Source organism: Kitasatospora sp. NPDC127067 (assembly GCF_042724755.1).
Lineage (GTDB): Bacteria > Actinomycetota > Actinomycetes > Streptomycetales > Streptomycetaceae > Kitasatospora > Kitasatospora lactacystinica.
The window spans coordinates 1-40,948 of the sequence record NZ_JBHXEM010000077.1 but is presented as its reverse complement, the minus strand read 5'-3'; the positions used below and the strand labels follow the sequence as shown (position 1 = coordinate 40,948).

The 40,948-nt window shown below is 74.6% G+C and carries 31 protein-coding genes and 3 pseudogenes; 20 read left to right on the top strand and 14 right to left on the bottom strand.

Annotation, left to right across the window (positions count from 1 at the left end):
• Together ACFWJ4_RS27005 and ACFWJ4_RS27000 are read left to right on the top strand one after the other, a co-directional pair.
• On the top strand, positions 1 to 189 hold a 189-nt coding region (locus ACFWJ4_RS27005), incomplete at its 5' end, for a hypothetical protein (RefSeq protein ID WP_380548006.1).
• A 269-nt stretch (positions 190 to 458) separates the two neighbouring features.
• Positions 459 to 1,106: a transglycosylase family protein gene (locus ACFWJ4_RS27000; RefSeq protein WP_380548003.1), complete on the top strand. Its 648-nt coding sequence runs from the start codon at positions 459 to 461 to the stop codon at positions 1,104 to 1,106.
• 102 nt (positions 1,107 to 1,208) lie between these two features.
• Here the strand turns inward: ACFWJ4_RS27000 and ACFWJ4_RS26995 are convergent, their stop codons facing one another.
• Complete coding sequence (locus tag ACFWJ4_RS26995; RefSeq protein WP_380548001.1) at positions 1,209 to 1,967, bottom strand: DeoR/GlpR family DNA-binding transcription regulator; 759 nt, start codon at positions 1,965 to 1,967, stop codon at positions 1,209 to 1,211.
• A gap of 87 nt (positions 1,968 to 2,054) precedes the next feature.
• Between ACFWJ4_RS26995 and ACFWJ4_RS26990 the strand changes: the two genes are divergently transcribed.
• The 5 genes and pseudogenes from ACFWJ4_RS26990 to ACFWJ4_RS26970 all read left to right on the top strand — a co-directional run.
• Entirely contained in the window at positions 2,055 to 2,753 is a 699-nt protein-coding gene (locus ACFWJ4_RS26990) for an NUDIX domain-containing protein (RefSeq protein ID WP_380547998.1), read from the top strand.
• A 203-nt stretch (positions 2,754 to 2,956) separates the two neighbouring features.
• Positions 2,957 to 3,334: a hypothetical protein gene (locus ACFWJ4_RS26985; protein WP_380547995.1), complete on the top strand. Its 378-nt coding sequence runs from the start codon at positions 2,957 to 2,959 to the stop codon at positions 3,332 to 3,334.
• Positions 3,334 to 4,680 carry a DUF4062 domain-containing protein gene (locus tag ACFWJ4_RS26980; RefSeq protein WP_380547992.1) on the top strand — a complete coding sequence of 449 codons (1,347 nt, stop codon included), beginning with the start codon at positions 3,334 to 3,336 and terminating at the stop codon, positions 4,678 to 4,680. Before ACFWJ4_RS26985 ends, ACFWJ4_RS26980 begins: the two co-directional genes overlap by 1 nt.
• Before the next feature lie 11 nt (positions 4,681 to 4,691).
• Positions 4,692 to 5,378: a hypothetical protein gene (locus ACFWJ4_RS26975; RefSeq protein ID WP_380547989.1), complete on the top strand. Its 687-nt coding sequence runs from the start codon at positions 4,692 to 4,694 to the stop codon at positions 5,376 to 5,378.
• A 26-nt stretch (positions 5,379 to 5,404) separates the two neighbouring features.
• Positions 5,405 to 5,713: pseudogene (locus tag ACFWJ4_RS26970) on the top strand (TetR-like C-terminal domain-containing protein); the annotation flags it as partial.
• A 74-nt stretch (positions 5,714 to 5,787) separates the two neighbouring features.
• On the opposite strand, the gene ACFWJ4_RS26965 reads toward ACFWJ4_RS26970, so the two are convergent.
• The 7 genes from ACFWJ4_RS26965 to ACFWJ4_RS26935 form a co-directional block, all read right to left on the bottom strand.
• Positions 5,788 to 6,621 (bottom strand): ABC transporter permease subunit, encoded by an 834-nt coding sequence (locus tag ACFWJ4_RS26965; protein ID WP_359903800.1) that lies wholly within the window; start codon positions 6,619 to 6,621, stop codon positions 5,788 to 5,790.
• Complete coding sequence (locus ACFWJ4_RS26960) at positions 6,618 to 7,613, bottom strand: ABC transporter ATP-binding protein (RefSeq protein WP_380547986.1); 996 nt, start codon at positions 7,611 to 7,613, stop codon at positions 6,618 to 6,620. The genes ACFWJ4_RS26965 and ACFWJ4_RS26960 overlap by 4 nt, the downstream gene beginning before the upstream one ends.
• A gap of 147 nt (positions 7,614 to 7,760) precedes the next feature.
• Positions 7,761 to 9,197 carry an RtcB family protein gene (locus ACFWJ4_RS26955; protein ID WP_380547983.1) on the bottom strand — a complete coding sequence of 479 codons (1,437 nt, stop codon included), beginning with the start codon at positions 9,195 to 9,197 and terminating at the stop codon, positions 7,761 to 7,763.
• A gap of 41 nt (positions 9,198 to 9,238) precedes the next feature.
• Positions 9,239 to 9,694, bottom strand: coding sequence for an archease (locus ACFWJ4_RS26950; RefSeq protein WP_380547980.1), 456 nt, complete (start codon positions 9,692 to 9,694; stop codon positions 9,239 to 9,241).
• A 126-nt stretch (positions 9,695 to 9,820) separates the two neighbouring features.
• The gene (locus ACFWJ4_RS26945; RefSeq protein ID WP_380547977.1) at positions 9,821 to 11,059 is read right to left on the bottom strand and encodes a styrene monooxygenase/indole monooxygenase family protein; all 1,239 of its coding nucleotides are present in this window, start codon (positions 11,057 to 11,059) and stop codon (positions 9,821 to 9,823) included.
• 217 nt (positions 11,060 to 11,276) lie between these two features.
• On the bottom strand, positions 11,277 to 12,029 hold the full coding sequence (locus tag ACFWJ4_RS26940) for a thioesterase II family protein (RefSeq protein WP_380547974.1): 753 nt from the start codon (positions 12,027 to 12,029) through the stop codon (positions 11,277 to 11,279).
• A gap of 193 nt (positions 12,030 to 12,222) precedes the next feature.
• A complete protein-coding gene (locus ACFWJ4_RS26935; RefSeq protein ID WP_380547971.1) occupies positions 12,223 to 12,840 on the bottom strand; it encodes an AAA family ATPase in 618 nt (205 codons plus the stop codon).
• A 244-nt stretch (positions 12,841 to 13,084) separates the two neighbouring features.
• Here ACFWJ4_RS26935 and ACFWJ4_RS26930 point away from each other — a divergent pair, with 244 nt between their 5' ends.
• Both ACFWJ4_RS26930 and ACFWJ4_RS26925 read left to right on the top strand, forming a co-directional pair.
• On the top strand, positions 13,085 to 14,635 hold the full coding sequence (locus ACFWJ4_RS26930; protein ID WP_380547968.1) for an AMP-binding protein: 1,551 nt from the start codon (positions 13,085 to 13,087) through the stop codon (positions 14,633 to 14,635).
• A 166-nt stretch (positions 14,636 to 14,801) separates the two neighbouring features.
• Positions 14,802 to 14,984, top strand: coding sequence for a hypothetical protein (locus tag ACFWJ4_RS26925; RefSeq protein WP_380547966.1), 183 nt, complete (start codon positions 14,802 to 14,804; stop codon positions 14,982 to 14,984).
• A 144-nt stretch (positions 14,985 to 15,128) separates the two neighbouring features.
• Here ACFWJ4_RS26925 and ACFWJ4_RS26920 read toward each other — a convergent pair whose 3' ends face one another.
• The 3 genes from ACFWJ4_RS26920 to ACFWJ4_RS26910 form a co-directional block, all read right to left on the bottom strand.
• Positions 15,129 to 16,115: an ABC transporter ATP-binding protein gene (locus ACFWJ4_RS26920; RefSeq protein ID WP_359903773.1), complete on the bottom strand. Its 987-nt coding sequence runs from the start codon at positions 16,113 to 16,115 to the stop codon at positions 15,129 to 15,131.
• Between the two features lie 184 nt (positions 16,116 to 16,299).
• Positions 16,300 to 19,146, bottom strand: coding sequence for a hypothetical protein (locus tag ACFWJ4_RS26915; protein ID WP_380547963.1), 2,847 nt, complete (start codon positions 19,144 to 19,146; stop codon positions 16,300 to 16,302).
• Positions 19,143 to 22,493 carry an FtsX-like permease family protein gene (locus tag ACFWJ4_RS26910; RefSeq protein ID WP_380547961.1) on the bottom strand — a complete coding sequence of 1,117 codons (3,351 nt, stop codon included), beginning with the start codon at positions 22,491 to 22,493 and terminating at the stop codon, positions 19,143 to 19,145. Before ACFWJ4_RS26910 ends, ACFWJ4_RS26915 begins: the two co-directional genes overlap by 4 nt.
• Before the next feature lie 419 nt (positions 22,494 to 22,912).
• On the opposite strand from ACFWJ4_RS26910, the gene ACFWJ4_RS26905 reads away from it, so the two are divergent.
• Positions 22,913 to 23,647, top strand: coding sequence for an ABC transporter ATP-binding protein (locus ACFWJ4_RS26905; protein WP_380547959.1), 735 nt, complete (start codon positions 22,913 to 22,915; stop codon positions 23,645 to 23,647).
• Positions 23,648 to 23,797: 150 nt separating this feature from the next.
• Here the strand turns inward: ACFWJ4_RS26905 and ACFWJ4_RS26900 are convergent, their stop codons facing one another.
• The 3 genes and pseudogenes from ACFWJ4_RS26900 to ACFWJ4_RS26890 all read right to left on the bottom strand — a co-directional run bounded on the left by ACFWJ4_RS26900 (position 23,798) and on the right by ACFWJ4_RS26890 (position 27,408).
• Positions 23,798 to 23,941 carry a BBE domain-containing protein gene (locus ACFWJ4_RS26900; protein WP_380548009.1) on the bottom strand — a complete coding sequence of 48 codons (144 nt, stop codon included), beginning with the start codon at positions 23,939 to 23,941 and terminating at the stop codon, positions 23,798 to 23,800.
• A 931-nt stretch (positions 23,942 to 24,872) separates the two neighbouring features.
• A pseudogene (locus tag ACFWJ4_RS26895) lies at positions 24,873 to 25,433 on the bottom strand (FAD-binding protein); the annotation flags it as partial.
• 355 nt (positions 25,434 to 25,788) lie between these two features.
• Positions 25,789 to 27,408: an alpha/beta hydrolase gene (locus tag ACFWJ4_RS26890; RefSeq protein ID WP_380547956.1), complete on the bottom strand. Its 1,620-nt coding sequence runs from the start codon at positions 27,406 to 27,408 to the stop codon at positions 25,789 to 25,791.
• A 480-nt stretch (positions 27,409 to 27,888) separates the two neighbouring features.
• On the opposite strand from ACFWJ4_RS26890, the gene ACFWJ4_RS26885 reads away from it, so the two are divergent.
• From ACFWJ4_RS26885 to ACFWJ4_RS26840, 10 genes and pseudogenes are all read left to right on the top strand, one after another.
• Positions 27,889 to 28,563 (top strand): TetR/AcrR family transcriptional regulator C-terminal domain-containing protein, encoded by a 675-nt coding sequence (locus ACFWJ4_RS26885; protein WP_380547954.1) that lies wholly within the window; start codon positions 27,889 to 27,891, stop codon positions 28,561 to 28,563.
• A gap of 32 nt (positions 28,564 to 28,595) precedes the next feature.
• A pseudogene (locus tag ACFWJ4_RS26880) lies at positions 28,596 to 29,406 on the top strand (FAD-dependent monooxygenase); the annotation flags it as partial.
• Positions 29,407 to 29,463: 57 nt separating this feature from the next.
• Complete coding sequence (locus tag ACFWJ4_RS26875; protein WP_380547951.1) at positions 29,464 to 29,985, top strand: MarR family winged helix-turn-helix transcriptional regulator; 522 nt, start codon at positions 29,464 to 29,466, stop codon at positions 29,983 to 29,985.
• 115 nt (positions 29,986 to 30,100) lie between these two features.
• Positions 30,101 to 30,661 carry a hypothetical protein gene (locus ACFWJ4_RS26870; RefSeq protein ID WP_380547948.1) on the top strand — a complete coding sequence of 187 codons (561 nt, stop codon included), beginning with the start codon at positions 30,101 to 30,103 and terminating at the stop codon, positions 30,659 to 30,661.
• Entirely contained in the window at positions 30,658 to 31,524 is an 867-nt protein-coding gene (locus ACFWJ4_RS26865) for an NmrA family NAD(P)-binding protein (protein ID WP_380547945.1), read from the top strand. Before ACFWJ4_RS26870 ends, ACFWJ4_RS26865 begins: the two co-directional genes overlap by 4 nt.
• 390 nt (positions 31,525 to 31,914) lie before the next feature.
• A complete protein-coding gene (locus tag ACFWJ4_RS26860) occupies positions 31,915 to 35,880 on the top strand; it encodes a Pls/PosA family non-ribosomal peptide synthetase (protein WP_380547942.1) in 3,966 nt (1,321 codons plus the stop codon).
• A 47-nt stretch (positions 35,881 to 35,927) separates the two neighbouring features.
• Positions 35,928 to 37,253 (top strand): M1 family metallopeptidase, encoded by a 1,326-nt coding sequence (locus tag ACFWJ4_RS26855; protein ID WP_380547939.1) that lies wholly within the window; start codon positions 35,928 to 35,930, stop codon positions 37,251 to 37,253.
• 183 nt (positions 37,254 to 37,436) lie between these two features.
• Entirely contained in the window at positions 37,437 to 38,819 is a 1,383-nt protein-coding gene (locus ACFWJ4_RS26850; RefSeq protein WP_380547936.1) for a serine hydrolase domain-containing protein, read from the top strand.
• Positions 38,820 to 39,112: 293 nt separating this feature from the next.
• Positions 39,113 to 39,946 (top strand): GNAT family N-acetyltransferase, encoded by an 834-nt coding sequence (locus ACFWJ4_RS26845; RefSeq protein WP_380547933.1) that lies wholly within the window; start codon positions 39,113 to 39,115, stop codon positions 39,944 to 39,946.
• Entirely contained in the window at positions 39,943 to 40,764 is an 822-nt protein-coding gene (locus ACFWJ4_RS26840) for a lysophospholipid acyltransferase family protein (RefSeq protein WP_380547931.1), read from the top strand. The genes ACFWJ4_RS26845 and ACFWJ4_RS26840 overlap by 4 nt, the downstream gene beginning before the upstream one ends.
• Positions 40,765 to 40,948: the final 184 nt, after the last annotated feature.

Genomic DNA, 40,948 nt, shown 5'->3' with positions numbered 1-40,948 from the left:
GGGGGCCGGACAGGGACCACCGGAGTGACCCACGAGGGCCTGCGCCCGCGCGATACGCGCGAGCACAGGCCCTCGCGCCGTTTCCACCACCCCCGCACACGCCGACCGGAAGAACCGGCCCGCGACCGCCGCCTCGCACCGGGCCCGTTGATGGCGGCCCGGGTGGTCGCCCGGCTCCCCGAACCCTGACGTTCGGCCACCTCCCGACCGGTACGGGCGATGTGACTGCCCACCCGGTGGAAGTGCGCGGTCGGAGCATCGGACCGGCGGCACCGTGAGCGCGAGGACCGCGACCCGCGGCACGGCTCCGCGCCGCGGCCGGGGTGGCGTTCGGGTGGTGTCGAACCGCCGCCCGGACGAGATGCCGTCCTGTCGGCAACTGTCGGCGCCCCGCCTTGTGCATGGGTGGAGAGGGCATTCCGATGCCCGATCCCTGTTCCCGAAGGTGCGGAGCTTTCATGTCACCGCTGTCCGTGGTCCGTCGCCTGGCCCTCGCCCTCCTGCTTCCCCTGCTCGCTCTCGCCGGAGTTGTCGGCAGCGCCACGGCGTCGTCCGCCGCGGGCGCGGCCACGGGAGTCCGGACGGGCGTGGACTGGGACGCCCTCGCCCGGTGCGAGAGCGGAGGGCGCTGGAACGCCGCCACCGGGAACGGCTACTACGGCGGACTGCAGTTCGACGCGGGGACCTGGCGCTCCAACGGAGGCCTCGGCTACGCGCCCCGCGCCGACCAGGCCACCCGCGAGCAGCAGATCGCCGTGGCCGAGAACCTCGCGGCACGCCGCGGCCTGGCCCCGTGGCCGGCCTGCGGAAGGCGTGCCGCCCACGGCGGCGACCACACCGTCGAGCACGCCGCCCGTGACCACCGCCCGACGCAGGCACGGCCCCACTCCGCCGCGCCCCTGCTCCGCGCCGACGACGCTTCCTCGGACGACGTGAACGGCGACGATTCGGACACCTGGACCGTGCGCCCCGGCGACACCCTCAGCGGTATTGCCCAGACCCTCGGCATCCCGGACGACTGGCCGGCCCTCCACGAGCTGAACCGCGAGGTCATCGGTGACGACCCCGACCTGCTCCTGCCCGGCCAGGTCCTCGCGCTGCGTTGACGAACGCGAACGAACGTGAACGAACGCGAACGAACGTGCCCGCCCCTGCGGACTCCTCCGGCCCTCGGCCGAGCATGCGATCCGGTGTTCGCGCCGTAGCTGTCAGCCGGCCGCCAGGATCTCCACGCCGCGCGCCGCGAGTCGACCGAGGACCGGGTGGCCGGGATCGGCGTCGGTGATCAGTCCGCTGATGTCCTCCCAGGGCAGGACACGGAACCGGGAGGCGGTGCCGATCTTCTCGGACGAGGCGAGGACGTAGGTGTCCGCGGCCCGTGCGGCCAGGGCGCGTTTCATCGCGGCCTCGTCCGCGTCGCCGGTGGTCAGTCCGGCTTCGGGGTGCACGCCGGTGACGCCGAGCAGGCACAGGTCGGCCGAGACGTTCTGGGCGGCCTCGACGGCGGCGGCGCCGCAGGTGACCGCCGAGTGCTTGAAGAGGCGGCCGCCGAGCAGGAAGACCTCGGCCCGGGGGTGGTCGAGCAGCGCGGCCGCGATCGTCGGGCTGTGGGTGATCACGGTGCAGGCCAGGCCCGGCGGGAGGGCGTGGGCGACGGCGAGCGCGGTGGTGCCGCCGTCCAGGATCAGGGCGCCGCCCGGCCGGACGAGCGCGGCGGCGACCGCGGCGACCAGCCGTTTGCCGTCCGGCGTGACCGATTGCCGGGCCGCGTAGTCCGCGACGGCCGGGGAGACGGGCAGGGCCCCGCCGTAGACGCGCTGGCAGAGTCCCTCGGCGGCCAGGTCGCGCAGGTCGCGGCGCACGCTGTCCTCGGAGATGCCGAGGTCCGCGGCGACGTCCTTGGCCACGATCTTGCCCTCGCGGGCGAGCAGGCCCAGCAGGTGGTCACGTCTCTCGGCAGCCAGCATCCGCACTCTCTCCTGTTCTTGCACGTTTCTGCGTGTATCGTAGCGCGCCATGACCGAGAAGCCCATGCTCGTCCCGCAGGGGGCGGCGTGACCCCCCGCCCCGGGACCGACATCCCGGACCACCGCGGCCGCACCGGCCTCGACCGCGCCGGACGCGACCTGACCCGCAACCCCGACGTCGTGGTGCGCGACGTGGAGCTCACCTCACAGGGCTGGCACGTCCTGCGCCGCACCACCTTCGACCACCGGCGCCGCGACGGACGCTGGGTCACCCAGCAGCGCGAGACCTACGACCGCGGAAACGGCGCGGTCGTCCTGCCGTACGACACCGAGCGCGGCCGGGTGCTGCTCACCCGCCAGTTCCGCTACCCGGCCTACGTCAACGACCACCCGGACGGCATGCTCGTCGAGGCCGCCGCCGGGCTGCTCGACGGCGACGACCCGCTCGCCGCCGTCCGGCGCGAGAGCGCCGAGGAACTCGGCGTCACGCTCGGCCCGCTCACCCACGTCCTCGACGCCTACATGAGCCCCGGCTCCGTCACCGAGCGCCTGCACTTCTACGCCGCCCCCTACACCCCGGCCGACCGCACCGGAGCCGGTGGCGGACTGGAGGAGGACGGCGAGGACATCGAGGTGCTCGAACTGCCCTTCGCCGACGCCCTCGCCATGGTCCGCGACGGACGCATCACCGACGGAAAAACCATCCTGCTCCTGCAGTGGGCCGCCCTGGACGGACCCTTCGCCGCCGCGCCGGCCGCCCGGAACGGGGCAGCCGAGGACTCGTGAGTCACGTGCCGTCCCGTGGTCCCGCGATGTCGAGCGGCGGCAGCGCCCAGGACGGGCGGTGCGCCCTGCACCGCCGGGGCCCCGGACGGGAGACCGGCCGGGCGACCGGCGCGTGGTGCGACCATTGGCCGGGTACCAAGGTCCTACCGGTTTGTCGGTGTGAGGGGGCATCGAAAATGCGTCTGCTCTTTTGGTCAACGGCCTTGGCCAGTACTGGCGTTGCAATCGCGCTCGCACTGTGGGCGGCACTCGGGGACGCCGCCGGGGCCGAGCTCGCGAGTGCCGTCGTCGGAGCGGTCGTCGGGCTCGCCGGGCTCGTCGCCTCGGTGTACGCGCTGCGACGGGACGGGCAGGCCGCAGGCGGAGCCGTCCGGGCCGACGGGCGCGGCGCGGTCGCCGCCGGAGGAAGCGTGACCGGCAACGCGATCGGCGCCGACAGCAGGGTCAGCGGAGCGCCCCGGGCCCCGCGCTCCGTGGCCGGTCCGACCAGGGCCGTCCTCGCCCAGGGCGAGGGCTCGGTGGCCGCCGGGGGCGACGTCGCCGGCAACGCGCTGGGCCAGGGCGGCGAGGTGGCCGGCTGATGCCGGGGTCTCGCTTCCGGCGGCGCGGGAAGCAGGATCCGTCCGAACCCGAGCGGCCGGCAGAGCACGTGGAGGTCCGCGGCGGCGGGGTCGGGGCCGGCGCCGATGTGGCCGGCAATGCCATCGGACCGCGCAGCTCGGTGACGAACAACTTCAACTACTACGGGACAGCGGAGCCCGACCCGCACGCCGGCACACCGGGGCCGACCGGCACGGCACCCCCGGCGACGATCGGCCAGGACGAGCGCCGCTACCAGGTGTTCGTGAGCTCGACCAGCCTTGACCTCAAGCGTCACCGCGAAGCCGTCATCGACGAACTCGTCAAGGAGGGGTACATCCCCTCCGGCATGGAGCTCTTCGACGCCCGCTCGGAGGGCGCCTGGGAGGTCGTCGAGCGGGTGATCAACGACTGCGACTACCTCGTCCTCATCCTCGGGGCGCGCTACGGCGACCTCACCGGAGGCGAAGTCGGTTTCACGGAGCGGGAGTACGACCACGCCCGCTCCCTGGGGAAACCGATCCTGGTCTTCGTCCACGCAAACCCCGTCGAGCTGCACACCGACAGCTGGCAGCCGACACCGGAGGACACGGAGCGGCTCGCGGCCTTCCGCGAGAAGGTACGGACCGAACGCCTCTGGAAGCCCTGGCGCACGACCGCGGACCTGAGGACCGACGTCACCCGGTCGCTGCGGCTGGCGGTCCGGCACAATCCCCAGCCCGGCTGGGTCAAGGGCAACTCGATCGCTCACACCTTCTCCGCCGAGTGGCAGAACCTGGTGGCCCCTGGAACGCAGATCGGGGTGGTCCGGATCAGCGTGGACGGGCAGGCCGGCAACGCCCTGAGCGAGAACCTCGGGAAGGCCTCGTCGATCGGGATCATGTCCACCAGCGGCAAGCGGCTGATCGAGATCCAGACGCCCTACCTGACGAAGGCGCTCGCCGCCGGCGCGCGGATCCGCGTCCTGGTACCGCTCCCCGACGGGCAGTTCCTCGCCGACGTCGACGAGTCCGAGTCGCTGTGGGACCAGCGCTCGCCGATCACGGCCGAGGTGCGTGAGGTCGAGGCACGGCTGCGGGCGATCGTCCGCGAGGCCGGGGCACGCAGCACGACCGCCGGATCGGTCGAAATCGGCTTCTTCACCACCCACTTGCGGTCCACGATGATTCTCTGCGACCGGGACTGGGGATGGGTCACCCTGACCCTGCCACCGGCGAGGGCCCCGGAGACCCCGTCCCTGGAACTCCGCGGGACCCAGGACTTCGGTCTGATCGACGCCTGCTGGAAGCACTTCGATCGGACCTGGGCCATCGTCGGGGAGCGCGGCGAAGTGAGGACGATCTCGTGAGGCGGACTGCGATGGACCTGTGGGACACGGTGGCCCTCTCCCCCGCCGCGGCGAACCGGTGGCGCGACCGGCTCTCCGCGGCCCAGGCCTTCATGCGGGAACGGCAGCACCTGCCGGGCGTGCTGATCGAGGTCGCGGCCCAGCACCCGCTGGTCGACCGGGCCGTGCCCGGCGAGGAGTTCGCGGCCCGGCTGCGCCGCGGCCACGAGCTCTTCCAGGAGTACGCGGACACGGGTCGACCGGTGGAGATCTACGTGCCCGGCAGCCGCCACCGGCACCTCGGGGTCGAGGACGAGAGCAGCCTCAGCCGGGCGGGCGGGGACTTCCTGGGAAAGCTCGGCATCCCGTCCTCGGCCGTCCACGGCGATGACCTCAACGAGCGGTACAAGGGCGACGCCGGCGTCTACGGTTCGGCGGACGAATGCTTCGTCGCCTCCTCGTACTTCAAGGACGGGGACTTCGGCACGCTCGTCTCCGTCTGCTCACCGGCCCAGATGATGCGCAAGACCGTGCACTACCTGCAGTTCGGGGTGTACCCGCTGAACCACACGGCGCCGACTGCGGAAGGCTTCCACGACTTCCTCTACGAGCTCCTGGTCGCGGTACCCCAGGTCATGAGCACGGACGACACGCTCCAGGACGCGGGCTCGGACGGGGCGGGGCGTCTGCGGGCCGACCGCCGTCCTCAGCCCCGCTGACGCCCGCTTCGACGCGAGGACCGGCGGTGGAGGCGGCCACCGGGTGTCGCCCGGGGCCGCAATGTCTTCATCCGTGGTCGCGCAGGAAGGCAGGGATCTCGTCGCGGGTCGGGTGGTACACGGTGCTGTTCGGTGGTGTGCGGTCCTTCGACCCGTCGAGGGACGCCGGTGCCGATGACCCGATCCGTCCGCTCCTCGCGGCGGTCGATCGCGCGTTGGAGGCGTCCGTCCTCGTCGGCGAGGCAACGTCGATCGCCCTGTCGATCTGGGCCACCCTGCACGGGCCGGTGACTCTCGAACTGGCCGGGGCCCTCGACGCCACCACGGCCGAGGCCGCATTCGGATCGGCGGTTCACGCCACCTTGCGCGGATGGACGACCCGCGCCCGAGGCCGACCGGGCGGCCCGCCTCAGGCCGCCAGGTCCCGGCGTTCCAGCAGCCGGAAGGCCGCCGCCAGCCCGAGCAGCCCCACCCCGAGCAGGACGCCGAAGGCCGCCCACGGCACTCCGCCGTGGCCGAGCACGTCGCCCGGCGCGTAGTAGTGGAACGGGCTGAGGTAGCGCAGCGGCCTGGCCGGGGACCAGGCCAGCGCGACGAAGTTGAGCGCGAAGCCGACCGCGCCGAACGCGACGGCCGCGCCGATCACGTGGGCCCGCCGCCGACTGATCGCGGAGACCGCCAGCACCGGCCCGGTCAGGCAGAACGCGAGGGCGCAGCCGAGCAGTCCGGCGGTGAACACCGCGCTCAGCGGGACGGCGGCACGCAGGGGGGCGGAGGCCGCCACCCCGAGCGCGAGGGTCAGCGTGGCGGCGGCGTTGAGCAGCACCGTGGCGGCGATCAGGGCGCCGGCCCGTTCGGCGAGCAGCCTGCGGCGGGAGACCGGGCGGGTCATCAGCAGCTCGATGGTCCCGGACTCGACGTCGGCCGCGACCGCGGCGGCGCCGAGCGAGCCGATCACGGTCAGCTGGAGGGCGATCCAGAACGGGTGGGTGAGTCCGGCGCCGAGCAGACCGGGGTAGCTGGCGATGGAGACGTCGCCGTTGGAGCCGCTGAAGGCCTTGAACGCGCCGGGCGGGGTGCGGCGTTCACCGAACAGGTCACCGGTCGGGACGGTCCCGGCGATCACCACGATCAGGGTCTCGAAGACGACCATGCCGAACAGCAGGGAGAGCAGCATCCGGCGGCGCCGGTGCAGGGCGAGCCAGACCAGCGGGAGGCGGCGGTTGACGGTGCCCGGGTTCACGGCCGCTCCTCCGGTTCCGGCGGGCTGCCGCCGTTCGCGTGCTCCTCGGCCCCGACGGACCGGTAGAGGTCGAGGAAGGCCTCGTCCAGGCCCGCCTCCTCCACCGTCAGGTCGGCCACCGGCTGTTCGGCGAGCAGGTCGCACACCGCGGCGACCACCTCGTCCGGTGGCACCAGCAGCTCGACCCGGGGGCCGTCCCAGCGCGGGGACCAGCGCTCCGCGGTGCCGAGCGGCCTGGCGCCGCGCCCGTCGTCGAGGAGCAGCCGGACCCGGCGGGCCCGGGCCTGGCGCAGTTCGGCCACCGAGCGGACGGTGACCAGCCGGCCGTGGCGGACGATGGCGACCCGGCCGCAGGTCCGCTGCACCTCGGGCAGCACGTGGCTGGAGAGCAGGACGGTCCGCCCGGCGGCGGTCTCCTCGGCGAGCAGTTCGTAGAAGGTCTCCTGGACCAGCGGGTCGAGTCCCTCGCTCGGTTCGTCCAGCACCACCACCGGCGGCCGGTGCTGGAGCGACTGGACGAGCCCGAGCTTCTGCTTCATGCCGCGCGAGTACTGCCCCACCGGCCGGGCCAGGTCGGCGCGGGAGAGCTTGAGGCGATCGCACAGCTCCTGCTGGCGCGGTACCGGCGCGCCCTGGAGGGCGGCGAGCAGGTCGAGGGTCTGCTGTCCGGTGAGCTCTGGGTAGAGCCGCAGTTCGCCGGGCAGGTAGCCGATCGAGGGGGCGAGCCGGCCGTGGTCGGCCACCGGGTCCAGGCCGAGCACCCGCACCTGCCCGTCGCTGGGGCTGAGCAGGCCGACCAGGCAGCGCAGCGTGGTGGTCTTCCCGGCGCCGTTGGGGCCGAGCAGGCCGAACACCTCGCCGGCTTCGACCGACACGTCCAGCCGTTCGATGCCGACCGTGCCGCCGTAGCGCTTGGTGAGCGAGCGCAGTTCGATCACCGGGCCGTCGCCGGCGCCCCGGCGGTCGACGGCTGGCTCCGGGTTCCCCGGCATGACCACCTCCTGTGACGGACGCGCTCCCGGGACGGGCGCGCTCCGGTGACGGTGACGGATGCGTCCGACATCAAAGCGCGCCCGGCCGGACGAGTCGAGGGACGCGCCCGGACCGGTGCGGCGAACTCACCCCTCGCTCCCCCGGGCTCACCCCTTGCACACGCCCAACGGCACCAGCCGGGCGACCTGGCGGGCGAGTCCGGCGGCCTCCGTGACGGCGGCCACCGCGTCGACGTCCTTGTACGCCTCGGGCGTCTCCTCGGCCAGTGCCCGCCAGGAGGCCGGCCGCACCGCGATGCCCCGTGCCTCCAGCTCGCTCTTCAGTTGCTCGCCGCGCACGGTGCGCAGCGCCTGGTGGCGGCTCAGCACCCGCCCGGCGCCGTGGCAGGCCGAGCGGAAGGCCTCGTTGCCGGGCAGGCCGACCATGACGTACGAGGCGGTGCCCATGGTGCCGGGCACCAGCACGGGCTGCCCGGCCTCCATCAGGTCGGCGGGCAGGTCGGGGTCGCCGGGCGGCAGGGCCCGGGTGGCGCCCTTGCGGTGCACGCACAGCGTCCGGAGCTCGCCGTCCACCTCGTGGGTCTCCAGCTTGGCGAGGTTGTGCGAGACGTCGTAGACCAGTTCCAGTCCGACCCCGAGCACGGTGGCGAAGGCGCGGCGGGCCGACTCCGAGAGCAGCTGCCGGTTGGCCCGGCCGTAGTTGGCGGCGGCGGTCATGGCCCCCAGGTAGGCCCGGCCGCGCGGGGAGTCGACCGGGGTGCAGGCGAGCTGGCGGTCGGGGACCTCGATCCGGTAGCGGTGCAGTTCTCGGTCCATGACGCGGACGTGGTCGGTGCAGATCTGGTGGCCGAGGCCGCGCGAACCGCAGTGGATCATGACGCAGACCTGGCCGGGCCGCAGTCCGAAGGCGGCGGCGGTCCCCGGGTCGTGCACCCGGTCGACGGCCTGCACCTCCAGGAAGTGGTTGGCCGAACCGAGGCTGCCGACCTGCTGCAGCCCGCGCTCGACCGCCCGGGTGCTCACCTCGCCGGGGGCCGCGCCGGCCAGCACGCCGCGGTCCTCGCAGCGTTCCAGGTCGCGGGGCACGCCGTGGCCGCGCTCGACGGCGTAGCGGGCGCCGCCGAGCAGGAGTTCGTCCAGTTCCTCCGCCCCGGACAGCCGCCACAGGCCGCCCCGGCCCAGGCCGCGCGGGACGGTGCGGTCCAGCAGGTCCATCAGGCGGTCGAGCCGTTCGCGGTCGAGTTCGTCCCGGCCGATGCCGGCCGCCAGCAGCCGGACCCCGCAGGAGATGTCGAAGCCCACCCCGCCGGGCGAGACCACCCCGCCCCGTTCGACGTCGGTGGCGGCGACCCCGCCGATCGGGAAGCCGTAGCCCCAGTGCACGTCGGGCATCGCGTAGGAGGCGCGGACGATCCCGGGCAGCGTCGCGACGTTCGCCACCTGCTCCAGGGCCTTGTCCCCGGCGGCCTGCGGCAGCAGCGCAGCGGTCGCGAACACCACACCGGGCACCCGCATCGGCGGGCGCGGCTCGATCCGCCAGCGGTTCCGGCCCGCCTCGACCAGTGCGATCTCCACCTCGCTCACCCCGCTCCCGCAGGTCCGGTCCGCTTCGCTCGGGGCCGGGCTCAGACGTCCACGGTGACCCGGCAGGTCCAGCCGTCCGGTCCGGCGCTCAGGTCCAGGTCGTGCAGTGCGACGGCCTTCGGTACGGCGCCGACCAGGGTGGCCGTGGCGGCGTCGGCCATCCGGAAGCGGACCGTCACCCGGCGGGCGCCGTCCAGGCCCTCGATGGGCCCGATCGCCACCGCCACCGGCAGTTCGCCGTCGGCGTCCATCCGGTAGACGACCTCCTCCAGGACGCCCGCGAGCAGGTCCGGGTCGCTCACCGCGAGGACGGTGCAGTCCCGCTCGCCGACGATCCGGGCGCCGCCGAGGTCGGCGAAGCCGGCGACGACGGCGCGCACCAGTTCGCCGATGCAGCCCTCGGCCGTCGGTGCCCAGGCCTCGACCTGCAGGTCGGCCGTGTGCGGCACGCTCCGGTGGCCGACGGCGGCCCGGCCCGCGGGCTCGTGTCCGTCCACGGGCGACGCCTCCCGCGCTCGTTGCCGTTCCCCTCCAGCGTCGTCCCGCGGACCGCCCGGCGGCAAGTGCGGGTCGCCGCGCCCGAGCGCGGCTGCGACCCGACCTCGGCTGCGACCCGACCTCGGTTACGACCCGACCGAGGCCAGGTAGGCGGCGGTGAGCTCGGGGGTGGCCAGCCAGGCGGCGTGGTCGCTCGGCTCGGCGTAGGTGTTGGCGAGCCGGCGGCCGACCTCCGGGTGCTCGGCGGCGGCCGCGAACACGGCCTGGAGGTGCTCCGGGACGGTCAGCATCGCGGCCGTGAACTCCACGCTGTGGCGGGACTGCTGCTGCCAGAACCGTTCCGCGCTGCGGCACATCCAGTCGGCCGTGTACGGGGCGTCGCCGTGCTCGACGACCGCCCGGCGGCAGGCCTCGGCCGCCCGGGCGGCGTTGTTGGCGCCCTGGCCGGTGATCGGGTCGGTCACCACCACCGCGTCGCCGAGGCCCAGCACGTGGACGGCCTCCACGCCCGAACCGAGTTCGGCCACCGGACGCCGGACCACCGGGGTGACGGCGCCGAACAGCCCGGCCCCGGCGTCGGTCGGCTCGGCCTGCGTCCAGAGCTCGGCCTCCCAGGGCAGGAACTCGCCCAACAGCTCGCGGATCCGGGCCAGTTGGACGTCCGGCGGCGGGGCGTCGCCGAACGCGTCGAGCGGGCCGCCGGGGATCGCCTCCCAGAGCAGGATGTCGCAGGGGCCGGAGAGGGTGAGCGCCGGTTGCAGGTACAGCTCGCCGAGGCCGGGCAGGGCGTTCATCCGGGCCCTCGGGCCGGCGGCCGGGTCCGGCGAGCCGACGCCGTGCGCGTACAGGCAGGACAGGGCCCGCTGCGGCCGGTCGAAGGGCGAGCGGACGGCGTCGCGCTCGAAGATCCCGGACAGGGCGCCGCGCCCGGCGGCGACCACGGTCAGCTCGTGCCGTCGGGCCAGCTCGTGCAGTCCGGCGCGGTCCAGCGTGCGGTACTCGATCTCGCCGCCGCGCTCGGCCAGCAGCTCCAGCCAGCCGGCCAGCTTGAGCCGCTGGTCCACCGACTGGGCGGGCTCGTCCAGCGTCATGGTGTACTCCAGCGCGCGCACGCCCGGGGGCGCCGCCAGCACCGCCTCCACCGAGGAGACGGACGGCGCCCGATCCGCCCAGAGGTCCAGCCCGGCGGCCGCCTCGATCCGCAGCGCGGGGCCGAACATCGCCTGGGTGGACAGCACCCGGCCGGCGCGCAGCTGCTCCGGGGTGCGCTCGGCGACCAGCGTCACCCGGTACCCGTCCGCCACCAGCCCGAGCGCGAGCTGGAGGCCGGCCTGGCCCGCTCCGACAACGGCGATCCGGCGCACGGCTGCCTCCCGATGATCTGCTGATGGGCCGTCAACCAGGCACAGTAGTCGAGCGGGAGCGCTCCGGTCACCGGTTCGGGCACGTCGGTTCTAGGGCCGGCCGGTGTCCGGTTCGCGGCGCCCGTTCGCGGCGCCGCCGGGCGGTAGCAGGGCGCCGCAGGACCTTCGCGGGGCCGCCGCGGGTGGGCCGCCGCTCCGGGTGCCCACCCGGGCCGGCTCAGCCGCGCAGGTGCGCGGTGATCACCTCCACCACGTCCGCGGTCCGGTCGGCCAGGTAGAAGTGCCCGCCCCGGAAGACCCGCAGGTCGAAGGCGCCAGTGGTGTGCCGCTCCCACTGGCCGACCTGGTCGACGGTGGCGTGCACGTCGGACTCCCCCGCCAGGGCGGTGATCGGCAGCGACACGGTCGCGTCCGGGGCGCTGCGGTAGGTCTCGACGGCCGTGTAGTCGGCCCGCAGGCTCGGCAGGATCAGCTCGCGCAGGGCGGAGAGGGCGAGGACCCGCTCGTCCGTGCCGCCGAGCGCGGAGATCTCGGCGAGCAGTTCGTCGTCCGGCAGCTGGTGGATCCTGGTCGTGCGGGGCAGCGAGGGCGCGCGGCCGGCCGAGACGAACAGCCGGTCGGGCCCCTTCACGCCGTCGCGCTCGAAGCACCGGACCGTCTCGAAGGCGACGGCCGAGCCCATGCTGTGCCCGAAGAAGGTCAGCGGCCGGTCCGCCCACTCCCGCAGTTCCCGGGCGAGCTCCTCGGCGAGCCCGGTCACCGAGCCGATCGTCGGCTCGCCGATGCGGTTCTGCCGGCCGGGGTACTGGACGGCGAGCACATCGGCGTGCGGCGCCAGCGCGTTGGCGTACTCCAGGTAGTAGCTGGCCGAGCCGCCGGCGTGCGGGAAGATCACGATCCGGGCGGGAGCGGAGTCGGACGGGTTGAACCTGCGGAACCACGGATTCTCGACGACGGCGCTGCTGGACATGCGGGGTGTGACCTCTCTCCGTGACGGACTCTGCCGGCCTCAGTCTGGCAGTGCCGGGGGCGGCCGCGGGCCGATCCGGCGATCATGGTCCCCGGGTAGGCCGATTCTCGCCCGTCGCGGGCCCGCTCGCGGCCGGTGGCCGGGCGGCCCTGCCTGCGGAACCCGGCCGGCCGGGCCCACCCGCGGCCGACGGTCAGGCCGCCCCGAAGCGCACCGTCTCGGCGCGGGCGCGGGAGACGGCGTCCAGCAGCAGCACGGACGAGGCCTCCGGCGTCGGCATCGGGCCGTCGGAGCGCACGTGCCGGGTGAAGGCGGCCAACAGCCCCTCCAGGCCGCGGCGATGGCGGGCGAAGACCCTGGCGGAGGCACGCCGGCCGCGGGCCCGCTGACCGTCCAGCGCGGTGGCGGCGCCGACGTCCAGGAGCACCAGGTGCAGTTCGCGGCCCTGCCGGCCCGCCTCCCGGGCGAGCCAGCGCCGCATCCAGGCCCGGCTGCCGCAGTCGTGCACCAGCAGCGGACCCCCGCCGCGCACCGAGGAGCGCAGCAGCCGGAAGTGCTCCAGCCGGGCCCACGGCCGGTACACCGCGTACGGCAGGGCGGCGGGCATCACCGCCTCGCAGGCCTCGTGCACCGTCCGCGGGTCCACCGCCCGGACCGCCTCCCCGGACCAGCGGCGCAGCAGCGTGCTCTTCCCGGCCCCGGGCAGCCCGGACACCACCACGACGGCGTCGGCCGGGTAGGCGGTGACGAAGCCCGCCCCGGCCTCGCCCCGCAGATCGACCACTCCGTACGGCGCTACGACCGCGTCCACCCTGCCGCCCACCAGCCCGAGCCCCCGTTCACGTCCGACCGGGAACCCTAACAACAACCCCGCCCCCGGCCACGGCCCGCCCCCGCCCGCGCGCCGGTGCCTGGTCGCGGCTGCTGGGCTGACACCGGGGCGACGGCCCACCCCCGCCCGCGCGCCGGTGCCCGTGGGGCCCCGGTCGACCGCAGTGCATCCGTGGGGCCGGACATCCACTAGGCTGACACGCCGTCAGACAGGAGGGCGGGCCATGGCGGAGGCGGCTCCGACGTACACCGCGCTGGTGCTGGACGGGCTGGCGCGCGATCCCGGCCGGGTGGCGATCCGGTCCGGGGACGGGGCGTGGAGCGCGCAGCGGTGCCTGGACCTGGTCCACCGCGCCGCCCGGGCGCTGGAGCGGGCCGGGCTCGGGCGCGGGGATGGGGTGACGGTGCTGGCCGGGAACCGGCCGGAGGCGCTGCTGGTGCGGCTGGCCGCGAACCTGCTGGGCTGCCGGGTCGCGATGCCGTTCCCGGACGGGCCGGTCGCGGAGCAGGTGGCGCTGGCGGAGTTCGCCGGGACCTCCGCGCTGGTCTTCGACCCGGTCCGGTGCGCGGCGGCGGCCGAAGGGATCGCCCGGGCCGTGCCCTCGGCCGCTCTGCTCTCCCTGGGCCCGGCACCGCTCGGACTCGGTACGGACCTGCTGGACCTCGCCGCGGCCTGCTCCCCCACCCCGCTCGAACCCCGTTACCGGCCCGAGGACGTGATGGCGGTGCGGTTCACCGGCGGCACCACCGGGCGTCCGAAGGGGGTACTGCGCCGCTTCACCCGTCCGCCGCGCCCACGGCTGCTGTCCGGGTCGGTCTTCCTGCTGTGCACCCCCCTCTGCCACGGCGGCGGCACCACGGCGGATCTGGCGCTGGCCGCGGGCGGCACGGTGGTGATGCAGGACGGCTTCGACGCCGGGGCCGTGCTGGCGGCGGTCGAGCGGCACCGGGTGTCCCGGATGTACCTGCCGCCGCACCTGTTGTACCGGCTGCTGGACCACCCGCTGCTGCCCACCACCGACACCGGCAGCCTGCGCCGGGTCGGCTACACCGGCTGCGCGGCCTCGCCGCGGCGCCTCGCCGAGGCGACCCGGCGACTGGGCCGGGTGCTGCACCAGACCTACAGCCTGACGGAGTGCGGGCCGGTCGCCCGGCTGGGCCCGGACGAGCACCTGGCACCGCGGCTGCTGACCACCGCCGGCCGGCCGTACCCGGACACCGGGCTGCGCATCCTGGACGAGGACGGCGCCGAGCTGCCGCCGGACCGGACCGGGGAGATCTGCGTCCGCACGCCGACCGCCATGGCGGGCTACTGGCGCGACCCGGAGCTGACCGAGCGGGTGTTCAGGGACGGCTGGCTGCACACCGGCGACCTGGGCAGCCTGGACGCGGCCGGCTATCTGACGGTGGCCGGGCGGCGGAGCCCGATGGCGATCATCGAGGGGCACAATGTGTTCCCCCGCGAGATCGAGGAGCCGCTGCGCACCCACCCGGAGGTCCGGGAGGCGGTGATGTTCACGACCACCGACCCGGACCGCCTGGAGCGGGTGCACGCCGCCGTCGCACTCGCCCCCGGCTCGCGGCTGACGGCCGAGCAGCTGCACCGGTGGTGCCGGGCGCGCGGCCTCGGCCGATGCGCCCCCGACACACTCCTGCTGCTGCCCGCGATCCCGCTGAACGGGCTCGGGAAGCCGGACCTCGTCGCCCTGCGGGCCCAGATAAGCGGCGGGACCGGACGGGCGGCCGCCACCGTGGGGGCGCGCAACGGGGTGTAACGCGCCCTGAAAATGCTTCGAGCGCCCACGTGGGCGACCTCTTGTGCACCATCCGGCGGGAAGAACCGTCCGTGGGCACTCGACCGTACGGCCCGGCCTGCCGATACATCCCCGGCGGCGTCGTGCAGGTCAGTGCGGGCCGCACCGTCCCCCAGGAGGCACTACCTTGACCTGGCTACGCGTCCTGACCGCGCTGGGCATCCTCGCCGGGGCGGCCAGTGCCCTGATCGTCTTCGCCCTCTGCACCGCCACCTCCCGCGGCGATCGCGCCGCGGAGGAGGCGCCGCCCGACCTCCGTACCGAGGCCGAGGGCAGCGGCCTCTTCCAGCGGATGGGCGGCGACGGCTGACCGTCCCGGGAGGCGGCGACCGCCTCCCGGGACCGGCGTGCTCCGGGCGGATGTGTTCCGGGTGGGCGCGCTCCGGTCAGCAACGCGCTCCGGGTGGGCGCGCTCCGATCAATGCGCGCCCCCCGTCTGCAACGCGCTCCCGGGTCAGTGCCCCGCGATGTCGTCCGGCCGGACCTCGATGTGGTCGGCCGCGAGGTCGACCGCCACCCGGTGCTCCATGCCGAGCGACTCCAGGAACTTGACCGGCAGCTGCACCCGGCCGCTGCGGTCCAGCATCACGTACTCGCGCTCGTTCACCGACTCCTCGCCGTGCTCGTCCGTCACGGTGCGGCGCAGCACCTCGCTGGCGGTCCGCCCGTCCCGGATCGCGACCGTGCGGCGGACCTCGCCCGCGACCATCGGGTCGTGGGTGACGATCACGACGGTGGCGCCCAGTTCGCGGTTGACGGTGCGGAAGGACTCGAAGATGATCCCGGCCGTCTCCGAGTCCAGCTCGCCGGTGGGCTCGTCGGCGAGCAGCACCGGCGGGTTGTTGGCCATCGCCACCGCGATCGCCACCCGCTGCTGCTGGCCGCCGGAGAGCTCGTTGGGCTTGCGGTGGGCGAGCTCGCCGATCTCCAGTGCCTCCATCAGCTCGGCCACCCGGACCGCCTGCTGCTTCGCCCCGCCGGCGCCGGAACGGCGGCCGCGCAGCTGCATCGGCAGCGCGATGTTCTCGGCGGCGGTGAGAAAGGGCAGCAGGTTGCGGGCGGTCTGCTGCCAGATGAAGCCGACCACCTCGCGCCGGTAGCGCAGCCGCTCCTTGACCGACATCTCCAGCAGGTCGCAGCCGGCCACGGTGGCGGTGCCGGCGGTCGGCACGTCCAGCCCGGCGAGGATGGTGAGCAGGGTGGACTTGCCACTGCCCGAGGCGCCGACCAGGGCGACCAGGTCGCCCTGGCGGATGGTCAGTTCCAGGCCCTGGAGCGCCTGGACCTCGACCCCCTCAGCGCTGAAGATCCGGACCAGCCGGTCGCAGACGATGGCCGATCCCTCGCCGTACGCCTTGGGCGAGGCGGCGGCGAGGGCCCGCTGCTGGAGCTCCTGGAGGCTGGGGGCCTCGACGACCGTCCGCTCCTGGGGAGTGCTCATCACCGCTCGTCTCCTGTCTCGACTGTCTGCTTCATCGCACCGCTCTCCACTGTCCCGGCGACCCGCGCCGCTGTCACGGCCCGTTCACCGCTCCCGGCCGCCGGTCGCGGCCTTCCCGCCGCGCCGCCGGCCGCCGCTGTCTCCGGCCGCACGGCCGCGCTCGCGGCCGCCACCGTTCCCGGCCTCATTGCCGCTCCCCCGCGCGCAGTTCGGTGGCAATCTGGCGCCGGCCGGCGACCAGCGTCTCCAGCACCACACCGAGGCAGACCACCAGGGTCAGACCGACGGTGGGCAGCAGCACCGGCATCACCGCCGGGGCCAGGGTGTCGGCGACCGTGGCTCCGACCAGGGCCGAGAGGTCGAAGGCGCCCCCGAGCAGGGCGACCGCGGCCAGGGCGACCAGGCCGCCGCCGACGGCCGCCGCCAGGGTCTGCGGCAGCGACTCGGCGACGATCAGTGCCAGGCCCTGCCTGGGCCGCAGGCCCATGGTGCGCAGCCGGGCGAGCACCGCCGTGCGGTCCGGCGCGGCCCGCAGCAGCGTCAGCAGCACGGCCAGCAGGGCGAACCCGGCGGCGGCGAGGCCCGAGTACCAGAACAGCCGTCCGGCCGCGTGCTGCACCGGGTCGGCGGCCAGCTCGGCGATCTTGTCGCGGCTGCTGTGCACCGCGTAGCCGGGGGGCAGGCCACCGGAGGTCTTCCCCGCCGCCTTGGCCTCCTCGTTGACCAGTTTGGCGTGCTTCCCCAGATTCGCGCCGCCGCCGATGCCGCTCTCGATCAGCAGGGCGCGGACCCGGACCGGGTCGACGTCGCCGACCGCGAACCACTTGTTCACCTTGGTCGCCCGCTTGAGCTCCGGCAGGTGCTCCGTGGCGGGGCCGGCCGGCACCACCACGAACGGCTTGCCGGGGTCCGGCAGGGCGGGCGTGGCGGTGACGACCCCGGCGACGGTGGTGGCCATCTGGCTGCCGCCGGGCGTGCGCACCTGCGGCGCGCCCGTGGCCAGTCGCTCGGCCAGATCCCGACTGAACAGCGCGGGCACCGGGCTGTCCTTGCCGCCCGGAGCGGCGGCCAGGACAGCCGGGTCGTACTGGCCGACCCCGGCCGTGCGGGAGATCTCCGCGTAGGCGTCGGGCTCGACCACCACCAGGATGGCGTCGGTGGTGCCCCGGTCGCCGCCGATGAAGGTGGCCCGCTCCTCGATCCAGGCGCCGGTGGCGGCCCGGACGCCGGGCAGTTCGCCGGCCGCCTTGGTGAAGGCCTCCGGCAGGGTCGCGTAGACCGGGACGCTGACGGACACGTCGCCACCGGTGGTGATGCGCGCGGCACGGGTGCGGGACTGGTCCACCGCGGTGAGCACGGTGGCGCCGAAGCCGGTGGCCGTGACGGCGATCAGCAGGGCGAGCAGCGGCAGTGCGGAGGGCCGGCGGCGCCCCGAGTTGTCGCGGGCGGCCCGGACCAGACCGAGGAAGCCGACCAGTCCGCGGCCGCGGCCGGCCAGTGCCGCCAGCCAGCCGACCACGACCGGCTCGATCCGGGCCAGCAGCAGGCCGCCGGAGACGGCGAGCAGCAGCGGGGCGGCCACCAGCAGCGGGTCCACCGCACTGCCCGGGTGGCCGACGCCGCGACGGCGGACCTCGGCCACGGCGGCGGCGGTGACGGCCAGCACGGCGAGCTCGCCGATCACCCGGCGCCAGCCGCCGGCCGCCCGCGGACGCGCCCAGAGCAGCGCGGCCCGGGCCGGGAAGGCCAGGATCGCGAACAGGGTCACAGCGAGTGCGAGCACCACCGAGTTACCCCAGCGCGAAGTGGGCAGCAGCACCAGCGCGATGGCCGTGCCGAGCACGGCGGCGGGCAACACCGTCACCGCGCCCTCGGCGAGCAGTCGCAGCAGCACTCCGCCGCGCGAGCCGCCGCGGGCCTGGAGCAAGCGGATCTCGGCGGTGCGCCGGTCCGTGCTGAGCGCCGCGGCCAGACAGAGCACCACGACCGCGACGCCGGCGACCCCGGCGGGCCCGATGGCGCCCAGCGGGCCGGCGGCCTGGTAGCGGTCGGCGGCCCGGGCGAGGACGTCCGGCATCAGCGAGGTGGCGTGCAGGTCGGCCCGGAGGGTCGAGTCGATCAGTGCGGTCATGCCGGGGCCGGCCATGTACGAGGCGAGTGTCGCGCGGGTCCGGTCGAGCTGGTCGGCGTGCAGTGCGTCGGGGTCGACGGGCAGCCGCCAGAAGTTCTGGCCGCTCGAACCCCAGCGGGCCAGCGCGGTCAGGCTGCCGCCGTCGACGAAGCCGCTGGTCCAGTACCAGGCGTCATCGCCCTTGAGGCCCAGGCAGGCCCTGGCCGGACAGCCGAGCCCCTCCCAGAACGGGTCCTGGGGATCGTTGACCCGGTAGAGGCCGACCACGGTGCTGCGCAGCGCGACGGGTCCGTCGGTGCCGCTCTCGATGACGTCGCCGACCTTGATGTTGACGGCCTCGGCGGCCTGCTGGCTCAGCACGATCGGCAGCGGGCCGTCGGCCGGGGCGGGGCCCGGCCAGGTGCCCGCGGTCAGGGTCGCCCGGTCGGCGAGTCCGTGCAGGTAGTACAGGCCGAGCGCCGGGGTGGCTCTTTCGGAGAGCCGGGTGTACCCCGGGTTGAACATCTGACGCCCGGTCTTGACCCGGGTGCCGTAGGCCTGGGCCGACGAACCCAGCGGGAGGTCCCGTCCGATCCGCTCGCCCAGCTTCCGCTGGATGGCGTCCAGGTCCGCCCCGGTGTCCGCGCGGCCCGTTTCGGCGGTGAACTCCAGGTTGGTGACGCCGGTGCCCAGGCTTCGGGTGAACTCCTGGAGCGCGGTGTCCGCGCTCCGGTCCGCGACGCGCGGGAAGGCCGCCGCCAGGAACACGGTGACGAAGGCGAGGGCCGCCGTGAGCAGCGCGGCCAGCGGCATCGCGCGCAGCCGGGTGCGGACCCAGGGCGCGGGCCGGTGGGCGCGCCCGGGCCCGGACGCGGGCCCCGGCGCGGGGGTGGGCACGGTGGTGCCGGCCTTGATGGTCACATCTCCTCCACGTGGCGCAGCCGGGAAGCCACGTCTCGACGCCGGCGCCCGAGCAGGAAGGCCGACAGCAGCGGAACGGCGGCGATCGCGGCCGCGAACAGCAGCGCCTGACCGTACGGCAGCTCGACCAGGGCCTCGGGCACCGGGCGGCGGGCGGCCGGGGTCAGCACCACGAAGGGCACGATCAGCCGGACGAGCAGGGCGCCCAGGGCGAGGCCGACGATCCCGCCGAGGCCGACCAGCACCGCGTTCTCGGCGGCGACGGTGCGGGTGACCTGCTTGCGCGGGGCGCCCAGGGCGAGCAGCAGCGCGGAGTCCCGGGAGCGCTCGTGCGCGGAGCCGGCCACCGCGGCGGCGAAGCCGATCGCGGCGAGCACGGCGGTGACGATCGCGATGGCCATCAGCGCGCTCTGCGGGGCGGCGCCGACCGGGTCGCCGAGGAGCCCGTCGGAGACCTCGTCGTAGAGCGCGAGGTCCTGGCTTCCGGGAGCGGCGCGCAGGGCGGCGGCGGCCTCGGCCGGGGCGCGGTCGCCCGGCCCGGTGGCGGGCAGCCACCACTCGGTGCGGGTCGGCAGGTTGCGGTCCTGGGCGGACAGCATCCGGGCGGCCGAGGCGAGGTCCATCACCAGCGCCCGCCGGCCGGCCACCGGCATGGCCTCGATCGCGCCGGTCACCTTGACCGGGACGACGACTCCGCTGAGCGGCACCTGGAGGGTGTCGCCGACCGAGGCTCCGACGGCCTTCAGGTAGTCGCGGGTGGCGACACCGTTGACGGCGGCGGGCTGGGCAGGGCCGGACGGGAGCAGCACGGCGCGCACGGAATCGCCGATGCCGCGGGCGGAGTGGTAGCGGACCGTGAACAGGTTGTCGGCGGCGGCCGCCTCGGAGGCGAGCGCGGCCACCGGCGAGTTGTCCGAGGCGTTGCGGGAGGCCGGGGGCTTGATGTTCCACCCGGTGCCGGCCGGCACCGGGACGGCGGTGGACGGTCCGTCGGCGGTCTGCGCGACGGCCAGGTTCCGCACCGCGACCTCGCCGTCGCTGCGGTCGCTGAAGGCGACGGTCGCGCCGACCACGGTCAGCGGGGCGGCGACCGAGCCCACCGGGGCGTCGACCAGCGCGTCGAGCCGGATCGAGGAGCGGACATCGCCCTTCAGCGGGAGATCGCCGAACGGGACCTTGTGGACCAGGCCGAAGCGGTCGCGCAGCAGCAGCCGGACCTCGGAGTGGACCGCACTGCTGATCCACTTGGCCTGGTCCTGCTGGCTCACCGCGATGTCGGCGTCGATCCGCAGCGGGGAACCGGGCAGCGGGATGCCGACGGGGGCCGGGGCCGCGAGCGTGCCGAAGACCTCCTTGCCGGTGTGGCCGTCGAGCAGGTCGGAGCGGACCGGGACACGGTCCGCGAAGGCGGCGGCGTCCACGGCCAGCAGCTGGCCGGCGCCGCCCTGCAGCGGCTGCTCGTCGCGCACCACCGCGACCAGCCGGTCGCCGCCGGGCAGGCTGCCGTAGCGGCCGCCCTGGCCCATCGGCGCGTTGTGCGAACCGGAGATGCGCAGGCCTCCGCCGGTGGCGAAGGCGGCCTGGTCGCGCTGGGAGGAGGTCCAGGTGGCGTGCTGACCGAGCGCCAGGACACCGGTGGCCACGGCCATGACGAGCAGCAGGACGGGTCCAGTGGCGCGGCCGGGCCGGCGGGCCAGCTGCCAGCCGACCATGGCGGGCCCGAGGCCGCGGCCGCGGGCCGCCGCGCGGGCGCCGAGCCGGGCGACGAGCGGGAGCAGCCGCAGCACCACCAGCGTCCCTGCGCACAGTGCGAGGGTCGGGGTGGCGACCAGCAGCAGGTCCACGTCGAGCCGGCCGGTGGAGTCGGGGGACAGCCCGCCGCCGTACTGGTCGAGCTGCTGGTAGGCGAGCACGGCCAGGGCGAGCACGGCGAGGTCGCCGCCGTTGCGGGCGACGCCGGAGACCACGGCCTGACGGCGTCCGGCCCGGCGGCGCAGCGCGGCACCGACGCCGCGCACCACGCTGGGCACGGTGGCCAGCAGGATGCAGGCGAACGCGCAGATCACGGCCACCGGCCAGAGCGACCAGCTGATGCCGGTGTCCAGGGCGACCTGGCGGGAGCTGCCGAGGCCGGCCAGCGCGCGGACCAGGAACGGGGTCAGCAGTGGTGCGAAGACCGCTGCGGGCAGGGCCAGCAGCAGCGACTCCAGGGCGGTGAAGGAACCGAGCCTGAAGGCCGAGGCGCCGCGCGCGGCGAGGATCTCGTTCTCGGACTCCTGCCGCGCGGCGATCAGGTGGACGACCAGCAGCAGGGCCGCCGCGGCGAGCACCGCCAGCTGGAGGGCGCCGATCAGCAGGGTGGACCGGGCGACCACCATGCTGTCGGACAGCTCGCGCATGATGTCCGGCAGGTCGGTGGTCGCGCCGAGCGAGGCGGTGCCGCGCAGCTCCTCGGAGAGGTGCTGGGCGCGGTTGCCGACGGCCTGCGCGGCGGCCCGGTCGGCGCCGGAGAAGTCGGCGTCCAGCGACCAGCCGACGCCGCCCTGGACCAGGCCGGCCGTGGCGAAGGCGCTCCGGTCGACCATCATCGGGCCGAAGGTGGTGAAGCCGCCGACCTCGATCTCGTGGCCGCCGACCGGGTCGATCCGCCAGTACGGGGCGGTCGGGTCGGTGGCCCGGTAGACGCCGGTGATCCGGACGGTCAGCGGCTTGCCGTCGTTCCGGTCGACGAGCCGGACCTCGGCGGGCAGGGCCTGCTCGGTCAGACCGAGCCGGCGCAGCAGGCTCTGCGGGACGGCCGCCTCCGGGGCGGCGGACTGCACCGGGGCGGTGGCGGCACCCGGCCAGGCGCCGGCCACCAGTTGGACCCGGCCGCGGTCGAGGTCGGCGAGGACCGTGAGGTCGAGCGGGGCGCCGGGGGCGCTGCCCGCGCCGCTGCCCGTCGCGGGCGTGCCGGTCGCGGGCGTGCCGGTCGCGGGCGTGCCGGTCGCGGGCGTGCCGGTCGCGGGCGTGCCGTCAGCAGCGACGCCGGAGACCGGCAGGCTGTAGGAACGGCTGCGCGTCAGGCTGTCGGTGTGGACGGGCAGGTCTCCGAAGAGCTTCTGCCGGTAGGCGGCGAGCGCCGCCTCGTCCTTGGACCGCTGGTCGAGCCCGTGCTCACCGGTCACCGCCACCGTCGTCCGGGCGTGACCGGGCCCTTGGAGCGCCTGCCGCAGGCCGGCCTCACCGACGCTGCTGTTGAAGGCCACCAAGGCGGTCAGCACAGACGTGGTGATCAGCACCGCAAACAGGACAGCGGCAGCCAGCGGCACTCGCCCGCGCAGTCGGCGCACGACGAAGCCGAGCATCAAGTTCCTCCCCCGGATTTACGTCCCCGGTTGCATCCCCGGGCCCCGCTCATCGATCCGGCCCGAGTACAAATCGGCCACAGACGGACACATCGCGAGCGCACCGGCGCATTGACCACCGGCAATCGGTCGCCGGATAGCGGACGATGCTGTCAGATTCGATCCAGGAACGGAAGGGACTTGCGCGAATCAAGTAACCAGTGAGCAAATTCCTTTCATTGATAGCATCCCGGCCGGGGATGCCCCCAGTTGAATGCCATGCACACTTCACAACTCCGGCTTCGACGCGCCCTTTTGACCCGGGACGCCCTCTTCTCGGATTCCCGCCCGGGAAGGTGAACCACCGGAGCAGACATATCCGTAGACCCGGACGGGACCCGGCTACAACCGGGCCGCCACGCCCACAGGGGGGACGCCGCATGACGCAGCATCAGGCCGCCACCGCCGACACCGCCACCACCCAGCCGATGGTGGCCGTGACCGATCTCCGCCGCAGCTTCGGCACCGGCGAGCGGACCGTGCACGCCCTGCGCGGCGTGTCGTTCACCGTCGGCCGCGGAGAACTGGCCGCGCTCAAGGGCCGGTCCGGCTCCGGCAAGACCACCCTGCTCAACCTGGTCGGCGGCCTGGACACGCCGACCGGCGGCAGCATCGCGCTGGACGGCATCGACCTCGCCGGGCTGGACGAGGACGGTCGACTCGCCCTGCGGCGGGAGCGGATCGGCTTCGTCTTCCAGTCCTTCGGGCTGATCCCGATGCTCACCGCCGCCGAGAACGTCGGCGTGCCCATGCGACTGCGCAAGGCCCCGGCCGCCGAACGCGAGGAGCGCGCCCACACCCTGCTCGCCCTGGTCGGGCTCGCCGACCACGCCAACCAGCGCCCCGGCGAGCTCTCCGGCGGCCAGCAGCAGCGCGTCGCCATCGCCCGTGCGCTGGCCAACGAGCCCAGCCTGATCATCGCCGACGAGCCCACCGGTCAGCTGGACTCCGAGACCGGCCGCTCGATCATGGAACTGCTGCGCGCGGTGGTGCGCAGCGAGGGCGTCACGGTGCTGGTCGCCACCCACGACCCGACGCTGATGGGGCTCGCCGACCGGGTGATCGAGGTCCGGGACGGACGGATCGTCGAGGAGGAGACGGAGCGGGCCGCCTAGCGGAGCGGGCCCCGGGTCGTGTCACGGGCGTGGGGATGCGGGGGCGCCTCCCCACGCCTCCGGGGCACCGGGGTTCGAGCACCGGCGTTCGGGCTCAGCGCTCAAGGCTCTGGGCTCAGGACTCTGGGCTCTGGGCTCTGGGCCCACTGCTCAGGGCACGGCCGGGATGATGGATTGGGCGTGGTGGAACACCTCCTTCCCGTCCCAGTGGGCCTTGGTGCGCTGCAGCCGTGGATAGTTGCCCTTGTAATAGAGGCGCGGGTAGGCAGGGTCGGGCTGGTCGGCGGTGCCCAGGTCGTTGTCCGGGTAGTTGACGTAGGCGCCGTCCGTCGCGGTGTCGACCTCCGGGACTCCGCCCGTCCCCCGGTAGACGTCGCGGTACAGCCCGCTCAGGTAGGCCAGGTGCTTCTCGTCCTCGGCCGGGTCCGTCCAGTACGTCTGGATACTGCAGCTTCATGATCGAGTCGCGCTGCGGGACGGCCGTCTCCTCGGGACGGCGGGTGTTGATCCGGCAACCGTAGGAGTCGATCTGGACCAGCGTGTTCGAGAGGTCCGCCCCCTCGACGTCGCGCACCAGCCAGTCCCGGAAGGCGGCGATCTGCTCCGGTGCGAACGGCTCCCGATGGTAGGCCGACTTGTACTTGCCGCGCTGGTTGTCGCCCGAGGGGTTGAGCGTCATGGTCGCCTGGAACCAGGGCATCTGGCGCCGCTTGTCCGGGTAGGGCAGGAACAGCCCGCCGGCCGCCCGGTTCTGCACCGTCGATCGCGTCGTCATCCCCCGTTCGACCGCCGCCACGAACGCGTCGAGCGGGCCCGGGTCCTCGCCGTCCCACTGGCTGAACAGGACGACGTTCCCATTGGAGTGGTGGGTGAGCTTGAGGATCGCGAACAGCCCCTGGTACACCGGCTCCCGCGGGCCGCTGTGCTCGGCCATGAAGGCGCCGAAGTTGGCCACCAGGATCTCGAAGTCCTCGGGCCGGGCGAGCAGTTCGGCCCAGGGCCAGGCCACGCTGCTCAGCCAGACCCGGGGCGGCGGCCGGGGTACGTCCGAGGCGAAGTGGTACCGCAGCACCACCCCGAAGTTCCCGCCCCCGCCGCCGGCGTGGGCCCAGAAGAGGTCCTGCTCGGGCGAGCCCCGCGCGTCCTCGCGGTGCGCCTGCGTCACCACCGCGCGGCCGCCCCGGACGGTGACCACGTCGACCTGGACGAGGTGGTCCACGGTGAGCCCGTGCCGTCGGGAGAGCAGGCCGTACCCGCCGCCGCAGACGTGCCCGCCCGCGCCGACCGAGTAGCAGGACCCGGCGGGCAGGGCGACGGCGTACTCGCGGAACAGCGTGGTGCAGACGTCCCAGTTGGTCGCGCCGCCCTCGACGCCGTACGTGGGCCGGCCGAACTTGTCGGTCGAGGCGGCGACGCCGCGCATCGTGCCGAGGTCGAGGATGACGCCCCCGTCGTTGTCGACGAAACCCTCGTAGCAGTGCCCGCCGCCGCGGACCGTCGGCCGTAGCCCGGCGTCCAGCGCGCGGTTCAGCTCGGCGACCGCGTCCGCCTCGTTGCCCACCAGCCGGATGTACGCGGGGGTGCTGCTCCACCGCTGGTTGAAGCCCTGGGCGAGGGTCAGGTACCGGGGATCGCCCGGCAGCACCGACCGCCCCTGCGGCAGCTCCCGGTGCGCGTCCCCGGCCGCCGCCGCTCCTGCCGCCGCGCCCGTGGAACCGACGGTGATCCCGGCGGCCGCCGCGCCGGCACCGCCCAGGAAACCCCGTCGGGAGAATTCGTCCTGCATGGCCCGCCCTCACTTTCCCGAGTTAGAGAGAAGTCGGCGGCCCGCACGCTAACACGGATACCCGGGCGCGGGAATTGGTTATTGAATAGTGTGACAGTACGTCATGTTCCGTGGGTCTTACCGGCCATGACCTTCGCCGTCGCGCCGGAACCCGATTGTCAGTGGCATGGGCTACGGTCGCCGACAACTCGCAGGAATCCGCTCCACCGGAGGTTCGATGACGATCCACTGCCGCATTCACCGGGCCTTCCGGGCGCTCCGGGAAATCGCCCGTAAAGCACGATCGTGGTGGCCGGCAGCACCGCCGACCACCACGACCGTCAACTCCTCCCCCGGGTCACCGGGGGCCGTTCCGTCAGACCGCCGGGAAGATCTCCGCGTCCGGCTTCAGCAGCTGGCCGGCCGCCGGCGCGGTGCCGTCCACCAGGTAGCGGGTGACCAGCTGGTTCAGCGCCTTGCTGCGGCCCACGGCGCAGTGCTCGATCGAGTCGACGCTGACCAGCACCGCGTTGCTCAGCTCCTGCTGCATCCGCTGGGCGAACTTGTACTGGGTGGCCGGGTCGTAGAGGTTGCCGATCACCATCACGGTGTTGGAGGTCTTCTTGTTCCACGGGCCGGAGAAGCGCTCGGCGTCCCGGGCCGGGGCCGGCCAGCTCGCGCACGCCGGCGCGTCGAAGGCCTGGTAGCGACCGAAGGTCGGCATGTCCTTCTCCCAGGCCTTGGCCGCGTTCGCGAACACCCGGTCGTTGGAGGGGTACGGCTTGTCCTGGCAGTTGACGGCCAGGTAGGAGTCGTCCGCGGTGTACTCGGAGTCGACCGGGGCCTCCCGCAGGGCCGCCCGCGGGACGTCCACCGAGAGCAGGTTGGCGTCCTCGTCCGAGACGTTCGCCTGCGGGGCCAGCAGGGCGGTCGCGGCCGGCTTCTGGAAGACCTGGTAGGCCGCCTGGAGCGACTTGGCCAGCGGGGCCAGCTTGGCCTGCGAGTACAGGGCGCTGGCCACCTCCCCGGTGAAGGTGCTCAGGGTCACCTTGGAGCCGTTCGGCAGCGTGATCGGGCTGGTCCGCAGGTGGTCGCGGAGCTGGTCGAACTTGGCCCGGGTGTCGCCATCGCCGAAGGCGCAGCGCGGGGCGCCGGCGGCCTGGCAGCGCTTGAGGAACTCGTCCAGGGCGATCTCGAAGCCGTTCGCCCGCTGGCGGTCGTACTCCAGGCCGTTGTGCAGGCGCAGGTCCGGGTCGACGTTGCCGTCGACGATGATCGCGCGCACCTTGTTCGGGTACATGTTGGCGTACGTCGAACCGATCAGGGTGCCGTAGGAGAACCCGGCGAAGGTGAGCTGGGAGTCACCGACGGCGCGGCGCATCCGGTCCAGGTCGCGCACCACGTTGATGGTCGACATGTGCTCGATCAGCGGGCCGGCGTTCTTGCTGCAGGCGTCGGTGTAGTCCTGGTCCGCGTCGAGCGTCTCGTTGATCTCGGCCTTGGTGACCGGCACGCCGACCATGCGGTTGGTGACCGCGTCGGCGTCCTCCTGGGTCTTGAAGCACTTGAGCGGGTTGCTCCGGGCCACACCGCGCGGGTCGAAGCCGACCAGGTCGAACTTCGACTGCACCTCGGCACCGAAACGGGCGGTCGTCGCCCACAGGTAACCACTGCCGCCCGGGCCGCCGGGGTTGAGGAACAGCGAGCCGATCCGCTTCGACGGGTCGCTCGCCCGCCGCCGCATCATGGCGATGCCGACCTTCTCACCCTTCGGGTTGTCGTAGTCCAGCGGCACGGGGTAAACGGCGCAGTCGTAGATGCCGGGGTCCGGCTTGGTCGGGTCGGGGTTGCACGGCGTCCAGGCGACAGGGTCGACCTTCGCCTCGGCCAGGCCCGGGGCCTGGTCGATGGGCGCCGCCGACGCGGCGACGGCGGTGCCGGTGACAAGTGCGAGAGCGCAGGTGACCGCTCCGGCCAGCGTGGATATGCGGGACAAGGAACCTCCTCCGTACTGAAAGGGCGGCCCCAGCCTGTCAGCCGGAGATCTCCGTGGGAAGACCTTAGAGCGGCGTAAATCATCCACCCGACACAGAACGCCTCGCGAAATATTCTGTGAATGAACCAACTTGACGGTTGATTGACCTGATGTCATGTCACTCGAAGTCGTCGGTCGGCCCGGCTTCGGCGGGGCCGAGCAGAGGCCCGGATACCCCGGGCGACCGCCTCCCTCGGAGCGCCGCTATTGTGCGACCGGCCGCGACGGGCCCTCCCGGATCCACGCCCTGCGGAACCCTCCGCACTCCACGTCCTCGTTGAGCCTGCGGACCACGACGACGACAAGCTGCACGACACCCTCCCCAGAGACTTCTTGCAGCGCAAGAAGCTGACGTCGAGTGTGGTTCTCTTGCACTGCAAGACTCGTCAAGGCCCGGGCCGCACAGCCCCGGTGGAGCCCATTGAGGTGAAGGAGGAACCGATGCCGACCCGGCGCACCCGCCCACGGACGGGGCTGACCCGCGAGAAGGTCATCGACGCCGCACTCGCCTACGTGGACGAGCACGGCCTCGCCGCGCTCTCCAACCGCAAGCTCGGTGCGGCGCTCGGCGTCGAGGGGATGACGCTCTACTACTACGTCCCCAGCAGGACGGCCCTGCTCGACGGCATGGTGGAGCGCCTGCTGGAGTTGTCGGCGGGAAGCCTGTTCGGCGAGCCCGGCGGCCCGTGGACGGAGGCGGTCCGGGACTTCGCCGTCGAGCTGCGCCGACTACTGCTCGACCATCCGGCCATACTCACCGTGCTGGCCACCCGCCCGGTCGCCACGCCGGTCGCCCTCGCCCTGCTGGAGCGCGGCATCGCCGTGCTCCACAAGGACGGCGTCCCACTCGGAGACGCGCTCGACGCGCTCAACTCCGTCGTCCGGTGGACCATCGGACACACGCTGGGCGAGGTCGGCGAGACGCCCCACCACGAGTGCACCGAGCTCCGGCCCGAACAGTTCGCCGCCCTGGACCAGGAGGTCTACCCCCACCTCGCGCAGGCCTTCGCCACCGGAGAGGGACTCGACTCCGAGCAGTGCTTCCACCGCACGCTGCGCATCCTGCTCGCCGGCTACGCCTCCGAGCTGAGGCACCCGCACGGGCCCGATTCCTGATCGGACGACGGACCGCCGGACTCGCCCCCGCCGTCGGCTCCGAGGTGACGGAGGTGGACACCACCCGGCCGTTCCGGGTCCGGGCCGGCTTCGGCGGCACGACACTGGAGGCCGACCTCCTGGTGGCGGCCGACGGCGTCAACAGCCGTCTCCGGCGCCGCCTCTTCCCTGACCACCCTGGCGCCGCCTACAGCGGTTCGACGGTGCTGCGGGCGATCACCGAGCGTCCGGTCGACGGCCTGAAGGCCGACTTCGAGCTGACCTGGGGCCACGGCGCCGAGTTCGGCCACATCGCCTTCCCGGACGGCACCGCCGAGTGGCACGCGGTCCTGAACGCCCCGGCCGGGGTCCGCTACCGGGACCCGCTGACCGAGGTCCGCCGCCGCTTCGCACACTGGCACGAGCCGATCCCCTCGCTGCTGGCCGCGACCCGGCCGGAGGCGGTACTGCACCACGACGTCAACGAGCTGGCCACGCCGCTGCCGTCCTACGTATCGGGCCGGATCGCGCTGCTCGGCGACGCGGCGCACGCCCATGACGCCACACCTCGGCCAGGGCGCCTGCCAGGCACTGGAGGACGCGGTGACCCTGGCGGCGGCGCTCACCGGGACCCGGACGGTCGAGGGCGCGCTCGCGCGTTACGACGCGGCCCGCCGCCCGCGCAGCCAGACCGTGGCCCGCGATGCCCGCCGGGCCGGCCGGATGGGCCAGCAGCTCGCCCACCCGCCGGCGGTCGGCCTGCGCAACGCCGCGATCCGGCTCACCCCGCCCGGCGCGATGGTCCGGACCGTCCTGCGGCACGCCGACTGGACGCCGCCCAGGATCGCTCCCCGTGCTGCCTAGGCATCAGTCCGTGGTTCGACTTGACCGGGAATCAGGTTAGGCACCATATTACTTCTTGTGACCCAGCACCCCGAGGGTGGCCCCACGGCCCCCAGCCTCGATCAGGCCCGCCGCCAGATCGCCCGCTACGGCCTCGCGGCCGACCCGCAGGCGATCCTGGTCGCGGCCCGGCTGATGGCGGCGGGCGCCAGGATCGGCCAGGCCGGCGAGGTGCACTTCGGCCGTTTCGGCCTCTCCACCGGCCGCTACCGACTGCTGGCGGACCTGGAGGACCAGGGCGGCGAGAAGTCGCCCTCCCAGCTCGCGGCGAGTCTCGGCGTCTCCCGGGCGACCGTGACGGGCCTGGTCGACGGCCTGGAGCGGGAGGGCCTGGTGGCCCGCCGGCCGTCCGCCGAGGACGGCCGCGGCAACGTGGTGATCCTCACCGCGCGGGGCGCCGACAAGCTGCGGGAGCTGGCCCCCGCGCACTTCACCCGGATGCAGGCACTGGTCAGGGACCTCTCCGTCGAGGAGCGCGCCACTTTCCTGGACCTGCTGGCCCGGGTGGTCGCGGGCATGGACGCACTCACCGAGGACTGATCCACCCCCCGGCGGGCCGCCGAATGGCGGTCCGCCTCCCTTCAGCCCCAATAGTTAGGCACCTAAGCACAAATACTTAGGCACCTAACCAAAAGCGAGAGGAAGAACCGACCCCATGAGCAAGAAGGCCCCGGGCGCTCCCCCGCCCTTCGTCCTGTGGCGCGAGGTCCTGGTCGCCTACGTCATGCCCGCCGCCATGGCCGGGACCGGCGGAGCCGTCACCGGCCAGCCGCAGCTGGTGGCCGCCGCGCTCACCACCATCGGCGGCACCTCCGCCCTGGTGGCCGCCGCACTCGGCGCCGCGCTGCGCCGCCGCCCCGTCCGCGCCCGGCCCGCCCGGACCCCTCGCCCGCTCGCGGCCGCCGCCCTCGGCCTGGTCGCCGCCGCCCTCGGCCTGGCGGTCGGCCTCGCCGCCGCCCGCTGGCTGCCGCACCTCCCGGCCCTCGCCCACAGCCCCTGGCCGCGCCGGCTGCCGATCGACCTGCCGGTCTCCTCGGCGATCGCCGCCACCATCACCACCTGGCACTGGCGCGGCAGCCGCCCGGCCCGCACGGCGCAGCACCGGCTCCCCGCCGCACCCCCAGCCGGAAACGCGCCCCGACCCGAAACCGCGTCCCAGCCCGAAACCGCACTCCACCCCGGAATCGCACCCCTTCCCGAAAGGCAGACGTCATGATCGTCATCATGGGCGCCGGTGGCGCCACCGGCGGCGCCACCCTGCGCAGCCTCGCCGCCCTCGGCGCACCGAGCCGCGCCCTCAGCCGCGACCCCGCCCGGTTGGCCGCCGCCCTCGACGAGCACACGCTCGCCCGGACCGCCACCCTCCCGGCCGACGCCGCCGACCCGGCCTCCCTGCGTACGGCGTTCCGCGGTGCGCACCAGCTCTTTCTCACCATGGCCAACGGTCCGCAGCAGGTCCAGTACGAGCTGAACGCGATCGAGGCCGCGGTGGACTGCGGCGTGGAGCACATCGTCAAGGTCTCCGCGCCCGCCGCCGAGCCGGACTCCCCCGTCGCCGTCTCGCGCGGCCACCACCTGATCGAGGAGCGGCTGCGCTCCTGCGGCATCACCACCACCGTCCTGCGGCCGTACGCGTTCATGCAGAAGCTGCTGCTCCTGGCGCCCGGCATCGCCGCCGCCGGGGTGGTGCACGGCGCGATGGGCCAGGCGCGGTGCAACTACGTGGACGCCCGGGACATCGGGGACGCCGCGGCCGAGGTGCTCACCCGTCCCGAGCTGGCCGGCGGCACCTACCCGCTCACCGGCGGGCGGGCCTACAGCTACCCGGAGCTCACCGCACTGCTGGGCGAGCTGCTCGGCCGGCCGGTCCGGTACCTCGACCTGAGCCCGTCCGACCTGCACGCCCACCTGGTCGGCCGGGCCGGGATGCCGCCCTGGCTCGCCACCCACGTGGTGGAGATCCAGCAGCTCGCGGTGGTCCGCAAGGAGACCCCGGACGGCTCCTTCCTTGGCCTCACCGGACGCGCCCCGCGTACCCTGGAGGCCTTCCTCGGCGAGAACCTGCACCGGTTCCGCTGACCACCGGGCAGGACGGCGGGCCGGGCCCGGACCGGAGAAATCGGCCCGGGAAACCCGGCCCGCCGCCTCCCGCCACCCGAAGGGAGCAGGAATCGCTGTGGCATGGATCACGGTCGGAAAATCGACCTGACGATCCGTCAATTCTGCTGACGCCTCATCACTTCCACATCAAGAGGCGTCAGTTATTGACTGACTTTCTGTCAGATTCGGCCATTTGGGCGCCAGTTGGGCCGAGTGTCCGCTCCTGTCCGCTCGCCGCCCCGGGACTACCATCGGTCAGGTTGTCCGCTCCGGCCCCGGAGTGGGGTCACCCGATCAGGTGGTGCTCCCACCGCCCCAGGGGCCGGGCATCGGTCGGAACGGGGCGAGGACGAGGAGCGCACGGCTGCCATGACAGCTGAACCGAGCCACCCTGAGCAGTACGCCACGCCACCGCGGCAGCCCACCCAGGCCGCACCGCCCGCACCACCGCAGCCGGACCCGGAACCAGAGCCGCAGCCCCAGCCCCAGCCCCAGCCCCAGCAGGCACGCGCCCTGTTCCCCGGCCGCCCGGCCGCCGCCCCGCGCACCCTGGTCGACGTGCTGGACGCCACCGTGCGCGCCCACCCCGACGAGCCCGCCCTGGACGACGGGCACACCGTGCTCAGCTACCGCGCGCTGGCCGCCGAGGTCGAGCAGCTGCGCCGCCGGCTGGCCGCCGTCGGGATCGGCCCTGGCGACCGGGTGGGCGTGCGCGTGCCCTCCGGCACCAACGACCTCTACGTCTCGATCCTCGCGGTGCTCGCCGCCGGCGCCGCCTACGTCCCGGTGGACGCCGAGGACCCGGACGAGCGCGCCGAGCTGGTCTTCGGCGAGGCCGCCGTCGCCGCCGTGCTCGGCGCCGACCGCGGCCTGGCGACCACCGGCGAGCGCGCTCCCGCCCTGGAACGCCGCCCCACCCCGGCCGACGACGCCTGGATCATCTTCACCTCCGGGTCGACCGGCAAGCCCAAGGGCGTGGCCGTCACCCACCACAACGCCGCCGCCTTCGTGGACGCCGAGGCCGCGCTCTTCCTCCAGGAGGAGCCGATCGGCCCCGGTGACCGGGTGATGGCCGGCCTCTCGGTCGCCTTCGACGCCTCCTGCGAGGAGATGTGGCTGGCCTGGCGGCACGGCGCCTGCCTGGTGCCGGTCCCCCGCTCCCAGGTGCGCAGCGGCGCCGACCTCGGCCCCTGGCTGGCCGAGCAGGAGATCACCGTGGTCTCCACCGTCCCGACCCTGGCCGCGCTGTGGCCTGCCGAGGCGCTCAACGAGGTGCGGCTGCTGATCTTCGGCGGCGAGGCCTGCCCGCCCGAGCTGGTGCAGCGCCTGGTCACCGAGGGCCGCGAGGTGTGGAACACCTACGGCCCCACCGAGGCCACCGTGGTCGCCTGCGCCGCCCTGCTGACCGGCGAGGGCCCGGTGCGGATCGGCCTGCCGCTGGACGGCTGGGACCTCGCCGTGGTGGACGAGGCCGGTGAGCCGGTCGCCCCCGGCGGCACCGGACAGCTGGTGATCGGCGGCGTGGGCCTGGCCCGCTACCTCGACCCGGAGAAGGACGCCGAGAAGTACGCGCCGCTGCCCTCGCTGGGCTGGGATCGCGCCTACCGCAGCGGTGACCTGGTCCAGGCCGACCCGGCCGGTCTGCTCTTCCTCGGCCGCACCGACGAGCAGATCAAGCTGGGCGGCCGCCGGATCGAGCTCGGCGAGGTCGACGCGGCCCTGCAGGCCCTGCCCGGTGTGGCGGGCGCGGCGGCCGCCGTGCGGACCGCGCGCGGCGGCAACCAGCTGCTGGTCGGCTACCTGGTGGTCCAGGACGGCTTCGACCGCGAGCAGGCCGTCGAACGGCTGCGCGCCGAGCTGCCGGCCGCCCTCGTGCCGCTGCTGGCGACCGTCGAGACCCTGCCCACCCGGACCTCCGGCAAGGTCGACCGCAACGCCCTGCCCTGGCCGCTGCCGGAGCTGGAGAGCGCCGGCCCGGGCGAGGAGCTGTACGGCACCGAGGCCTGGCTGGCCGAGCAGTGGTCGGAGATCCTCGGCGTCCGGGTCGGCGGCCCGCGCGACGACTTCTTCGCGATCGGCGGCGGCAGCCTGGCCGCCGCCCGGCTGACCACCCTGCTGCGCACCCGCTACCCGAGCGCGGCGGTGCTGGACATCTACCAGCACCCGACGCTGCGCAAGCTCGCCCGGCACCTGGAGCGCACCGCCGGCGAGAGCACCGAGGCCCGCACCGTCGCCCTGGTGCCGACCAGGGCCAAGCTGCTCCAGCTGTTCCTGCTGGTCCCGCTGTTCACCGTGGTCGGCCTGCGCTGGACGGTCGCCCTGCTGGCCGCCGGGAACCTCCTCACCCACCTCGGCGACTTCCCGTGGGCCCCAACCGCCTCGTGGTGGTGGGTCGGCGCGGGCGCGCTCGCGCTGTACACCCCGCCGGGCCGGCTGGCCCTCGCGGCGGGCGGCGCCCGACTGCTGCTGCGCGGCGTGCGCCCGGGCAGCCACCCGCGCGGCGGCTCGGTCCACCTGCGGCTGTGGACCGCCGAGCGACTCACCGAGCTGAGCGGCGCGGACTCGCTGTCCGGCGCCTGGCTGGTGCGCTACGCCCGGGTGCTGGGCGCCAAGGTGGCGCCCGAGGTGGACCTGCACTCGCTGCCGCCGGTCACCGGGATGCTGAAGCTGGGCCGCGGCTGCGCGGTCGAGGCCGAGGTGGACCTGTGCGGCTACTGGCTGGACGGCGACCGGCTGCTGATCGGCCAGGTCAAGATCGGTTCCGGTGCCGTGGTCGGCACCCGCTCGACCCTGCTGCCCGGCGCCCGGGTCGGCAAGCGCGCCCAGGTGGCGGCCGGCTCCAGCGTCACCGGCCAGGTGCCGACCGGCCAGCGCTGGGGCGGCGCGCCCGCCGTCAAGCTGGGCCGCGCCGAGCGCACCTGGCCCAAGGACCGCCCGGCCCGCCGGGCCCGCTGGGCCTCGCTGTACGGCGCCAGCGGTGCCGTGCTCGGCCTGCTCCCGGTGCTGCCCTCGCTCGCCGCGCTGGCCGTGCTCTCCCGCTTCGTCGACCAGGGCGCGGCCCTCGGCCCGGCGCTCGGCGGCGCGCTGCTCGGGCTGCTGCCCGCCACACTGGCGTTCGGCGCGATGTACGCGGCGCAGCTGGTGGTGCTGGTCCGGCTGCTGAGCATCGGCCTGGTGCCCGGGACGCACCCGCTGCACGGCCGGGTGGGCTGGCAGGCGTGGACCGTCACCCAGCTGATGGACCGGGCCCGCGAGGTGCTGTTCCCGCTCTACGCCGGACTGGTCACGCCGCTGTGGCTGCGCGCCCTCGGGATGCGGGTCGGCCGGGGCGCGGAGGTGTCCACGGTGCTGGCGCTGCCCAGCCTGACCACGGTCGGCGACGGCGCGTTCCTGGCCGACGACACCCTGATGGCCCCGTACGAGCTGGGCGGAGGCTGGGTGCGGCTCGGCGAGGCGAAGGTCGGCGAGCGGGCGTTCCTCGGCAACTCGGGGATGACCGCGCCGGGCCGCTCGGTGCCCAAGCGCGGCCTGGTGGGCGTGCTGTCGGCGACGCCGGCGAAGGCGAAGAAGGGCGGGTCGTACCTGGGCATGCCGCCGATGCGGCTGCCGCGCTCGGCGGACCAGGCCGACCAGAGCCTGACCTACGAGCCGCCGGCGCGGCTGCTGTGGGCGCGCGGGCTGGTCGAGGTGGGCCGGCTGGTGCCGGTCCTGGCCTCGGCGGCGCTGGGTCTGCTGACCGTGGCGGCGCTGTCCTGGCTGGCGGCCGGCTCGCCGCTGACCGCCGCGCTGCTGTCCGGCCTGGTCCTGCTGGCGGCCGGCGCGGTGGCCTGCGCGGTCGCGGTGGCGGCCAAGTGGCTGCTGGTCGGGCGGTTCCGCGCGGTGGAGCACCCGCTGTGGAGCGGCTTCGTGTGGCGCAACGAGCTGGCGGACACCTTCGTGGAGATGCTGGCCGTGCCGTGGCTGGTCGGCGCGGTGCCCGGCACCCCGGTGCTGAACCTGTGGCTGCGCTCGCTCGGCGCGCACGTCGGGCACGGCGTCTGGTGCGAGAGCTACTGGCTGCCGGAGGCGGACCTGGTCACCCTCGGCGACGGGGTCACCATCAACCGCGGCTGCGTGGTGCAGACACACCTCTTCCACGACCGGATCATGCGGATGGATACTGTGGTCCTCCGCGAGGGCGCCACCCTGGGCCCGGGCGGCATCGTGCTGCCCGGCAGCACGGTGGGCGCGCGCAGCACGCTGGGCCCGGCCTCGCTGGTGATGCGCGCCGAGTCCGTCCCCGCCGACACGCGGTGGCTGGGCAACCCGATCGAGGCGTGGCAGACCACGTCGTGACCACCTCCCCGTCCCCCCGTCCCGGCCCGCAGGAAGCGCACGCCCCCGTGAAGCCCAAGCACGTCCCCGCGGCCGCCGGTGCCCCGGACCCGTACTTCCCGAACAGCGGCGACCACCGCTACCGGGTGCACCGCTACGAGCTGGCGCTGGACTACCGGCCAGGCCCCAACCGGCTGGCCGGCTCGGCCCGGCTGAGCGCGGTGGCGGACACGGCGCTGACGGAGTTCGCGCTCGACCTCGCCGAGTTCCGGATCGGCCGGGTGCTGGTCGACGGCCGGGCCGCCCGCTACACCCACCGCGGCGGCAAGCTGCGGATCCGCCCGGCCAGGGCGCTCGCACCGGGCGCCGCGTTCACCGTCGAGGTGCACTACACCGGCAACCCGCGCCCGGTGCGCAGCCCGTGGGGCGGCCTGGGCTGGGAGGAGCTGACCGAGGGCGCGCTGGTGGCGAGCCAGCCGGTCGGCGCACCGTCCTGGTTCCCGTGCAACGACCGGCCCGCCGACAAGGCCACCTACCAGCTGGCCGTCACCACGCCGTCCCCGTTCACGGTGGTGGCGAGCGGCCGGCTGCTGACCCGCACCACCAGGGCGTCCAGCACCACCTGGGTGTACGAGCAAAGCGCGCCCACCCCGACGTACCTGGTGACGGTGTCGATCGGGCACTACCGGCCGGTGCCGCTGGCGGTGCGACCGGCGGTGCCGCAGACCGGCTACGTCCCGGAGCGGCTGGCCGCCGCGTTCGCCCGGGACTTCGCCCGGCAGCCGGAGATGACGGCGTACTTCGGCGAGGTCTTCGGCCCGTACCCGTTCGGCGAGTACTCCGTGGTGATCGCGGACGAGGAGCTGGACGTCCCGGTGGAGGCGCAGGGCGTCGCCACCTTCGGCACCAACCACCTCGGTGCCGGCTGGGAGCACGAACGGCTGATCGCGCACGAGCTGGCCCACCAGTGGTTCGGCAACAGCGTCACGATCGCCGACTGGCGGCACATCTGGCTCAACGAGGGCTTCGCCAAGTACGCGGAGTGGCTCTGGTCCGAACACGCCGGCGGCCCGGGCGCGGCCGTCCACGCCGCCGCCGCGCACCGGCTGCTGGCCGGGCTGCCGCAGGACCTCCGGCTCGACGACCCGGGCCGGAAGCTGATGTTCGACGACCGGCTCTACCAGCGCGGCGGACTGGTGGTGCACGCGCTGCGGCGAACGCTCGGCGAGGACGCGTTCTTCGCGATGCTGCGGGACTGGACGGGCGCCAACCGGCACGGCGTGGTCGCCACCTCCGACCTGCGTGCCCACGCCGCCCGGTACACCACCGCTCCGCTCGGCCCGCTCTTCGAGGCCTGGCTGGAGCGGCCGGAACTGCCGCCGCTGCCGGACTGAGCGCTCCACCCGGCCCGGCGCCGCGCGGTTCGCCCGCGGCCGGGGCGTGGGCCGGGGCCTGGGCTGGGGCCTGGGCTGGGGCCTGGGCTGGGCCTGGGCCGGGCCTGGACCGGATTAATCGGTCGGCCCCGGGCCCGGGCTGGGCTACTGTCCGTGCACATGTCGATGAGTCCAGAAGCCCACATGACCGACCTGCCCGCCGAGCTGCTGCCCGCCACCCGCCGCGCGCTGCTGCACCGGCTCGCCGTCGCCCAGGCCGAGGGTCGCACGCCCTCGATGGTCGCCGGGGTGATGCGCGACGGGCAGCCGGTGTGGAGCGGAGCCCGCAGCATGGTCGACGGGCACGCCCCCACCCCGGACGTCCAGTACCGCATCGGTTCGCTCACCAAGACCTTCGTCGCCGTGCTGGTGCTGCGGCTGCGCGACGAGGGCCTGCTCGACCTCGCCGACCCGCTCTCCCGCCACCTGCCCGGCACGCCCGCCGACGAGGCGACCGTCGCCCAGCTGCTCGCGCACTCCTCCGGCCTGACCGCCGAGACCCCCGGCCCCTGGTGGGAGCGGACCGAGGGCTCGCTGCGGCCGGGCCTCGGCGACCTCCTGGAGGCCGAACGGCCGCTGAAGCACCCGGCCGGGCGGGTGCACCACTACTCCAACCCCGGCTACGCGCTGCTCGGCGCGCTGGTGGCGAAGCTGCGCGGCGAGCCCTGGGGCGAGGTGCTGCGCCGCGAGGTGCTGGCCCCGCTCGGCATGGACCGCACCACGCTGCTGCCCGAGCACCCGCACGCCGGGGGCTTCGCCGTCCATCCCTGGGCCGACGTCCTGCTGCCCGAGCCGCTCACCGACACCGGCCTGATGGGCCCGGCCGGTCAACTCTGGTCCACCGTCGCCGACCTGGCCCGCTGGGCGGCCTTCCTGACGGCCGGCGACGACAAGGTGCTGTCCGCCGACTCCCTCGCCGAGATGCGCTGCCCGGCCGTCGCCCCGGACGACGCCGAGTGGACCAGCGGCTACGGCCTCGGCCTGCAACTGCGCCGCCACGAGGGCCGGTTGCTGTACGGGCACACCGGCTCGATGCCCGGCTTCACGGCGGGCCTGTGGATCAGCGAGGCCGACGGCCTGGCCGCCTACGCCCTCTCCAACGCCACCAGCGGAGCCGCCAGCGCCTCGTCCCTGGCGGCCCAGCTGATCGCGCTCACCGCCGAACTGGAGCCCCGGCTGCCCGAACCGTGGCGCCCGCTGCCCGAGGTGGACGCGGAACCGCTGGAGCTGACCGGCCCCTGGTACTGGGGCGCCGCGCCGGCCGCCCTGCGGCTGCGGCCCGGGCGGGTGCTGGAGCTCACCCCGCTCACCGCCGCCGGCCGGGGCTCGCGCTTCCGGCCCGAACCGGACGGCACCTGGACCGGCGTGGAGAACTACTTCGCGGGCGAGACCCTGCGGGTGGTCCGCCACCCCGACGGCACGGTCAGCCACCTCGACATCGGCTCCTTCGCATACACCCGTGAGCCGTACGGCCCGGCCGGCGCCGTCCCGGGCGGGGTCGACCCGGAGGGCTGGCGGACGTTCTGAGCCTCGCCCGGCGATCGTGCCGCAGGGGCGTGCGGTGCGGCCGTACGCCCCTGCGGCGGGAGTTGTCCACCCCCGGCGGGCGAGCGCCGAGTGCCGGACAAGTGACCGCCGGGCCACGGGTGTTCCCATTCAACAGGTGCACATCTGCGCTCCGCCGGGCCGCAACATAAATGCCAACCGGCTCGGAGAGACATACGGGGACCGGTTCGCGTCCATGCCCAACCGCCTGCGGACCGGGACGGTGCCCTGGTGATCCACGGCACCGCCGATCGTGCTGCCCTGGAGGGTCCGCCATGACCACCGTCCCCACGTACGCTCCGTCCGCAGTCGCCCCCACCCACGACGCCCGGGCGGTCCCCGCGCCCCGCCCCCGGCCCGCCGCCCCGGCCGCGTACACCGTCTCCCTCGCCCGCGACGAGGACGACGTGCGCGCCGCCCAGCGGCTGCGTCACCAGGTCTTCGGCGCCGAGCTGGGCGCGGTGCTGCACAGCCCGGTCGAGGGCCTGGACGTCGACCCGTTCGACGAGTACTGCGACCACCTGCTGGTCCGCGAGGGCGAGCAGGGCGCCGTCGTCGGCACCTACCGGCTGCTGCGGCCCGAGGCCGCCCGCCGGGCCGGCCGGCTGTACTCCGACGGGGAGTTCGACCTCTCCGCGCTCGCGCCGGTGCGCCCCGGCCTGGTCGAGCTCGGGCGCTCCTGCATCCGGCCGGACCACCGGGGCAACGGCGCCGTCATCAACCTGATGTGGGGCGGCATCGCGCGCTACCTGGCCGACACCGGCAACACCTGGGTCGGCGGCTGCTGCTCGATCGAGCTGGCGGACGGCGGCGCCACCGCGGCCCGGGTCTGGGACACCGTCAGCGCCAAGCACCTGGCGCCCGAGGAGTACCGGGTCACCCCGCACCGCCGCTGGGACGCCACCGGGGTGGCGCGCGCCGAGCGGGGCGCGCTGCCGGCCCTGCTCCGCGGCTACCTGCGGCTGGGCGCCTGGGTCTGCGGCGAGCCCGCGTACGACCCGGACTTCGACTGCGCCGACCTGTACGTGCTGCTGTCGCTGGAGCGCACCGACCCGCGCTACCTGCGGCACTTCCTGTCCGGCGTACCCGCCTCGGGCGCCTCGTCATGAGCGTCTGGCTGCCCACGGCGACCTGCCGGCCAGAGACCTGCCTGGCCGAGGCCTCGCCGGAGGTCTCCCACCCCCGGCGGGCGCTGCGGCTGGCGGCCTGTCTGACCGCCGTGCTGGCGGGGGTCGTGCTCGGCCTGCCGGTCCGGCTGTTCCCGTACCGCGCCCGGATCCTGCTGGTCCGGCTCTGGGCGCGGACGGTGCTGCGCGCCCTCGGGGTGACCGTCCACCTCGCCGGGCCCGACGGACCGGGTCCCGGCGCGGACGGCGGGGTGCTGGTGGTGGCCAACCACGTGTCCTGGCTGGACATACCGCTGCTCGCCGCCGGTCGGCCGGGCCGGTCGCTGGCCAAGACCGAGGTCCGGCAGTGGCCGGTGCTCGGCCCGCTGATCGCCGGGTGCGGCACCGTCTTCCTGGACCGCGACCGGCTGCGGACGCTGCCGGACACCGTCGCCGCGGTGGCCGGGGTGCTGCGCTCCGGGCAACCGGTGATCGTCTTCCCGGAGGGGTCGACCTGGTGCGGGCGGGAGAGCGGCCGGTTCCGGCCCGCCCTGTTCCAGGCGGCGGTGGAGGCGGGCGCCGACGTGCAGCCGGTGACGATCCGCTACCGGCTGGCGGACGGGCGGCCGACCAGCGTGCCCGCCTTCATCGGGGACGACGGGCTGCTCACCTCGCTCGCCCGGGTGGTCGCGGCCCGCGGGCTGGTCGCCGACGTGACCTTCCTGCCGCCGATGGCGCCGCCCGGCCCGCAGCCCGCCCGGGCGGGCGCCCGGCGCGAGCTGGCCCGCAGGGCGCAGGCGGCGATCGAGGGCATCCGCTGACGGGCCGCCGGTGCGGCGGCCGTGCGACGGGCGTGTCCGGGCGTGCCGTGCGCCCGGCCGGGCCGCCGACCGGATCGCCGATCAGGCGGAGCGGGCCTGGGGCCGGGGCCCCCGGCCCGGGGGGGAGGGCGGCCGGGGGGGGGTTGGGACGGGCCGCGCGGGGGGGGGGGGGTGGGGGGCGGGG

What these genes read in the sequence shown, in the direction of transcription:
- ACFWJ4_RS26940 (WP_380547974.1), bottom strand. Translation starts at nt 12,029, where the DNA reads ATGTCCAGCAGCGCCGTCGTCGAGAATCCGTGGTTCCGCAGGTTCAAC.
- ACFWJ4_RS26995 (WP_380548001.1), bottom strand. Translation starts at nt 1,967, where the DNA reads ATGCTGGCTGCCGAGAGACGTGACCACCTGCTGGGCCTGCTCGCCCGC.
- ACFWJ4_RS26885 (WP_380547954.1), top strand. Translation starts at nt 27,889, where the DNA reads ATGCCGACCCGGCGCACCCGCCCACGGACGGGGCTGACCCGCGAGAAG.
- ACFWJ4_RS26975 (WP_380547989.1), top strand. Translation starts at nt 4,692, where the DNA reads ATGGACCTGTGGGACACGGTGGCCCTCTCCCCCGCCGCGGCGAACCGG.
- ACFWJ4_RS26910 (WP_380547961.1), bottom strand. Translation starts at nt 22,493, where the DNA reads ATGCTCGGCTTCGTCGTGCGCCGACTGCGCGGGCGAGTGCCGCTGGCT.
- ACFWJ4_RS26860 (WP_380547942.1), top strand. Translation starts at nt 31,915, where the DNA reads ATGACAGCTGAACCGAGCCACCCTGAGCAGTACGCCACGCCACCGCGG.
- ACFWJ4_RS27000 (WP_380548003.1), top strand. Translation starts at nt 459, where the DNA reads ATGTCACCGCTGTCCGTGGTCCGTCGCCTGGCCCTCGCCCTCCTGCTT.
- ACFWJ4_RS26850 (WP_380547936.1), top strand. Translation starts at nt 37,437, where the DNA reads ATGACCGACCTGCCCGCCGAGCTGCTGCCCGCCACCCGCCGCGCGCTG.
- ACFWJ4_RS26960 (WP_380547986.1), bottom strand. Translation starts at nt 7,613, where the DNA reads ATGCCGGGGAACCCGGAGCCAGCCGTCGACCGCCGGGGCGCCGGCGAC.
- ACFWJ4_RS26870 (WP_380547948.1), top strand. Translation starts at nt 30,101, where the DNA reads ATGAGCAAGAAGGCCCCGGGCGCTCCCCCGCCCTTCGTCCTGTGGCGC.
- ACFWJ4_RS26930 (WP_380547968.1), top strand. Translation starts at nt 13,085, where the DNA reads ATGGCGGAGGCGGCTCCGACGTACACCGCGCTGGTGCTGGACGGGCTG.
- ACFWJ4_RS26920 (WP_359903773.1), bottom strand. Translation starts at nt 16,115, where the DNA reads ATGAGCACTCCCCAGGAGCGGACGGTCGTCGAGGCCCCCAGCCTCCAG.
- ACFWJ4_RS26905 (WP_380547959.1), top strand. Translation starts at nt 22,913, where the DNA reads ATGACGCAGCATCAGGCCGCCACCGCCGACACCGCCACCACCCAGCCG.
- ACFWJ4_RS26980 (WP_380547992.1), top strand. Translation starts at nt 3,334, where the DNA reads ATGCCGGGGTCTCGCTTCCGGCGGCGCGGGAAGCAGGATCCGTCCGAA.
- ACFWJ4_RS26840 (WP_380547931.1), top strand. Translation starts at nt 39,943, where the DNA reads ATGAGCGTCTGGCTGCCCACGGCGACCTGCCGGCCAGAGACCTGCCTG.
- ACFWJ4_RS26845 (WP_380547933.1), top strand. Translation starts at nt 39,113, where the DNA reads ATGACCACCGTCCCCACGTACGCTCCGTCCGCAGTCGCCCCCACCCAC.
- ACFWJ4_RS26865 (WP_380547945.1), top strand. Translation starts at nt 30,658, where the DNA reads ATGATCGTCATCATGGGCGCCGGTGGCGCCACCGGCGGCGCCACCCTG.